This window comes from Shewanella chilikensis, from assembly GCF_002836945.1.
GTDB lineage: Bacteria > Pseudomonadota > Gammaproteobacteria > Enterobacterales > Shewanellaceae > Shewanella > Shewanella chilikensis.
The window spans coordinates 18,941-68,803 of the sequence record NZ_NIJM01000026.1 but is presented as its reverse complement, the minus strand read 5'-3'; the positions used below and the strand labels follow the sequence as shown (position 1 = coordinate 68,803).

42 protein-coding genes are annotated in these 49,863 nt (G+C 52.3%); 19 read left to right on the top strand and 23 right to left on the bottom strand.

Features of this window, described 5'->3' with window-relative positions:
- Positions 1–444: 444 nt before the first annotated feature.
- Positions 445–3,288: a TonB-dependent receptor gene (locus tag CX651_RS11665; RefSeq protein WP_101056180.1), complete on the bottom strand. Its 2,844-nt coding sequence runs from the start codon at positions 3,286–3,288 to the stop codon at positions 445–447.
- Positions 3,289–3,625: 337 nt separating this feature from the next.
- Between CX651_RS11665 and agaR the strand changes: the two genes are divergently transcribed.
- The 7 genes from agaR to CX651_RS11630 all read left to right on the top strand — a co-directional run bounded on the left by agaR (position 3,626) and on the right by CX651_RS11630 (position 11,924).
- Positions 3,626–4,408, top strand: a complete 783-nt coding sequence (gene agaR / locus CX651_RS11660; RefSeq protein WP_025009833.1) for a transcriptional repressor AgaR — start codon at positions 3,626–3,628, stop codon at positions 4,406–4,408.
- A gap of 14 nt (positions 4,409–4,422) precedes the next feature.
- The gene (locus CX651_RS11655; RefSeq protein ID WP_101056178.1) at positions 4,423–5,793 is read left to right on the top strand and encodes a Gfo/Idh/MocA family protein; all 1,371 of its coding nucleotides are present in this window, start codon (positions 4,423–4,425) and stop codon (positions 5,791–5,793) included.
- 7 nt (positions 5,794–5,800) lie between these two features.
- A complete protein-coding gene (locus CX651_RS11650; protein WP_101056176.1) occupies positions 5,801–7,075 on the top strand; it encodes a class II D-tagatose-bisphosphate aldolase, non-catalytic subunit in 1,275 nt (424 codons plus the stop codon).
- 4 nt (positions 7,076–7,079) lie between these two features.
- The gene (locus tag CX651_RS11645; RefSeq protein WP_101056175.1) at positions 7,080–8,285 is read left to right on the top strand and encodes an SIS domain-containing protein; all 1,206 of its coding nucleotides are present in this window, start codon (positions 7,080–7,082) and stop codon (positions 8,283–8,285) included.
- 3 nt (positions 8,286–8,288) lie between these two features.
- Positions 8,289–9,296, top strand: coding sequence for an ROK family protein (locus CX651_RS11640; protein ID WP_025886687.1), 1,008 nt, complete (start codon positions 8,289–8,291; stop codon positions 9,294–9,296).
- A 49-nt stretch (positions 9,297–9,345) separates the two neighbouring features.
- Entirely contained in the window at positions 9,346–10,467 is a 1,122-nt protein-coding gene (gene nagA / locus CX651_RS11635) for an N-acetylglucosamine-6-phosphate deacetylase (protein ID WP_167398134.1), read from the top strand.
- A gap of 89 nt (positions 10,468–10,556) precedes the next feature.
- Positions 10,557–11,924, top strand: coding sequence for an MFS transporter (locus CX651_RS11630; protein ID WP_101056171.1), 1,368 nt, complete (start codon positions 10,557–10,559; stop codon positions 11,922–11,924).
- 4 nt (positions 11,925–11,928) lie between these two features.
- On the opposite strand, the gene CX651_RS11625 is transcribed toward CX651_RS11630, so the two are convergent.
- From CX651_RS11625 to CX651_RS11585, 9 genes are all read right to left on the bottom strand, one after another.
- Positions 11,929–12,231, bottom strand: coding sequence for an AzlD domain-containing protein (locus tag CX651_RS11625; protein WP_025009838.1), 303 nt, complete (start codon positions 12,229–12,231; stop codon positions 11,929–11,931).
- Positions 12,228–12,998: an AzlC family ABC transporter permease gene (locus CX651_RS11620; protein ID WP_283103239.1), complete on the bottom strand. Its 771-nt coding sequence runs from the start codon at positions 12,996–12,998 to the stop codon at positions 12,228–12,230. The genes CX651_RS11625 and CX651_RS11620 overlap by 4 nt, the downstream gene beginning before the upstream one ends.
- Positions 12,995–13,879, bottom strand: coding sequence for an AraC family transcriptional regulator (locus CX651_RS11615; RefSeq protein WP_101056167.1), 885 nt, complete (start codon positions 13,877–13,879; stop codon positions 12,995–12,997). Before CX651_RS11615 ends, CX651_RS11620 begins: the two co-directional genes overlap by 4 nt.
- A 397-nt stretch (positions 13,880–14,276) precedes the next feature.
- Positions 14,277–14,741: a hypothetical protein gene (locus tag CX651_RS11610; RefSeq protein ID WP_101056165.1), complete on the bottom strand. Its 465-nt coding sequence runs from the start codon at positions 14,739–14,741 to the stop codon at positions 14,277–14,279.
- A gap of 412 nt (positions 14,742–15,153) precedes the next feature.
- Positions 15,154–15,555, bottom strand: coding sequence for a hypothetical protein (locus CX651_RS11605; RefSeq protein ID WP_101056163.1), 402 nt, complete (start codon positions 15,553–15,555; stop codon positions 15,154–15,156).
- A 752-nt stretch (positions 15,556–16,307) separates the two neighbouring features.
- Positions 16,308–18,029 (bottom strand): SulP family inorganic anion transporter, encoded by a 1,722-nt coding sequence (locus tag CX651_RS11600; RefSeq protein WP_101056161.1) that lies wholly within the window; start codon positions 18,027–18,029, stop codon positions 16,308–16,310.
- Positions 18,030–18,062: 33 nt separating this feature from the next.
- Positions 18,063–18,473 carry a TIGR01244 family sulfur transferase gene (locus tag CX651_RS11595; RefSeq protein WP_101056160.1) on the bottom strand — a complete coding sequence of 137 codons (411 nt, stop codon included), beginning with the start codon at positions 18,471–18,473 and terminating at the stop codon, positions 18,063–18,065.
- Between the two features lie 15 nt (positions 18,474–18,488).
- Positions 18,489–19,352 (bottom strand): MBL fold metallo-hydrolase, encoded by an 864-nt coding sequence (locus CX651_RS11590; protein ID WP_101056158.1) that lies wholly within the window; start codon positions 19,350–19,352, stop codon positions 18,489–18,491.
- A 117-nt stretch (positions 19,353–19,469) separates the two neighbouring features.
- A complete protein-coding gene (locus tag CX651_RS11585; RefSeq protein ID WP_101056155.1) occupies positions 19,470–20,084 on the bottom strand; it encodes a peroxiredoxin in 615 nt (204 codons plus the stop codon).
- Positions 20,085–20,404: 320 nt separating this feature from the next.
- Between CX651_RS11585 and CX651_RS11580 the strand changes: the two genes are divergently transcribed.
- On the top strand, positions 20,405–22,441 hold the full coding sequence (locus tag CX651_RS11580) for a DNA topoisomerase III (protein WP_101056154.1): 2,037 nt from the start codon (positions 20,405–20,407) through the stop codon (positions 22,439–22,441).
- A gap of 10 nt (positions 22,442–22,451) precedes the next feature.
- Here the strand turns inward: CX651_RS11580 and CX651_RS11575 are convergent, their stop codons facing one another.
- Positions 22,452–22,643 carry a DUF4250 domain-containing protein gene (locus CX651_RS11575; RefSeq protein ID WP_101056152.1) on the bottom strand — a complete coding sequence of 64 codons (192 nt, stop codon included), beginning with the start codon at positions 22,641–22,643 and terminating at the stop codon, positions 22,452–22,454.
- Between the two features lie 512 nt (positions 22,644–23,155).
- Here CX651_RS11575 and CX651_RS11570 point away from each other — a divergent pair.
- Positions 23,156–24,328 carry a porin gene (locus CX651_RS11570; protein WP_071475950.1) on the top strand — a complete coding sequence of 391 codons (1,173 nt, stop codon included), beginning with the start codon at positions 23,156–23,158 and terminating at the stop codon, positions 24,326–24,328.
- Between the two features lie 153 nt (positions 24,329–24,481).
- The gene (locus CX651_RS11565) at positions 24,482–25,234 is read left to right on the top strand and encodes an outer membrane protein OmpK (protein WP_146225991.1); all 753 of its coding nucleotides are present in this window, start codon (positions 24,482–24,484) and stop codon (positions 25,232–25,234) included.
- 171 nt (positions 25,235–25,405) lie between these two features.
- On the opposite strand, the gene CX651_RS11560 is transcribed toward CX651_RS11565, so the two are convergent.
- Positions 25,406–26,929, bottom strand: a complete 1,524-nt coding sequence (locus CX651_RS11560) for a sigma-54-dependent Fis family transcriptional regulator (RefSeq protein WP_101056148.1) — start codon at positions 26,927–26,929, stop codon at positions 25,406–25,408.
- 168 nt (positions 26,930–27,097) lie between these two features.
- Between CX651_RS11560 and CX651_RS11555 the strand changes: the two genes are divergently transcribed.
- The 3 genes from CX651_RS11555 to CX651_RS11545 are packed head-to-tail and all read left to right on the top strand — an operon-like array spanning position 27,098 to position 30,749.
- Complete coding sequence (locus CX651_RS11555; protein WP_039032793.1) at positions 27,098–28,657, top strand: flavocytochrome c; 1,560 nt, start codon at positions 27,098–27,100, stop codon at positions 28,655–28,657.
- 26 nt (positions 28,658–28,683) lie between these two features.
- Entirely contained in the window at positions 28,684–30,321 is a 1,638-nt protein-coding gene (locus CX651_RS11550; RefSeq protein WP_101056146.1) for an HAL/PAL/TAL family ammonia-lyase, read from the top strand.
- A 44-nt stretch (positions 30,322–30,365) separates the two neighbouring features.
- The gene (locus CX651_RS11545) at positions 30,366–30,749 is read left to right on the top strand and encodes a cytochrome c3 family protein (protein ID WP_101056144.1); all 384 of its coding nucleotides are present in this window, start codon (positions 30,366–30,368) and stop codon (positions 30,747–30,749) included.
- Positions 30,750–30,955: 206 nt separating this feature from the next.
- Here the strand turns inward: CX651_RS11545 and CX651_RS11540 are convergent, their stop codons facing one another.
- Positions 30,956–32,242: an alpha/beta fold hydrolase gene (locus tag CX651_RS11540; protein WP_101056142.1), complete on the bottom strand. Its 1,287-nt coding sequence runs from the start codon at positions 32,240–32,242 to the stop codon at positions 30,956–30,958.
- Between the two features lie 192 nt (positions 32,243–32,434).
- On the opposite strand from CX651_RS11540, the gene CX651_RS11535 reads away from it, so the two are divergent.
- The 3 genes from CX651_RS11535 (at position 32,435) to CX651_RS11525 (ending at position 35,260) form a co-directional block, all read left to right on the top strand.
- Positions 32,435–33,082, top strand: coding sequence for an MBL fold metallo-hydrolase (locus CX651_RS11535; protein ID WP_101056141.1), 648 nt, complete (start codon positions 32,435–32,437; stop codon positions 33,080–33,082).
- A gap of 202 nt (positions 33,083–33,284) precedes the next feature.
- A complete protein-coding gene (locus tag CX651_RS11530) occupies positions 33,285–33,788 on the top strand; it encodes a DUF1097 domain-containing protein (protein WP_101056139.1) in 504 nt (167 codons plus the stop codon).
- 56 nt (positions 33,789–33,844) lie between these two features.
- Positions 33,845–35,260 (top strand): methyl-accepting chemotaxis protein, encoded by a 1,416-nt coding sequence (locus CX651_RS11525; protein WP_101056137.1) that lies wholly within the window; start codon positions 33,845–33,847, stop codon positions 35,258–35,260.
- 136 nt (positions 35,261–35,396) lie between these two features.
- Here CX651_RS11525 and xthA read toward each other — a convergent pair whose 3' ends face one another.
- The 6 genes from xthA to ackA all read right to left on the bottom strand — a co-directional run bounded on the left by xthA (position 35,397) and on the right by ackA (position 41,532).
- Complete coding sequence (gene xthA / locus CX651_RS11520) at positions 35,397–36,203, bottom strand: exodeoxyribonuclease III (protein ID WP_101056135.1); 807 nt, start codon at positions 36,201–36,203, stop codon at positions 35,397–35,399.
- Positions 36,203–36,502 (bottom strand): YciI family protein, encoded by a 300-nt coding sequence (locus CX651_RS11515; RefSeq protein ID WP_025011774.1) that lies wholly within the window; start codon positions 36,500–36,502, stop codon positions 36,203–36,205. The genes xthA and CX651_RS11515 overlap by 1 nt, the downstream gene beginning before the upstream one ends.
- On the bottom strand, positions 36,502–37,047 hold the full coding sequence (locus CX651_RS11510; RefSeq protein WP_101056134.1) for a septation protein A: 546 nt from the start codon (positions 37,045–37,047) through the stop codon (positions 36,502–36,504). Before CX651_RS11510 ends, CX651_RS11515 begins: the two co-directional genes overlap by 1 nt.
- Positions 37,048–37,142: 95 nt before the next feature.
- Positions 37,143–37,583, bottom strand: coding sequence for a hypothetical protein (locus CX651_RS11505; protein ID WP_101056132.1), 441 nt, complete (start codon positions 37,581–37,583; stop codon positions 37,143–37,145).
- Positions 37,584–38,096: 513 nt separating this feature from the next.
- Positions 38,097–40,238 (bottom strand): phosphate acetyltransferase, encoded by a 2,142-nt coding sequence (pta, locus tag CX651_RS11500; RefSeq protein ID WP_101056130.1) that lies wholly within the window; start codon positions 40,236–40,238, stop codon positions 38,097–38,099.
- 94 nt (positions 40,239–40,332) lie between these two features.
- Positions 40,333–41,532, bottom strand: a complete 1,200-nt coding sequence (gene ackA / locus CX651_RS11495; RefSeq protein ID WP_025011777.1) for an acetate kinase — start codon at positions 41,530–41,532, stop codon at positions 40,333–40,335.
- A 158-nt stretch (positions 41,533–41,690) separates the two neighbouring features.
- Between ackA and yfbV the strand changes: the two genes are divergently transcribed.
- Positions 41,691–42,134, top strand: coding sequence for a terminus macrodomain insulation protein YfbV (gene yfbV, locus CX651_RS11490; protein ID WP_028779375.1), 444 nt, complete (start codon positions 41,691–41,693; stop codon positions 42,132–42,134).
- Between the two features lies 1 nt (position 42,135).
- On the opposite strand, the gene pflA is transcribed toward yfbV, so the two are convergent.
- Genes pflA through focA form a run of 3 tightly spaced genes read right to left on the bottom strand, consistent with a single transcriptional unit; the run spans position 42,136 to position 46,127 of the window.
- Entirely contained in the window at positions 42,136–42,876 is a 741-nt protein-coding gene (gene pflA / locus CX651_RS11485; protein WP_101056129.1) for a pyruvate formate lyase 1-activating protein, read from the bottom strand.
- 57 nt (positions 42,877–42,933) lie between these two features.
- Complete coding sequence (pflB, locus tag CX651_RS11480; RefSeq protein ID WP_039032803.1) at positions 42,934–45,216, bottom strand: formate C-acetyltransferase; 2,283 nt, start codon at positions 45,214–45,216, stop codon at positions 42,934–42,936.
- Positions 45,217–45,245: 29 nt separating this feature from the next.
- Positions 45,246–46,127, bottom strand: coding sequence for a formate transporter FocA (focA, locus tag CX651_RS11475; RefSeq protein ID WP_025889524.1), 882 nt, complete (start codon positions 46,125–46,127; stop codon positions 45,246–45,248).
- Between the two features lie 944 nt (positions 46,128–47,071).
- Between focA and CX651_RS11470 the strand changes: the two genes are divergently transcribed.
- Together CX651_RS11470 and panF are read left to right on the top strand one after the other, a co-directional pair.
- Entirely contained in the window at positions 47,072–47,284 is a 213-nt protein-coding gene (locus CX651_RS11470) for a DUF997 family protein (protein WP_101056127.1), read from the top strand.
- Entirely contained in the window at positions 47,281–48,729 is a 1,449-nt protein-coding gene (gene panF / locus CX651_RS11465; RefSeq protein ID WP_101056125.1) for a sodium/pantothenate symporter, read from the top strand. The genes CX651_RS11470 and panF overlap by 4 nt, the downstream gene beginning before the upstream one ends.
- An 83-nt stretch (positions 48,730–48,812) precedes the next feature.
- Here the strand turns inward: panF and CX651_RS20115 are convergent, their stop codons facing one another.
- Positions 48,813–49,862, bottom strand: coding sequence for a TonB-dependent receptor domain-containing protein (locus tag CX651_RS20115; protein ID WP_232788337.1), 1,050 nt, complete (start codon positions 49,860–49,862; stop codon positions 48,813–48,815).
- Position 49,863: the final 1 nt, after the last annotated feature.

Genomic DNA, 49,863 nt, shown 5'->3' with positions numbered 1-49,863 from the left:
CATCGCCAGACGCCTAACAAACAAAAAAGCCCTAGCTGAATGCTAGGGCTTTTTTGTTTGTCTCGCTTCCAGCGAGCACGACTTAACATGCAGCCCAAAGCTGCTGGCGCAGTGTGTGCCCCTCAGCTCGCAGCCAAGCTGCTTCGCGCTACAGCCATCTATCAAGCTGTGCTTGATGAGCAGATGTCTTTCGCCCCCATGTGAGATGCTGCTGTGGAGATATTGAGAATGGCTCGACCCGTTTGTCTGGTCAGATTTATCCAGTCTCTGAAGCACAGAGATTTCATCCGACCGCTATCTTCAATAAAGGTACTCGAGACTTAAGTAGAGAAGCCACCTGAATCAGGTGGCTTTCTGTATTTGGAATTACTTTATACTCACTTTGTGTTTAGTGCAGCTTGAGTCAGTCAGATGGTTACTCTTGGGGATCCGTCTTGGTTCCGTTTAGAAGCGGCCGCGAATACCTACGGCTATCTGGGTTCCGAAGCGTTCCAGATAATTCACCTGATCTTCGCGCTTGATGTAACCTGAGTAGCGGTTGTTGGTCAGGTTGGAGGCTTCACTGAAGACGGTCAAGTTGTCTGTGATGTCGTAGCTGATGCTGGCATCCAACTGGCCGTAGTCGTCTATCCAGGCCGGGCCGCCCCAGGCATCCGGATCCACCAGGAACTTGCTGCGCCAGTTATAGGCAAGGCGCGCCTGCAAACCATACTGCTCATAGTAGAGCACGGCATTGTAGGAGTTCTCGGACATCCCCTTGAAGGGCAGATCCTTGGCTTTCAGCTCAGGATCCTCATAACTGCTGTCCACATAGGTGTAGTTAAGCTGCCAGCCAAAGCCGTTGAACGGCTCAGGCAACCACTGTTCGAGGGATTGTTGCCAGGCAATTTCAAAGCCTTGCACTTTGGCACCGTACTGTCCGGAAACCGGCTGACTTACCAGGTAACGGTTGCCATTGACCTCCATGGGGGTCTTTTCATCAGAGATAAAGGAGTCGATATCCTTGATGAACAGGGCGCCGCTCAGTGAACTGCTGTCGCCGTAATACCACTCCAGTGCCAGATCCGCCTGTTTGGCCTGCTCGGGTTCAACCCCGGGATTACCGCGTACCAGAGTTGGTAAGCCCTGCTCCTGACTGGTGAAGTTGGGCGCGGCCCAGACTCTGAGCGAGTAGAGTGACGGGCGGCTCAATACTTCGGCGGCCGAGATGCGCAGCAGCAGATCGTCCTGCAGGTTCAGCTTGAAGTTGAGGCTTGGCAATATGTTGGTATAGCTGTCGCTGTAGTTTACCGGGCTGACAGTGCGCCAGTCATCGTTGAGCGGCTGACCGGCATCATCCAGCACTACCTTGCTCAAATCATAGCCAAAGCCTTCGGAATCGACTTGGGTGCGACTGGCCCTGACCCCCAGATTGAGCATATAGGGCAGATCGAACAGCAGCTCTTCAATCGTTATCTGCACATAGGCCGAGGTCACGGCCTCGCTTACCTCATAAGTACCGGCTTGATTGGCACTGGCTACTATGGCCTCATTGGCGGCATCGGCGTTGATGGAGCGGTAGTATTCCAGCAACTTGTCATAGTCAAAGCTGGGCCAGGGATCCGGTGAGATGCTGTTTTCGCCGTCGAGGAAGTTATCGAAGTTGGCGGGCACAAACACATTACCCGGAATTTGGAACAGCTCAAACTCGCCTTGAGTGAAGACTCCCGAGCCGTCAAAAGCATAACCGTCGCGGGTTAGATAGTAGCCGCCGCGACTGAATTGGCTGGGGTTTTTCGATCTGAAATCATTCTGGCTCTTGACCTGTTTGACATAGTTTATCCCGGCATCCAGCTTGCTGATAAAGCCGCTTTCCGGCAAATACTGGGTCATCAGCTTAAGATCCGTTACCTTGTCATCCACGCCTGTGCCACTGTTTAGGCTGTAGTGGGCACCATAGGTCTGCTCGCTGGTGAGTCCCGGGCCTATCACCACATCCGGCAGCATCTGACCATTGGTGTAGTCGATATCTATGCTGTCGACAAAGCCGCGGGCGACGATGAAGCGATTGTCGCCCTTGTTCTTGTTTTTGGCGGCCGAGTAGGCAAGATCGGCGGTGACCGACCAATTGGGGGTGATAAACAGCGCCGTATTCAGTGCCAGTTGGTAGGTGTCTGTCTTGCGCGGTGTGCTCAAGTTAAGCAGCTCCACCATAGTGTTGTCGCCCTGCTGGCGCATGGAAACCACTCGCCCCAGCTCATCGAACTGCGCATCGCTGAACAGCGGGGTACCCGGTGTCCACTCCTCGTCATAGTTGACAAACCCTATCTGGTATTTGTGTCCATCGGTATTGTAGCGAGAGTAGAGGGCGTCGAAATTGACATCCAGATTATCCAGAGGCCGCCATTGCAGCGCCAGGGTGCCACCGATGCGTTCGCGTACGTCCTGGGCGTTGGCATAGTACATGTAACTGGGTATTTTGGAGGCGTAGATTTCGCCTTCATCAATCACACCATTGCCGTTGGTGTCTACTGGCACCCCGGCGCTGTCGACACCCCAGCCTTCCTCTTCATCGAAAAAACCATCGGCGGAATAGGTGTCGGCCCTGAGGGTTTTCTTGGAGTAAACGGCGGAAAACAGAGCGCCGAAACTGTCGTTATCGGACTTGTCGCCTATGATGAGAGATGCGTGCGGGTGCAGGTCTTCGGTGCGCGACTCATAGATACCCTTGGCCGAGGCCTGCAGGGTAAAACCGTCCAAATCCAAAGGCTTGCGGGTCTGAATATCCACAATTGCCCCTATGCCTCCTTCGGTGAGCCGCGATTCGGGAGATTTGTAAACCGCCAGCACATTGACCAGCTCCGAGGCTATGGTGTCAAAGTTGAAGTCCCGCCCGGCGTTGTCCGAGGCCAGTTTGCGGCCATTGAGGGTAGTGATGTTGTAGCCGTCCCCCAGGCCGCGGATCAGTATGTTCTGTCCCTCGCCGCCGTTGCGGGTAATGGTCACCCCGGGAATACGTTGCAGTGCTTCGGCCAGGTTTTCATCCGGAAACTTGCCTATATCATCGGCCACCACAAGATCCACCACTGCGGTGGCATTCTGTTTCAGAAACAGCGACTCCTTGATGGCTGAGCGGATACCCGTTACCTGGATCCTTTCCAGCTCGGCATCCTGCTGTTGAGCTGAGTTTTGTTGTGTTTGAGCCTTGTTTTCCTTGTCGGACTCGTCATTGGCCGTAACCGGCTGTGTTGCCAGCGCACTGGCAACTGCCAGGGCAATTAGGGCAGGTTGGGTGGCTAAGAGCTTCATGGGTTCCCCGCTGTTTGTTTTTATCAGGCTTAATGCCTTTCGCTTTTGTTGTTTAACGAAAGCATTGGAAACAGCGGAATGCTTTCGATTGCTTATTTATAGCGTTAAAAACTCTGTTTGATCAATGAAAAAATGTAAAATGTCTTTTAATTGTTTTCGGTTTGGTGCATAGTTTAGCTAGTTGAAAGTGAAAGTTTGTTGTTGGTTTTGGCTTAAGTCGTTGTGGTATAAGAATTGTTGTTATGATTTGACGACGTTGCTAGTAGATTGAAAGCTTTCGAAAGTTAGTGCAGGTTCACCTGCTCCAGAGCGCAACAAACAAAACAGGAAGAGTGCAGTGAATAATCTCAACACTATTGAGAGGCAGCAGGAGATAGTCCGGCTGACCCAACAACAGGGAAAGGTGTCGGTCACCGAGCTGGCAAATCGCTTCGGGGTCTCGGAAGTCACCATACGCTCGGATCTGGCGGTATTGGATCAAAAGCAGTTGTTGGTGCGCTCCCGTGGCGGCGCCATGGTCAACTCCGACCTTATTCGTGAACTGTCACTGAAAGAGAAGGGCCACTGCTACTCGGCACTGAAGCAGGAGCTGGGCAAGGTGGCGGCCTCTTTGGTTAATGATGGCGACCGCCTGTTGCTGGACTCGGGCACCACTACCCAGCAAGTCGCGGCCAACCTCCTTGAACATCAAGATCTTATTGTGATGACCAACGGCCTTAACATAGCCACAGAGCTGGCGCGTTCCGACGACGTTGAGGTGATGCTTACCGGCGGCTTGCTGCGTAAGAAGTCGATGTCTTTCTATGGTTCCATCGCCGAGAAGAGCCTCAGGGATTACAACTTCAACAAGCTGATCCTCGGGGTGGATGGTTTTGATCTCAAGGCAGGTCTCACCACCCATTTTGAGAAGGAAGCCAGTCTCAACCGCATGATGTGTGAGATTGCCAGCGAGATCATAGTAGTTACCGATTCATCCAAATTCGACCAACAGGCGTTTCATGTAATTTGTGCCAGTCGGCAGATCCAGCAACTGGTGACCGACAGCGGCATTCCCGAGCGCTATGTGGAAGAACTCACCAAGCAAGGGGTGCAGCTGCACCTGATAGATAAAAACAAATAACAAGGGGAGAAGTTATGTCTGGTTTTGATCGTCGTTCCTTTCTGAAAGCTTCAGTGGCCACAGCTGCTGCCTCGGCGCTGGCTGGCTGCGCCGCCAATGCCGGTTCATCTGCACTGGCACCCAAGGCCAGTGGCCGCTCTGTCATGGGGCTGGTGGTTCCGAAAATGGCCGAAGTGCGGGTGGGGCTAATCGGCGTCGGTGAGCGAGGTGTGGGGTTCATTCACCATTTCAACAACATAGAGGGCGCCAGGGTAACAGCTATCTGCGATACCGATCCCCTGGTCATAGAACGTGCCAAGAAGGTAATGAGTGACGCAGGCTTGGCCCAGCCCGGTTATTATTCCCAGGGCAAACACGCCTATCGTGAATTGTTGGCACGCCAGGATGTGGACATAGTGGTCATTGCCACACCTTGGGAATGGCACCACCCCATGGCCAAAGAGGCTATGCTGGCCGGCAAACACGCCTTTGTTGAAGTGCCTATGGGGATCACCATGGAGCAGCTCTGGGATCTGGTGGACACAGCCGAGCAAACCCAGCGCAACTGCATGATGATGGAAAACGTCTGCTACGGTCGCGACGAGCTGATGGTGCTCAACATGGTACGCCAGGGGCTGTTCGGCGAACTGCTGCACGGTGAAGCCGCTTATATTCACGAGCTGCGCTGGCAGATGAAGGAGATAGATCGCAAGACGGGCTCCTGGCGCACCAAGTATCACGCCTTGATTGACGGTAACCTGTATCCTACCCATGGCTTGGGGCCTGTGTCCCAGTACATGAATATCAACCGCGGCGATAGGTTCGACTATCTCATTTCCATGAGCTCTCCGTCGCTTGGGCGCGCAGCCTATGCCAAGCGTGAATTCCCCGCCGACCATGCCCGCAACAAGCTCAACTATATCTGCGGCGATATCAATACCAGTCTTATCAAGACGGTTAAAGGCCGAACCATCATGGTGCAACACGACACCACAACGCCGCGTCCTTACAGCCGCCATAACCTGATTCAGGGTACCAATGGGGTGTTTGCCGGTTTCCCCAACCGCATAGCGCTGGAGCAGGGCGGCAGTGGCAGCTTCCACCATTGGGACCAGGATATGACCCAGTGGTATGCCAAGTATGACCATCCGCTGTGGTTGCAGATGGGCGAGGCGGCCGAAAAGAACGGCGGTCATGGCGGCATGGACTTTTTAATGTGCTGGCGGATGATCTACTGCCTGCGTAACGGCGAGCCGCTGGATCAGGATGTGTATGACGGTGCGGCCTGGTCGGCGGTGCAGCCTCTGTCGGCGGCTTCAGTGGCCGATCGCGGTAACTCCAAGGACTTCCCCGACTTTACCCGTGGCGTGTGGCAGAGCGCCAAACCGCTTGGCATTGTAGGTTGAGGTAAGCATGTCTGCACTCAAATCCATTATTGAGGCCAACAAGGCCGGGCAGCAGGCGGGGATTTATTCCGTCTGTTCGGCCCAGCCGCTGGTACTGCGCGCCGCTCTGCGTCATGCGGCGCGGCAACGGGCGCCCTTGCTGATTGAGGCTACGGCCAACCAGGTCAATCAGCACGGCGGCTATACAGGCATGACTCCCGCCGATTTTATCGCCTTTGTGAAGATCCTGGCCCAAAGTGAAGGTGTTGCCGAAGCGCAGTTGCTGTTCGGCGGCGATCACCTGGGGCCGGTGGCCTGGAAGCACCTGACTGCCGAGCAGGCGATGGCCGAGGCCGAAACCATGGTGCGGACCTATGTCGAGGCGGGGTTTTGTAAAATTCATCTGGATGCCAGCATGGCTTGTCATCAGGAACACACGCCCCTTGCCGATGAGGTGATTGCCGCGCGCGCCGCCAGACTGTGCCGCGCCGCAGAAGCGGCCAAGGCGCCGGGGCAACAGCTCTGTTATGTGATAGGCACTGAAGTACCCGCTCCCGGTGGTGTCAGTTCGCTGGAGGAGGGGCTGCAGATCACCCCGGTCGCGGCGATGAAACACACCATTAGCGCCCACAAACAGGCCTTTGCCGCCGAAGGGCTTGGGGAGGAGGTTTGGCAGCGGGTGATTGCGCTGGTGGTGCAGCCAGGGGTGGAGTTCGGCAATGCCGGGGTACATCAGTATGATGATACGCTCACCAAAGAGCAGAGCCGCTTTATTCGTGAGCAGCCCAACCTGGTGTTTGAAGCCCACTCCACAGATTATCAGCTGCCGGAGCATTACGCCCAGTTGGTGGCCGGCCATTTTGCCATTCTCAAAGTGGGGCCGCAGTTGACTTTTGCCCTGCGCGAGGGGCTGTTTGCCCTGGATCATATAGAGGCCTTGCTGGTGCCGGCGGCGAAACGCTCAGGGCTTAGAGCCCTGTGTGAGCAGAAGATGTTGTCTGAGCCCAAATACTGGCAGTCGTTCTATACAGATCCTGCGCTGCGGGATTGGCAACTGGGATTCAGTTACAGTGACAGGATCCGCTACTACTGGCCCGAATTGTCACTGACCATAGACAAGCTGCTGGCCAATCTGGCAAACCCCATTCCCGAACCTCTTATCAGCCAATATCTGCCGCTGGCCTATCCGGCCGTGGTCAGAGGCGAGCTGCCTGCCACGGCGATTGAGCTGGTACTCCATCATATCGGCCTGGTGCTTAACCGTTATGCCAGCGCCTGTCAGCCTGCTGCCATCGAAGGATAAATCAATGCAAGTCAGTGACCTATCAAAGACCCACTTGTATCCAAAATCTGCCGCCAACCCGCTTTGGCAAGCGCCGGAGAGCGGTAAATGGACGGCGACCGAGATAGCCCAGCAGCCGACACTCTGGCGCGAATTACAGGCCGATTTCAAACATAGGGAAGCGCAGCTCAGCGCTTTTCTCAATCCCTTGCTGGCCAAGGACAATCTGCGGATTATTCTCACCGGCGCGGGTACTTCGGCTTATATCGGCGAGGCGTTGGCAGCCTTTTTACAGCGGCAACTCAGATTGCCGGGCCAGAGGGTGGAAGCCTTGTCCAGCACGGATATTGTTTCTCACCCCAGGCTGCATCTCAACCCATTGCAGCCGACTCTGATCGTCTCCTATGGCCGCTCGGGAAACAGCCCTGAATCCCTGGCTGTGCTGGCGTTGGCCGATGAGTTGCTGACAGATGTCAGTCATCTGCTGCTGACCTGTAACCCTGAGGGAGCTTTGGCCAGCTATGCGGCCGAACACAGTCACAAGGCTTGTTTGTGGTTGATGCCCCAGGAAAGCCACGATCGCAGCTTTGCCATGACCAGCAGCTTCAGTTGTATGTATCTGGCGACCCTGCTGCTGTTTGCTGAGGAAGACAAACCGCTATCCAGGGTGCTGACACTGACGGAGCAACTGCTCGAAACCCGGCTCGACGGGGTGCAGCAAACCGCGGCCCATTGCTGCAAGCGGATAGTGTTCCTCGGCGCCGGGCCGCTCAAGGCGGCGGCTCAGGAGGCGGCGCTCAAGTACCTTGAACTGACGGCCGGTATAGTGATCAGCAGTTTTGAGAGTCCGCTGGGGTTTCGTCACGGCCCCAAGTCACTGGTGAATGAAGATACCCAGATAGTGATGCTCGGCAGCTCTGAGCCCTATGCCAGAGCCTACGATCTGGATCTTCTGTCAGAGCTGCGCGCCGATAAGCGGGCGCTGGATATCTGTTATCTGAGTGAAGAGGCTCTGGCCCAAGATGGTCAGGCCAGTTTGGAAGAGGCTTGGTTGATACTGCCCTTTATTGTTTACTGTCAGCTACTTGCATTTTACAAGGCGTTGGAGCTTGGGGTGTCACCGGATAATCCCTGTCCCAGCGGCCAGGTCAATAGAGTGGTGCAGGGGGTGAAGCTGCATTCGCTTGCGGTTTATACTCGGCCCGGCAGCCTGGATAACACAGAGGATTGAGCCATGTACTACGGTGTGGATATCGGTGGTACCAAGATAGAACTGGCGGTGTTCAGTCCACAATTGCGTTTGTTGGATAAATGGCGCATTGCGACTCAGGGTGACGATTATCAGAGCTTTCTGGCCTCACTCGCCTTGCAGATAAGCGAGGCCGACAGGCGCTGGCCGGCCGAGTCCGGCATCCCGGGCACTGTGGGGATAGCCCTGCCCGGGGTGATCCGCGCCGATGGCACTGTGGTCTCCAGCAATGTACCTTGCCTCAATCAGCGTAAAGTGGCCGAAGATCTGGGCGCCTTGTTGTCGCGTCCTGTGGCTCTTGGCAATGATTGCCGTTGTTTCGCCCTGTCCGAAGCCTTGCTGGGAGCCGGGAAAGATCATGCCAGAGTTCTTGGGCTCATACTCGGTACCGGGCTTGGCGGCGGGATCTGTATCGAAGGGCGACTGATCACCGGCGCCCACTGTCTGGCCGGTGAGTTCGGCCATCAGGGTATGGCGGCCAGCGTGCTGCTGCGCCATGGCTTGCCGCTTTACGATTGCGGCTGTGGCCTCAAAGGCTGCGCCGAAACCTATGTCTCGGGCACAGGCCTTGGTCGTATCTACCGGGCGTTTGGCGGCGAGGGTGATACATACGCTTGGCTGGCGGCGCTGCGCGCCGGTGATGCCATAGCCAAACGCAGTTTCGATGCTTATCTGGATGCCCTGGGCAGTGTGTTGGCCGGGCAGATCCTCAGTCTGGATCCGGACATCTTTGTCTTCGGCGGCGGCTTGAGCGAAGTGCCGGAAATTTTGGCGGCGCTGCCGCAGGCTACCGCCAGGCATATGTTCAATGGGGTGCAGTTGCCCGAGTTTTGCGCCGCTCAATTCGGCGCCGCCAGTGGCGTTCGCGGCGCCGCCATGCTGGGAAAGGCGCTGGCGACTAGAGTGGAACAGAGCAATAGCGTGAGCGCCAACGAGCAGGTAGCGGATATGGATACCCTGTTGACCGGAGGCTGGCATGAACAGCAACACTGACAAGGCCCCGTTCTGGATTGGTGCCGATGGTGCCCTGCTCGGGCCGCAAATGAGCCGCAGTAGTGAGGTTTGGCTGCGGATAGTCGATGGCCGTATTCATACCATTGCCAAGGCGCCCAAGGAAGGTGAGGCGGCAACTCACTATGCAGGCCTTCTGGTTCCCGGTTTTGTCGACACTCAGGTCAACGGTGGTGGTGGCCGCATGTTCAACCGGCAACCCAGCGTTGAGACGCTTAAGCTGATGTTGGACGCCCATGGCCGTTTCGGCACCACCAGCATGTTGCCGACGCTTATCAGCGACGATATCAGGGTAATGCAAGCGGCACTAGCGGCGGCCATCAGCGCCAGGGAAGCCGGTCTTGACGGCATAGCCGGGATCCATTTTGAGGGGCCGCATCTGTCACTGGAGCGTAAGGGGTGCCACAGTGAAGCACGCTTAAGAGAGCTTGGCGATATTGAGTTGGCGCTCTACGCCGAAGCTGTGTCCCAACTGGGTGTTTGTGTGGTGACTCTGGCTCCCGAGAGGGTAGGGCCTGAAGATGTTCGCCGCCTGGTGGCGCTCGGTGTCAGAGTGTCGTTGGGGCATTCCAATGCCAATGCCGAAACCGTGATGACGGCGCTGGATGCCGGAGCCAGCGGCTTTACCCATCTTTATAACGGCATGTCACAGCTGGAGTCGCGTGCTCCCGGCATGGTGGGAACGGCGCTCAGTGACCCAAGGGCATTTTGCGGCATTATTCTCGACGGTCATCATCTGCACCCGGTCAGCGCCACTCTCGCCTGGCGTGTCAAGGGGAGTCGACGTTTGATGCTGGTAACAGATGCCATGTCGCCTGTGGGCTCTGAAGAGCAGGAGTTTGAATTTTTCGGCGGTAAAGTTGTGCGCCGCGGTACTGAGCTCAGGGATCTCAACGGCTCTTTGGCCGGCTCAGTATTGGAGATGACAACGGCGGTTCGCTATGCCGTCAAGGTGCTGGGGATCCCGCTGGAGCAGGCCGTTGCCATGGCCAGCAGTACTCCGGCCGCTTTTGCCGGGCTGAATGACAGAGGCATGTTGGCCGAAGGCATGCGGGCTGACTTGCTGCTGCTTGACGATGCCCTGTATCAGTCAAAGCGCTGGCAAGGCGGCAGGCTCGCAGCGGGCGCCGAAGTTCGCAGCAAAAGCGTTTGAAAAATAAGCAGCTTCAAGGGACATCTGTCCTTGGCAGCAGCTGGATAATCATTGACAGAGAATAACAATAACAAGAGGAGATGCCGATAATGGACAATAACACCCTGAATAAAGGAGGCGGCACTTTACTGCCCATGGTGCTGATTGGAATACTCTTTTTTGTATTCGGCTTCGTAACCTGGCTCAATGGTGCACTGATCCCTTTTCTGAAAATCGCCTGTGAACTCAATGAGCTGCAAGCCTATCTGGTGGCCTTTGTATTCTATATCGCTTACTTCGTGATGGCCTTGCCCATGTCCGGGCTGTTGACCCGTTTCGGTTACCGTGCCGGGCTACAGATTGGCCTTGGGGTAATGGCGAGTGGCGCACTGCTGTTTATCCCTGCGGCGCTGAGCCACACCTTTGGCCTGTTTTTGCTGGCGTTGTTTGTTCTGGGAACCGGCCTTACCATACTGCAAACTGCGGCCAATCCATACATTGTTTGCATTGGTCCGCGAGAAAGCGCCGCCATGCGGATCAGCTGTATGGGCGTGGTCAACAAGGGCGCCGGTTTTATTGTTCCTTTGGTGTTCAGTGCCTGGGTGCTGACAGGTATGGATGCCTTTACGCCGGAAGCGTTGGCACAGCTCAGTGAGCTTGAGCGCACTGCGGCATTGGAGCAACTGTCTGCCCGTTTGGTGCAGCCTTACCTGGCGATGGCGGTTGTCTTGGCTCTGTTGCTGCTGTATGTGCGATTTTCGCCTCTGCCCGAACTGCAACTTGAACATGACAGCCAGGCCAAAAGCTGTGACAGCTTGGTACCGAGAACAGATTGGCGCGCCATTCTGGCCTATCCCCAGGCTATTCTCGGGGCACTGACTCTCTTTATGTATATAGGTGCCGAAGTGATTGCCGGTGACAGCATAGGCCTCTATGGTCAGCATCTTAAAGTGGCCGAATTTGGCATTCTGACCTCCTACACCATGGGATTTATGGTGCTTGGCTATTTGCTCGGCATACTCTTGATCCCAAGAGTAATGAGTCAGCGCAGTGCCTTGGTGGGCTCGGCGCTGGCTGGGTTGGTGTTTACTTTGGGGATCATGCTTGGGGATGAAACCAGCATGCAGCTGTCGAGTCTCTTGCTCGAACCTTTGGGGATAATGCCGCTGCCGGATCCCTTGCTTTACCTTGCGCTACTTGGCTTTGCCAACGCCTTGGTCTGGCCCGCTGTCTGGCCGCTGGCGCTGGAAGGGCTCGGCCGCCTGACTGCTGTGGCCTCGGCACTGCTCATCATGGGCATAGCCGGTGGCGCCTTGCTGCCATTGCTCTATGGCGCCTTGGTGCACCAGGGTGTGCCCCATCAAAGCGCCTACGGGATCCTCCTTCCCTGCTATGGGATGATCCTTTATTACGCCGTTGCCGGCCACAAGCTGCGGGCCTGGTCGGGGGCGGCCGCCACCAAAGCCGTGATTGACTGAGACCTCAGTAGATCCAGAAAAATACCGCCATGCTGACGATAGTGGTCAGCAGGGTGTTGCGGGTCAGCAGTGCAAGTAAGGCAGCCAGCAGGGCACAGCTGAGGTAGGGATTGCTCAGGCTCAGTTGCAACTCGCCGTCTCGCAGAAACACTATGGGGGCGAAGATGGCGCTTAATACCGCCGGCGCCGAAAAGCCAAGGAAAGCCTGGGTTTTCTTGCCAAGCCGTATCGGCAGCCCGGGCTCAAGCAGTAAATAACGGCTGAGTATCACCAACAGCGCCATGGTCAGTATGGTTAACCAAATCATGCCTGCTCCTCGCCTTTATCTTGTGTTGTCTCAACCGGTTTAACTGGACTGCTGCCCAAGAGGCTTTGATAGATATACCCCACAGCCATGGCGGTTACGGCGGCGATCAGCAGGCCTCCCGGGATAGCCAGTGCTTCACACAGGACGCTCAGCAACATGGCCGTGAGCACACATAAGGCGGTGGCAACATTGACTATCCTCGGCACCACCAAAGCGATAAAGGTGGCTGCGATGGCAAAATCCAGTCCCAAAGAGCCGAGATTATCCATAGAGCTGCCGGCAAGAATTCCGGCCAGGGTTGCCAGATTCCAGCCAAGATAAAAACTCAAACCAGCTCCCAGGGCGTACCAGGGCCTAAGGGGACTTTCCTTGCTTTGATTGGCCACCGCAAAGAGTTCATCCGTGAGCAGAAAACCCAGTGTCAGGCGCCAGCGCAGTGGCAAGGGGCTGATGGCTGGACGCATCGCCATGGCATACAGCAGATGACGCGAGGTGATCAATGCCGTGGTAACCAAAATGGCCAGTAGGCCTGAACCTGCCTTTATCATTCCGAGGGCGACCAATTGCGCCGAGCCTGCGAAAACAAACAGGCTCATGGCTTGACTCTCTACGGCGCTGAGGCCGGTTTCCAGTGCCAGCGAGCCGGCCAATATTCCCCAGGGGATAACAGCTAAAGTCAGCGGCATTACCGCCAGGGTACCCCGTAAAAATTCGCGGCCCCGGTTAAGTTCCTGAACGCATGATGATTGCTGATTGTGAATGGTCAATCTTGACTCCATCTTGATGATTTTTCTGTTTGAACAAATTGGCCCGGAGTGGTGCCGAATGCCCGTTTGAATTGACGGTTCAAATGGCTTTGGTCGCAAAATCCTGAGTCCTGTGCCACCTGGATCGGTGAAGCGCCCAGCCGCAACAACTTTCGCGCCAGAATTAATCTTACCTGAGTCTGATATTGGTGCGGGGTTAAACCAAATTGTGCCCTGAACTGCCTGAGTAACACAAAAGGCGGCAGCTGTACCAGACTGGCCAGTTCCTGGAGCGAGATGTTACTGCTGCAACTGTCTTCCAGAAACTGCCTGGCCCTATTCAGCAGGGGGCCTGCCTGGACAGCAGCAGCGGGCTTCAGCCGACCGTGACGCAGCATCAACAGGCTGAGGGTTTCGTACAAGAGGCTTTCCCGTTGCAGGCGATTACTCGAATAGTTGAGCGCTTCATGGGTGATGGCTATCAGGTGCGCCAATAGAGGGTCCTGTACCACGGGCTCGGCAAACCAGGGCACCTGTTGCTTGCTGCACAGTGCTAGTTCGGCAAACTGCTCAGGGGTAGGGTAAAGTGCCCGATACGACCAGCCATTTTCAGTTGCCGAGCGGCCATTATGCACCTCATCTGCATTCACCAGAATGATGCTGTGTTTGGGGGCAACATGATCTCCGCCACTTCGGAAAAACCGCTGGGCACCACTGTCTATGATTCCCAAGGTGAAGCCTTCATGACTGTGGCGGCCAAAGTTCTGCTGATGATAGCTGGCACTGAGAGTTTCCAGGCCGCCAAGTTCTTCGGCCAGACGATAAGTCGCCCGTTCCCGCCCTTGCCTGCAGGACTTGTGGCGCAGCGATTTGCTTTGCTGTGCATTGGCTGTTTCGGCCATCTTTATTCCCCTGTCAGTCTCCCTATCCTGCATATTAACCAGTTTACCTGGCGTTGTTTTGGATATTTTTGCACGCAGGCGAGTACCTGATTAGCTAATACTCCCCGGGGATTGTACGGCCAATCCTGGCCGCCATGAAGCAACAAGAATAAGTGTTAAGGTATGATTGAGTGAAAAGGGCGCCACACAGTTAGACCAAGTTTTAAACTGTAACCAAATCAATTGATTAAATTTTGGCGTAAAGGTTGACTCGGATAGAAAGGTTAATCCAAACCCCAGTAAATTTTAAGAAGAAATTTATCAAACCAACTCTAACTTGTACCTATATCGATGCTCAAACTCAGGGCGACCTCATTGCAGATGTCTTTACCCGGTAATAAGCGCATTAACCCATTCATTACATTATCAATTCTTTAACTGCTTCTTCTATTGTGAGTTTCTTTTCTGATTTAATCTCTATCGAATCGGTTAATGGTGGAAAGTCTGTTCTACAGAAAGAAGGTGATACTTTATATGAGTAATCTCTTTCTCCTTCTTTGTAGGTTATTTCGTCGCCATGTAGTGATATAGGACAATCAACATCGAATTGTAGGGCAAAAATGGATTTTATAATTACATTGCCATCATCTTCTATTATTTCATTATTGATAGAGTCGAATCGATCCGAAAAGAACCCTCCTAACATATCATCAGCATCAAACTCGTTTATATTAGGGTTGGTAGATGTGAATTTTATGCTTGGAGATAGCTCTAAACCGTCAATTTCTATGATTGGGTAATGTTTATCCTCCACTATTTTTGTTATATCCGACGTGCGTAACTTCTGTGTGGCAAAAAACGTAAAACATTTTACTTCTATCATTTTTCTTTAAAAACAATTGGATGGATTATTGGTATGAAATTATATTTCTCGCTGAATGTCAATGCGAATCGGCAGTTTAGCACGGCAGTTGCAGAAATCATGGTGATGGATTAGACAGTCAAAGACCGCGGGTTATCAAATTTTGGTCCATGAAAATGTCCTGTCTCCTACTTCAATCTAACTTGTCTCTTGGCTTCAGAGTAAATGATAATATTTGGGTTTGAACAATCGGAAAACCTTGCCAGTCTGGGCATCAACATAGGCTAGAGATATGGAACGCGATCCAAGTAATATAACGTTTTTTGGAAAGCGAATGATAGCTGAACCGTCATTCATAAGGGACTGAATGTTCTTGTTTAGAAAGGGAAAAACAAGTAAGAAACTGGGCTTATAACGGCCCAGAACTTGTTACTTAACGTTGGGCTTCATGTTTACCATTGCCACTACCAATTTCGCGTTGCGAAAACAAAATAGTCTGCCATCCACTGCTGGTATAGAGCTGTTCCCAGGTATATACCCACCCACCACGAGTTTGCACGATTGTCCTTTTATCTCCTTCAATAGGAGTGTTTGGAACTGGAACTGATAGGGTACTCACTTCCTTTTGCGATGATGTACAAACCTTCCCTGAATAAGTAACCTGGACCTCAATACTTGGGTCAAAGTTTGGGTCGTCTATGCCATCCTGCACGGAGTAACCACTGGCTACAAACTCTGTATCGTTGGTAAGGCAAAGTCTATTGTCGCTCGCTAACGTGGTTTGAGAGAACACAACAGCTGAAACCAATGCCATTGCCACACTTATATTTTTCATATCAACTCCTTATGATTAACTAAAGTGCAATATCATGCTATCTGTTGTGTGTTTTTTGTCCATGCCACTAAAGTCTTATCCCCGTAACACTTTATATTAGCCTGCTGATGTTTAAGCCCTTTAGTGGATAGCTTCAGTGCCGAATTAAGGTGATATTCTGATTGGAATAGGTACAAAAAAGGAGTACAATCTTAGAAAATAAAGGTGCGTAACACTATGATTCAAAAGAGTTTATTTTTGGATTGATGAATTGACGGTTCAAATTGCTTTGGTCGCAACATCCTGAGCCCCTGTGCCACCTTAAATCCCCAGGGGGCGCCGTTTCCGTGCCAGACTCAGTAAAGGGGTAACTGGTTTTAGCTTTATCCGAAGGTGGCCAGTTTGGCTGGCAGTTGCTTAAATAACAGAGTGCTTAATCAGGGCTATTTTCGCAGGTTAACATGTTGCGGTATTTAATAAATTACGCGAGGCAGCTTAATTTAGCGAATGGTGCACTTCGGAGTTGAATTCGCGATAAATTTCAGTTGAAAATATTTTATTCAACAAAGCCTATTCGACATCGAGAACCGTTGGGGTTGGTAATTGTTTAACGACTAAATAATAGCTCTCCAATCGTTTTACTTTCCTGTCCGCGCTAATCTGAGATTAACCTAAAAAACCGGATGACATGGGGTCATCCGGTTTTTAGTCTTTCGGTTAGCATGTTAAGTTATTTGTCTTAATTGATTGACATTAGAAGTCTATAGTTCTTTCTAAATTATCGAACTATCCAGATCAACTATTGCTTCATACTGACTAATATAAAATTTTCCTTTGAAGTGTTCAAAGAAGTCCGACTTTTGAATATCATCCATGACCGGGCCTTTAACTTCTGATAAGTGTAGTTGAATATTGGAGTCTTTCAGGCGGTCGTGAATTAACGTTAAGCTTTCCAGAGCACTAGTATCGACTGTGTTCACCCCGGATAACATCAATACCAGATGTTGGGTTTTAGGATACTGTTGCAAATGTTCCATTATCTGATCTTCTAGATAACGAGCATTGGCGAAATATAAGCTTTCGTCAATCCGCAGGCTGAGTACCGTTTTACTTTGGATGACATTAAAACGAAGAATGTTACGAAAATGCTGGCTTCCCTCAATTAAACCAACCACTGCAATATGTGGCCGACTGGTGCGCCATAGAAATAGCGCTAGAGATGTAGCCAGCCCCGTTAATACGCCAGTCTCAACATTAAATGCCAATACACCGATAATGGTAAGAAACATGGCGATAGCATCACTCTTTGCACTTTTCCAGGTATGGATAATGGCTCTCACATCAATCAGTGCCGATACAGCAACGATAATGGTTGCCGCTAACACCGCATGTGGCAAATAGGTAAACAGCGGGGTGAAATAAAGCACGGTAATGCCGATTCCAATTGCGGTAAATGTTCCCGCCATTGGCGTTTCAGCGCCAGCATCATAATTGACTACTGAGCGCGACAGACCACCTGTAACCGGGAATCCCCCATTAATAGCTGATGCGATGTTGGCACCACTTAAGGCAATCAGCTCCTGATTTGGCTCAATTCTCTGGCGACGTTTCGCCGCTAATGTTTGCCCAACTGAAGCTGACTCGACGAAACCGATAATACTCAGCAGAATCGAAGCCGGAAGCAGGTCTTCGATTAGTGCGAGATCGAGCGATGGCAGTGAAAAACTAGGCAAACCGCTTGGGATCTGGCCGACTACGCTGACGCCTTTTTTGTCCAGATCAAACAGGGCCACTAACACAATACTCAATATCATCACCATCACTGGAGCCAGTTTGATTGCATGACTTGCCAGTTCTGATGAAAGTCCTAGTTTGATCAAATTGGGTTTGAGGCTTTTGCGTGCATAGATAAGGGCAATCAAACTGAACGCCCCAATCATCAGGGTATAGAGATTAGTTTGGGGTAACGCAAGAATAAGATTGGTCAAGCGCTGCAGCACATTTTCCCCATGCAGTGACACGCCAAAAATATGTTTAAGCTGACCAATAGAGATAAGAATACCAGAAGCAGTCATAAAGCCAGAAAGCACCGGATGGCTTAAAAATGTGGTCAGAAATCCCAGTCTTAGTACCGACATTAGCAATAGCACTATACCGGAAAGAAATGCCAAGGTTGCAGCGGCGGTGATATAACCCTGGCTACCAGTTTCAAACAGCGGAGCAATGGCTTCTGCGGTCATTAGCGAGATCACCGCTACCGGGCCCACGGCCAGTGTTTTACTGGTGCCAAGCATTGTATAAATGATCAGCGGCAGGATACTGGCGTACAGACCAACAATGGGGGGCAGACCAGCAACCATCGCGTATGCAAGGCTTTGTGGGATAAGCATCAAAGTCACGATAATAGCAGCTAAGCTATCTTTTGTGGCGTCATGACGCGAATAATCAGGCAACCAAGATGATATCGGCAACCATTTCAACCAGGAATTTTTCATGCTTTGGCTATCCTAAGCAATGTGTGAATTCGGTTAATCGGGTTGCTTAACCCAACTAAGATCAAAACCCATTTCGGTAGCTTGGGCAATACGCCGATCAAATGAACCCAGTTCCGTGCAGCTCATCGACCAGAGTGCGCTGCAACGTGTTCCTGTGCGACAGAAAGCAAAAATAGGTTTAGGGGCGTGTACAAAGAACTGACTAAACTGCTTCCCCTGATCCTGAGTAATATTTCCGGAAATAACCGGTAAGTGAAAATAGGTCATACCATGTTCTTTAGCCAGTCGTTCAATTTCTCTATTCAAGGGCTGATTATTTTCTTCTCCGTCTGGACGGTTATTGATGATCGACTTAAACCCCATTGATGCCAGACGTGGTATGTCACTGGGAAAAATTTGTGGTGAAACGGTAATTGATTCCGTTAAATAGATTGGTGTCAGCATAACAGCAACTCCGTTTCAGACTTTATTCAATGGTATTTTCAGATAGTGCACACCATTATCTTCTTCCGGTGGTAACTCTCCGGCACGCATATTGACCTGAACCGAAGGTAAAATCAGGGTTGGCATATTCAGTGTGGAATCACGTGCTCTGCGCATCTCAACAAATTGCTGCTCAGAAATATTCTGTTTGACGTGAATATTGTATAGGCGCTCCTCACCAATCGTAGTTTCAAACAGATACTCTTCGCGATTTGGTGTTTTGTAGTCATGGCACATAAAGACACGCGTTTCATCAGGCAGAGCGAATAATTTCTGAATTGAGCGATAGAGGGTTGCTGCATCTCCTCCGGGGAAATCGCAACGGGCGGTGCCGTAATCGGGCATAAATAAGGTGTCGCCAACAAATACGCAGTTACCAATCACATAAGCCATACAGGCAGGAGTGTGGCCCGGAGTATGAATTGCGTGTGCTTCAATACTACCAAGAGTAAAAGTCTCTTGATCGGCAAACAAATGATCAAACTGACTGCCATCCATCGCGAAATCACTACCGGCATTAAATAGCTTGCCGAATGTATCTTGTACCACAGTGATTTTGTCACCAATACCCAGTTCGCCCCCAAGTTTCTGCTTGATATAGGGGGCTGCGCTGAGATGATCAGCATGAATATGAGTTTCAAGAATCCACTCAACCTTTAAGCCACTTTTCGTTACAAACTCAATCAGCTTATCTGCTGTTTCGTATGAAGTCCTGCCTGAAGCGGGGTCGTAGTCTAGTACCGAATCGATAACGGCACATTGCTGGCTGTTTGGATCTACGACTACATAGCTGTAGGTAAAGGTTTTCGGATCGAAAAATTCGTAAACGCCGGGAGTCATATTTCCTCCTTGATTCCATAAAAGATGATTAACGTCACGTGGGCCGGATAGCTCCTGTTTACATAGCAACAGGCATGGTTTGCGGATTACAGTTTTTTTACTGAAGTACCAGTCAACCTAGTTATAACCTTGAACTTTAAGTACTTCGGCTTCTTGAGCGGTTGCTGGTGGTGGAACAATCACTTCATTGCCTGGGATCCAGCTTTCTGGAGTTGCACATACGTTTGCATCGCTAGTTTGTAGCGCTTCAACTAGACGTAGAATTTCTGCTACTGAACGGCCATTACTCATTGGGTAGTAAAGCATTGCGCGTAGCACGCCTTCAGGGGCGATAACCAAAGTGGCATGAACCGCAGAAGTATTACTCGCACCTGGCTGAACCATGCCGTAAGCACCAGCAATTTTCATATTTAGGTCAGCAATAATCGGGAAGTTAATTTCAACACCGAAGTTATCTTTAACGCTACGAGCCCATGCGATGTGCGCATGAACACCATCGATAGACAGCCCCATCAGTTCACAATTAAGCGCTGTAAAATCTGCACTTGCCTGAGCAAACGCCATAAATTCAGTGGTATATACCGGGGTAAAGTCTGCCGGATGAGAGAAAAGAACCAACCATTTACCTTTGTAGTCTTCCAGGCTAAGCGTACCCTGGGTGGTTTTTGCGGTGAAAGGCGGAGCTGCTTCATTTAGACCTGGCATCGCAGCTACAGTTGTCTGTTCAGTCATATAGCGTTTTTCCCACTTGCATCAGAATTTTATCAATAAGATTTTTCTAATGGATATACTATAATAGCATTCGCTACTAAGTACAAATAGAAATTCTCAATTAGTCCGAGAGGGTATAGCGATTAGGGAAGTGGGGATTCAGATAATAAACATCGGAACAAAAGTGCGTTAAACAGCTCGGCTTCAAACCAAGAACTACGGCTCCGGAGTTACCATAGGGAAGCATAAGAAGGATTATTTGCAGCCTAAAGCTGACTTGGCTAAAATTACTGTAATTTTATCCAGTAATACTGTCCAGTGACAGTCAAAGGACGCAGTGGATGATCCTCTATATCGCCGAAAAGCCCAGCCTTGGGCGCGCCATCGCCGAGGTGCTCCCTAAACCCCATCGCAAACATGAGGGCTATATCGAGCTTGGCAACGGTGATTGTGTTTCCTGGTGTATCGGTCATCTGCTGGAGCAAGCTGAGCCGGATGCTTACGATCCCGCCTACAAGTCCTGGCAGTTGGAACATCTGCCTATTGTCCCGTCCGATTGGCAGGTTAAACCCAAAGCCAGCAGTCGCGGCCAACTCAGTGTCTTGCGTAAATTGGTCAAGCAGGCCAGTGAATTGGTCAATGCCGGCGATCCGGACCGGGAAGGGCAGTTGTTGGTAGATGAAGTGATTGCCCATCTTGGGGTCAAGAGCGATAAGCTGGCGGCGGTCAAACGCTTGTTGATAAGCGACCTCAACCCGCAAGCGGTAAAACGCGCCTTGGGGCAGATGCGCAGTAACCGCGAGTTTGTGCCGTTGTCGACTTCGGCACTGGCGCGCAGTCGAGCCGATTGGCTCTACGGCATGAATATGACCCGTGCCTATACCTTGCAGGGGCGCAAGGTGGGCTATCAGGGCGTGCTGTCGGTCGGTCGGGTGCAAACTCCTGTGCTTGGTTTGGTTGTCCGGCGCGATCTGGAAATCGCTGCCTTTGTGCCCAAACCCTTTTATGAAGTACTGGCCCATCTTAGCACCCAAGAGGGGAGCTGTTTCAGCGCTCGCTGGCAGCCCAGTGAGGCTTGTCAACCTTGGATGGACGAGGAGGGGCGAGTGCTTTCGCGCGGTTTGGCGATGAATGTGGTCGGCAGGATCACCGGTCAACCCGGCCGGGTTGATGAGCTGGAGCGCAGGCAAAGACACCAGGCACCGCCTTTGCTCTATAGTCTGTCAGCGCTACAGATTGATTGCGCCAAACGTTTTGGTATGAGCGCCAAAGAGGTGCTGGATACGGCGCAGTCTCTGTATGAACGGCATAAATTGATCACTTATCCGCGCTCCGATAGCCGCCACCTGCCCAAGGCGCAGTTACAGCTGGCCCCGGCAGTCTTGAATGCCATTACCCAAGGGGCAGCAGAGCTGTTGCAAGGCTGTGAAGCGCCTAATCCCGCCCTTAAGTCCAAGGCCTGGAACGATGCCAAGGTAGACGCCCATCACGCGATAGTGCCTACGGAAAAGACGGCTAACCTTGGTGTTTTATCACAGCGTGAGCGTCAGGTGTATTTGCAGATCGCCCGTCAGTATTTGGCGCAGTTTTACCCTAATTATGAGTACCTTGAAACCCGCGTTGTGATCGACATTGTTGGAGGTTGTTTCGTGGCCAAGGCCAAACAACCATTAAAACAGGGGTGGAAACAGTTGTTTGGCAAACAAAAAGCCGACGATGAAGCGGAAGATATTCAAACCAGCTTACCTGAGTTGACTCAGGGGCAGGTGCTGGATTGCCTCAAGGGTGAACTAGTGGAAAAGATGACCCAGGCGCCCAAGCATTTTACCGACGCCACACTGCTGGCGGCGATGACAGGAATAAGCCGCTATGTGAAAGACACTGAGATCCGCAAAATTCTCAAGGAAACCGATGGTCTGGGGACAGAAGCGACCCGCGCCGGGATCATTGAACTCTTGTTTAAACGTGGCTTTTTGAAACGTCAGGGCAAGAGTATTCTGGCAACTGAGGCCGGCAGCGGGCTTATTCAAAGCCTGCCTGAAGTGGCCACCACGCCGGATATGACGGCGCTGTGGGAAAGTAGCCTGGATGCGATTTGTCGCCGTGAACTTAAATATCAGGCCTTTATGCAGCCCTTGACGGCTAAATTGGGTGAGCTTATTGAGCAGGCCAAGGCACAACTGCCTACGGCCTTGAGTGGCGTGAAAAGTACAGGCTTTAAAGGACGTAAACGTCGCAGTGGCGCTTATGCTGCTAAGGCTGGTGCCTCCAAGGGCACAAGCACCAAAAAGAGCACTGGCAACAAGACGGGCAGCGGCAAGCGCAACTATCGCTCAGCGACCAAGAGCAAAACCAAAGCCCAGTTCGCAACTTCTTGAGGACGGGCGGTTATTTCAATCGTCGGTATTGGTTGGACAGGGCATGGTACTCGTATCCTTGCGCACTGAGCTTATGCTCGAGCAGGGTAGGCGACAGGTCAAGCTCGTAATAAAGTGCATCTCTATCCGGGCAGCGGAGTCTTAGTTTCTCATTGACTATGCCCAACAGTATTTCGGCGGGCAGATGTTGCAGGCTTTCCATATTCCCTCCAAGTGTCAGCTATTGACTGCCCCATAATGCAATAGTGTTGGCTTGGGTTGCAAATCTTGGCTGAATATATTTAAAGTTTTACAAAATCAATATCTTAATAAAGTAATTTTATTTTCTGTTCAAGGCGGTTTTATTGATCATTTTTATCGGTTCCTGTTACATCAAGCATTCGCGATCACTTTAACCAATCTTAACTTAAGTGTTTAAAAATCAATCTGTTAATCTTTGTTGTCAAGGTGATTGATTCAGCCCTTGTCGATACGCATGCATCCCTTTTGCTGCAGAAACAGTTCGCTTGTTACAACGATATTTAATTCTTCCCACGGCATTTAACGCTTTCCAATCACGATATTTCACGGTTTGTCGATCCAGCGCAGGAAACCAGGGGCTGGAATTGGCTTTTTTACAGCTGGCACGCAAACTGCAGCCCTCGAGTAACACATAGAAATATGTCTAATAAATCAGCGTATTAAACGCGTTTTACTTATAAAAGGGTAATGAATATGAACAAGAAGATCCTGGCACTTGTGATCCCGGCTATGCTGGCGAGTGGCGCTTCTCAAGCTGTAGAACTGTATAAAGATCAGACCAATAGTGTAAACATGATAGGTTGGCTGGGTTTTGCCGCCTTTAATGATGGTCATGAAACATCTGTTATCGATAATTTCTCTCGCGTAGGTTTCCGTTTTGATCGCCAGGAACGCAACGGCTGGCGCGCCTTTGCCCACACTGAGTGGGGCATTAACATGGTGACCAGTGATGACGGCCTGATCTACACCCAAGGCCAGGGCGGTGGTCAGATGCGTGCCGAGAAGAACAGTGACTTCTTGTTCAACCGCTTGGGTTATGTGGGTATGGCTCACGACAAGTGGGGTACTCTGACTTTCGGTAAGCAGTGGGGGGCATACTATGATGTGGCTTATACCACAGATATCCTGGATGCCTTCACTGGCTGGTCTGTAGGTGCATACACCTTTGGTGACGGCGGCCTGACAGGTGCTGGTCGTGCAGATGCTGCCTTCCAGTATCGCAACACCTTCTTCGGCAAGCTGCATATCGCCCTTCAGTATGCTTCCAAGCAAAATGACGACGTTGCCTTGTTTGACGAAAACGGCGCGGCGCTAAATGATGGCTCTGAGCTGAGCTTTGACTCCAGCTATGGTGCCAGCGTGACTTACTATGTAACCGATAAGTTCAAGGTATTGGCCGGTTTCAACCGTGGTGACTTTGAAGGCAACCTGGCCGGTGTCGCCGTTGATGATACTAACCAGATCGTCGGTATCGGTGCCCAGTACGGCAGCTTCTACCAGTATGCTCCAGGCCGCGAAGCAGATGGTCTGTACGTTGGCTTCAACGCTCACAAGAGTAAGCAAAACGAACTGGTTGGTGGCAACTTGTACGATTCTACCGGTGGTGAATTCATCGTCGCTTACCAGTATGACAACGGCTTTGTTCCTTCATTCCTGCTGAGCTATCAGGATCTGGATACTGATGCCAACACCGCCATCCAAGGTGACTGGACCCGCCAATTTGCAGTTCTGGGTCTGCACTACCGTTACAGCCGTGACACTGTGATGTATGCCGAAGCCAAGATTGACTTCAGCAGCATGGATGACAAGTCCTGGGAAGATCTGCAGGACAACAACTATGCGGTAGGTATCCGTTACTTCTTCTAAGGGGCTCCCTGTATTTCCCTGCATAGGCCACCTTAGGGTGGCCTTTTTTTACTTTATTCAATAGCTTATCCATTGCATTGGACAAGGGAAACTAGATGCCATCAAGGACATGAGTCCAGGGTGTGAAGGAAACACTGATTGAACAAGGAAAAGATGAAACTCAATAGTAAAATAATCGGGTTGGCCGTTACTTTGCTTGGCGGTTTTGGCATGGCTGATGCCGGCGCATCGACTCAAATAGAAGCCGGTTATTTGGGGTTTACGAGTGCCACCCGTGACGATAATCCCGGGGCTTTCAACCAAAGCTTTGTGGCGCTCAGTCATTTCAGTCGTGACGAGCGCAATACTTTTTATCAGATGCTCAAGGTGGAAAACCCCGGTAAATGGGTGGCGGATAAACGGGTCGCCTTCAAGTCATTGACGGTTTGGCATTATCGGCTCAACGAAGAGCGTACCGCACTGTGGTTGCAAAACTTTCTCGGCACCCATAAGCATCTGACCGAGGATAATTTTTATCTCGGCTTGAAGCAGCATTTTGACTGCGGTGCGCTGCGTTTCAACCTGGGGTTGGCGGGGCACTATACTGTGAGTCAGTCCAATCTGACCGATAAAGATTACTCAGGGTTATCCGGCGTAGTGTTCAATGGCAACAGTTATTACGATTTGCCCGTGTTCCCCAAAGGTTGGAAACTAAACTTGGATTACACCGCCGCTTTGGGGCGTGACCACGAGCATGCGGCTGTTTTTGGTTATGACGACGATTATGGTCATCAATTGTTTGCCGCTGTTTCAGGCCCATTGGCACAAGACTTGAGTCTCAAGCTGCAACTGACACACTACAAGAGTTGGGGCACTGCACCCAACGATGGCCTGGAGTACAGCTTCTCGCTGCGCTACGCTTTTTAACGCCACGGGTATATGCGGTTTTAAGCCTGTCGATGCAATAAGATGCAACAGCCAGACCCGGCAGCAAGGCGCAATAAAAAGGCCGAAAGTGATGACTGTCGGCCTTTTATGTTATTTTTCCCCGCCGGAATGAGCTTGCTCCTGTCCAGAGTCGTTTGCTATGTCCTGTTTCTAAACGATCCCCAGTTTTTTCATCTTGCTGCGTAGAGTATTGGGGTTGATATCCAACAGCTCGGCCGCACCGCCGGGGCCGTAGAGCTTGCCGCCGGTTACTTTAAGGGCGTGCTCTATGTATTTACGGGTCATGGTTTCCAGCGGTACCAGTTGATTGCCCGCATGGCTGGGGTCGACCACTATGGTCTGGCCGCTGGCAGTGGCCACGGCTTCGGTTTGCGGCGCCAGGAAACTGAAGTCCAGTGGTCCGGCCGGGTTTTGAATGATGGCCCGCTCCAGCACATTAATCAGCTCCCTGACATTGCCGGGCCAATTGTACTGACTGAGAATTGCCAACTGCTCAGGGCGGATACAGGGTAGTTTGAGTAACTGGAATCGGGCGCTCAGCTGTTCAATAAAATGTTGCACCAACAGAGGGATATCTGTACGCCGCTGGCGTAAAGAGGGGATGTCTATCGGGAATACCGCCAGCCGATACCAGAGATCCTCACGAAAATCCCCCTGATGCACCATGGCTTGCAGGTGCCTGTGGGTTGCCGCTATCACTCTGATGTTCAGGTGTACCTGTTCATGGCCACCGACCCGGGTAATGGTGCTGTTTTGCAGTACCCGCAGCAGTCTCACCTGAGCCGAGAGTGGCAGTTCACCAATCTCATCGAGGAAGATGGTGCCGCCGTTGGCCTGTTCAAAATAACCGGCCTTGCGCGATTCGGCGCCGGTAAAGGCGCCTTTCTCATAACCGAACAGCTCTGAGTCGATAAGGGTCTCGGGAATGGCGCCGCAGTTGACTTTGACAAAGGGTTTGCCGGCCCTGGCCGAGAGTTCATGAATGGCGTTGGCAATCACCTCTTTTCCGCAACCGGTTTCCCCCAGCATCAGTACCGTGGTGTTGAGATGAGCGATGGATTGCACTTGTTGCATCACCTGTTTCAGCCCCGAGTTGGCACCGACCACACCGTTTTGCACATCCAGCGTGCGTTTGAGGCTAACGTTTTGTTTGGCCAGCGCCTGATTTTCCAGCAGCAGATTACGACCTCTGAGGTTGAGGGCTGTGATCAGGGCAAAGGTACTCATCTGTGGCGCCAACATATCTGCGTGTCGGGGGCGGAAGGAGCCGGCACTCTTGGAATAAAAGCCTACTATGCCCAAATGGGTATCTTCCATCGACATACGTAAAATGATCAGTGAGCGGATGCCGGGGATCACCTTAGGGGCAACCTGGGATGTCACGGGATCATGATCAATGTCGTTAACAATCCTCACCCTGGGTCTATCGGGATCTTCCAGCGTTTTGGCCAGTCCCTCAGGGAGGGAAACCTGGACATCAAGCGTGCTTGCCTGCGTTTCGTTGGCCTGGGCGATAAACTGTATGTCGTTGAATTCTTTTCGATAAATGTTAATGAATAGGCCGTCGAGAGGCACTGAGTCACGTACATAGTCGAAGTAGTGTTTAAGCGAGGTTTCCAACTGCAGGCTACTGCAGAGCCGCCTGGTACACTCGTAATAAAAGTGTTTTTCCATTGATATTTCAAATAAACCGCGAAGTTTCGTGATTGTAGATCTTTATATTTCGTGATTCTGTGGCCGTAATCATAAATCTCCCCCTGAGCACCTCTTTTTGGTTAGTTGGCATGGCCAGTGCAACTGGTTGACTGAAGTTCTTTCCCTGCATGAAAGGAAAATAAGTACATGACAGAAAAACAGAAAATAGACAGTAGTCGTCGTCAGTTGCTCAAAGGCGGCGCCGCTTTGGCAGTGACCGGGGTGGGGATGGCTGTCAGCAATGGTGCCATGGCCCAGTGTCGCGAACAGGCGCCGGAATCCTTTGATGAACTGGTAGACGTATTGGTGGTCGGCAGTGGCTTTGCCGGTATGGCAGCGGCCCTGCAGGCCCGTGAAGCCGGCGTCAGCGTAATGGTTATCGATAAGATGCCGGTTTTTGGCGGCAACTCAACCATTAATGGTGGTGCCATGGCGGTTGCCGGTTCTCCGTTGCAAAAGCAGGCAGGTATTGAAGATTCAGTTGATGCCATGGTGGCCGACATGTTGCGAGCAGGTCGTGGCATGAATGATGTTGAGATGCTCAAGCTGGTATGTAACGGCACGGCGGAATCATGCCAGTGGCTGATTGACTACGGCGTCAAGTGGAAGCCTTTCGTACAGCATTTCGGTGGTCACAGTGTGCAGCGAGTACTGCAGACAGTTGAAAGCTCCGGTGCCGGTATCATACGTCCGCTGGTCAAGGCGGCCCGCGCCAAAGGCGTGATCATGAAAAATCAAACCAAGCTCGAATCTTTTATCCGAGATGACGAAGGCCGCGTGATCGGGGTCGAGGTTCGTGAAGGTTATTATTTCCCACGGGAGCGGACAGGTAAGATACGCACCATAGGTGCCCGCAAAGGGGTGATCATGGCGACCGGTGGCTTTGGCCGGGATATTGAATATCGCATGATGCAGCTGCCTGAGCTGAACAATGATCTGGACTCAACCAACCATCCGGGTGCGACATCTGAAGCACTGAAGCAGATGATGCTTCTGGGGGCCAACCCTATCCATCTGGATCAAATTCAACTGGGCCCATGGGCATCACCTGATGAGAAAGGTTTTGGAACTGCATCCCAGTTCAATACCATCGCCACTTATCCTCACGGCATAGTGGTGGATGTGCGCACCGGTGAGCGTTTCTTCAATGAGCTGGCCGATCGTAAGGCGCGTGCCGATGCCATCATGACCCGCAGAGATGAGCACAACAACCCTGTGTACCCCATTGGCTTTACCAATGCCGAAGGCGCCAAGAATGCCCAAACTCTGGATTGGGGCATCAAGTATAAGGTGATCACCAAGGCTGACACCCTGGATGAGCTGGCCAAGGCTTATGGTATGCCGGCCGACAAGCTCAAGGCGCAGGTGGCCCGTTGGAACGAAGCGGTCAAGAGCGGTGATGACAAAGAGTTTGGTCGTCCAATGCAGGAAGCCATAGTCCTGGACAAGGGCCCATGGTACGCAGTGCGTATGTGGCCAAAAGTTCACTACTGCATGGGTGGTGTCAAGGTTAATACCAATTCTGAAGTCCTGCATCTGGTCAGTAACCAGCCGATTGCAGGCCTGTATGCGGCCGGCGAATCCACCGGCGGTATTCACGGTGCCAGCCGCCTCGGTGCCTGTGCTGTGGCTGAAGGTATTGTCACCGGCCGTAATGCCGGCCGTAATTGTGCCGCTGCCAAGCCGGTAGCACTGAAGCAAGCGTAACAAATTCAATAACAAGGAGTAAGATGATGAACAAATCTCTAATGCTGGCGTCGCTGACGCTGGGCCTGATGTCAGGCAGTGCTCTGGCAATGGAACAAGTGGTTCTGGATGGCAAGCACATGACTCAGGAACAAGCCTGGGCCATTGCCGATGGCGCCAAAGTCAAAGTAGCCTCTCAGGCACGTACCAAACTGGTTAAGGCGCACGAGTTGTTGATGGAAGCTGCGCGTCTGGGTAAGCCGGTTTATGGTCTGACTGTAGGTGTGGGCCTGAACAAAGACCACAAGCTGTTTGATGCCAATGGTAAGCTGAGTGCTGCCGTTATGGATGCTTCCCGTAGCTTCAACTACAGCACGCTGCGCGCTCACAGCGCCGGTGTCGGTGAGCCTATGCCTGTGCGTCTGACCCGTGTTGCTCTGGCTGTGCGTCTCAATACCATTCTGGCCGGTCAAACCGGGGTTCAGCCTGTGGTTGCCGACCTTTACGAAGCTTACTTGAACAAGGGCATCACTCCAGTTATCCCTTCACAGGGTACTGTGGGTGAAGCCGACATTCTGTTGGCCTCTCACGTCGGTCTGGCGATGATTGGTGAGTGGGAAGTGTTCTACAAGGGCAAGCGTGTTAGTAGCCGTGAAGCCATGGCCGATGCCGGTGTTCCTCTGCTGGAGCCTATGGGTAAAGATGCTCTGTCCATCCTGTCCAACAACGCGGTGGCTGTAGCCTATGCGATGAAGGGCTATCAGGATGCCAAGCACTTGCTGGAAGTGTCCCCAACCGTATTCGGTCTGAGCCTTGAAGGTTTGAACGGTAACGTGGCACCTTTCCTGCCACAAACCAATGATATTCGTCCTTTCCCTTATATTCAGGCAACTACCAAGGATATTCTGGCGCAGCTGGATGGAAGCTATCTGTGGCAACTGAATGATGAGCGTCCGCTGCAGGATCCTCTTAGCTACCGTACCACAGCCTACACACTGGCCAGCGCCAAGAAAGCTCTGGTGGATCTGGGCGAAGTGATCGATATTCAGATCAACCACTCAGACGATAACCCTGCCGTGGTACTGGGTGCTTCCAAGGACTACAGCCAGTTCCCTCAAGTAGCCAAGTACATGGTTGAAGGCAAGGGCGGTGTGTTCCCAACCACCAACTTCGAGCCACTACCTGTTGCCCTGGCGGTACAGAACCTGAGCACGGCCCTGACTCACGTATCTCATAACAGCGTGATGCGTACTATCCACCTGTCTGATGCCCACTTTACCCGTCTGAGCCGCTTCCTGGCCGGTCCGGAAAACAATGGTCATGCTTTCGGTGCTATCCAGAAAGCCTTCGTTGACATGCAGGTGCGTAACAAGCAACTGGCTAGCCCGGTTTCATTCGATGGTGTTCAGATTGCCGGTAATATCGAAGACACTTTCACCAACCTGAAACTGGCTTCTGACAATCTGGTCCAGATTGTTGACAACACCAACACCATCTATGGTCTGGAGCTGCTGCACTCTACTCAAGCTATCGATCTGCGCAAGATGCACGATAAGAGCTTGAAACAGGGTAAAGCCACAGGCGCTATGTATGAAGCTTATCGTCAAAAAGTGCCTTTCGTAAGCAAGGATCGCCCTTTCACTCCTGATATTCAGGCGTCACACGACTTTATTGCCAACTACTGATAGAAGAGCGGGGCAGGCAACTGCCCCGCAACAGGAAGCCCAAGATGTTGAAGATGATATCCACTGTTCTTGTAGCCTGCGCCTTGTTGCTGCCTGGAGCGGCCAACGCCATGAAGATCAAGGACTACCACAAAGAAATCATGACGACTGAAAATGGTCGTATTGATTGCGCCGCCTGCCATGGTGATGCCAAGCGCAAGACCATTCCCGATGCGACAGCCTGTGAAGCCTGCCACGGTACTCCTGAAGATGTTGCCAAGCAGACAGCACGTCCGGCCAACGCCGGTCATGATGTTGAACCCAACCCCCATGACAGTTTGCACTATGGCACGGACTTGCCATGTACTTACTGCCATCAGGAGCACAAAGAGAGCAAGGTTTATTGCAATCAGTGCCATGAGTTCACCTATCCAGCAATGAAGCGCTAAGTCGGCGGTTCGAGTCTCCCTGTATTTTTTGGATTGGACCCAGTCCGTTTTTTCCACCGCAGCTTAGGCTGCGGTTTTTTTTGGGGGATAAAAAAGGCCTGCCAAAAGGGCAGGCCGGGACGATACTAAAACAAGTGTTTAAGCAAAGCGTCAATGGATGTGGAACCAAGTTCAGTGTGCGCTTTTTAAATTAACCCAAGCTGAATTCATCTGAGTGCCTGGCCGCGATTGAGCGCAATCAGCTTATCGAGGATCCGCTCACCATCCATGCGTATGCCATTGTGCTCATACTCAGAGGTCATCCAATACTTGAGGTTGCCCACTTTGGTGGCGGTTTCCAGGCTGTAGGCTTGCTCGACATACATATCTTCGCTGTAGATGGCTGCGGCGACAGGTACACGGTTATTGGCGAGAATGTTCGAGTCATAGAGTGAAGGCCAATCGGCTTTGGCGGCCAGCAATTCGGCGCAGGCTTTCAGCGGCTTGAGGTTGGCAAACTGTTCGAACATCCAGGGGTAAATCATTTCACCGCTGAAGAGTAGCTCTTTGGCGTCCGGGGCAAAAGCCGGATATTCGGCCCGCACCCTGTGGGCGGCCCAGTTTGCCGCTTGCTGTTGGCAGTAGATGGACTCGTGCATGATGGCAAACAGCGGGTTGGTATTGTAATCCAGCATTTGGCAGAACTGCCCCTCAAACAAGGGATTGAGCGCCTTGCCGCTTGGGGTATCTATTAAGGCTTGCTCCAGCAAATAGTAGACGGCCTCTGGCCCCTGCTCCATGCCTAAGTTAACCCCCAAAAGTTGCAGCATTTCCTGGGTCAGCCGCTCTCCTGTAGCCAGGCGCGCATCATGGTTATTGATAAAGTCTCTGAGCTCGGCCAGCAAGGCTTTGGCATCCTTGAAACGGGCAAAGAAATCCTGGTTTTTGGCCAGCAGGCGTTGATAAGTTGCCCGGTAAACTTCGGCTGCGGGGCGCTCAAGGGAAGGGATACCGCCGGTAATAAAGGCTTCCTTGAGCCCTTGCGGTGCGGCGCTCAGGTATCTGAGTACGCAAAAGCCACCGAAACTCTGACCGAGAATGCTCCAGGGAGTATCAGGGCTCAGTTGTGCCCGAATCGCCTCGGCATCGCGGATGATATTGTCGGCGCGAAAATGGCTCAGGTGCTCAGCCTGCTCGTCAGGCGTCATGCCGTCCAGTGTCTTGAAGCTGAGCGGGCTTGAAAGACCTGTACCGCGCTGATCCAGTAAGAGTACCCTATACTCCTTGAGTGCTCTTTTAATCCAGCCGCCATTGGCAAGGGGGCGGGCGGCACCAAAGCCTGGGCCACCTTGAAAAAACACCAAGAGTGGCAAGGTCGCGGCGTTATCCTGGGTGCCGATAAGCTCCCGGGCAAAAATTTGCAGTTGTTCCCTGGTGGGATGCTGATAATCCAGTGGCAGAGAGAAGAAGTGTTTGCGGCTCAGGATGCCAGCAAGACGGCTGTCTGTTATCATGTAGGGCCTTGGGCTTGACGGTGGATGGCTCAAAATTGTATACAAAAATCCCTGCGCTGCAAACCGGCGCCAGAAAAGTTGCCTATCTGGCGCTTTCCTGCCCGGGATCAATTTTTCTGTTGCCGGGTTGATGGATCATGCTCCGAGACGATCTATCGATCATGGAACGATAACAGCCTGCGAGTGTGTGTAATGAAATACCAGATCATCCCAGTGACCCCTTTCCAGCAGAACTGCAGCCTCATCTGGTGTGAGAAGAGTGGCAAAGCCGCTGTGATAGATCCAGGTGGTAACCATGAGCGCATCATGGATGCCCTGGCGCAGCACGGCCTGCAGTTGCAATATATTCTTTTGACTCACGGACACATAGATCATGTTGGTGCCGCCAAGGCTTTGGCCACCGAGTGTGACGTGCAGATTATTGGCCCGCATATCGACGATAAATTCTGGCTGGAGAACCTGCCACGCCAAAGCCAGAACTTTGGTTTCCCGGCCTGCACCGCCTTCGAGGCTGACCGCTATCTCGAAGATGGTGCAGAGGTTATCCTGGGAGAGCAGGCATTGCAGGTTTTTCACTGTCCGGGGCATACCCCAGGGCATGTGATTTTCTTTGACCGCGAAGAGAACCTGGCCTGGGTGGGAGATGTCCTTTTCCGTGGCTCTATAGGCCGTACTGACTTTCCCGGCTCCAACTATCAGCAGCTGATTGACTCCATTCGTTACAAACTCTGGCCTTTGGGCGAGCAGGTCAATTTCATTCCCGGCCACGGCCCTATGTCGAGCTTTGGTGAAGAAAGGCGTAATAACCCCTTTGTTGCCGATCAGCTATTGGCCGATTGAGGCTATCCCTGTTGTAACTGACCCGGGCATGCCCGGGTTTTTATTTGGCTAAAATTCACTCCGTTATTGTTTTTTTACTACCAAATGTTTGCAAAGTGAGCCAGATCTCGGCATTAATAAGCCCTTTTTTGGTGTAGATCCGGTTTTTGTTATCAAAAACGGGGTAATTTAACCAATGTTTACATTTTGGGGAGATACTCCTATGCAACAGCGTTGGCATGCAGCAATATCTGCCGGTCTCTTGGCCACTGTTTGGTGTGGGGTTGCCGACACCTTTGGGCTGATCACCTGGATAGGGTTTCTGGGGTGCAGTACTTTCTTTGCTCAAGGACGCAGTGGGTTCGCCGGTTTGCTTCAGGCCTGGTGCACCAATACATCGGGAGTATTCTGGGCCTGGCTTATCATCAGCGGCAGCAGCTTCTTTGTCTCGCCGGTATTTGGCTGGATCTTCACCGGTATAGCCACCAGTGCCATGTGCCTGCAGGCCTGCTTCGGTAAACTTAACTTTATTCCTGGTGCCTTTATTGGTTGTTGCATCACCTTTGCCATGTCGGCGGATATTGCGGCTATTATGCCGCCGCTGCTGATTGGCGCCGTATTCGGTTATGCCATGAGTCGTTTGACCGATCTCATGGGCTATTGCCAAACCAGCCGCAGTCGTGAAACTCAAACAAAACCTCTGCCGGTCGAAAGGGTGGTGGAGTAATAGATTATACTGCCAGGATCCTGTCCCGGCTTTTAGCTTCGCGCTGAGGAGCACTGATGAAGCAGATCCAGTTTAGAAAAGTTGATGCCATGCTGATTAAGTTCAGTCTCAACGGTAAATTCTGGCTTGTGTGTTCGCTGGTTACCGCAATAACTGCCGCTATCGCACTGGCCAACTGGTGGCAGTTGGATGCCAGTGTAACCCAGGGCGCTGAGGCGCGTTTACAAGCCAAAGCCGAGACCCTGCTCCAGCTGGCGCCCAAGCAGGGGCGCGATCTTTGGTTACAGCAGCAAGGTCTTAGCCGCAATGAACCGCGCGCCGAGGTAAAAGTTATGCTCAGTAGCCGAGATGGTAACTACTGGCTCGGTGACAGCTTAACACTGCAGGAGCAAGAGATGCTCAGTCGGGCAAACTGGTTGCTGCTGTGGGCTTTTGTCGGGCTGTTGCCACTGTTTCAACTCAGCTATTGGATCTCTACCTCTCTTGGCGGCGGACTATGGGATATGTATATGGCGATCAAACGCTTGGCTGACGGCGATTTGAGCTTCAGGCTCAATTTCTTTGGCACAGATGATTTTAGCCTGATAGCCCGCGAGATTGACCGCTGCGCCGATAACATGAGCGAAATGGTCACCGCCATCAGCAGCAATGCCGAAACCTTGTCGATGGCGGCTTCCGAATTTGCCGAGCAAGCCGCCGCCGGTGATGAGATGGGCAAAATTCAGTGGCAGTTTCTCGATACTGTGGCCACGGCGATGGAGCAGATGAGCAATGCCATTACCGAAGTGTCCCACAACGCCGCCGAAACCTCTTCCCAGACCCGGGACAACGCCTCTCAGATGGGCTTGGGCGCCAGACATATAGCAGAAACAGTTGCCAGTATAGGTGAGTTGTCGAGCCGGATTGCCGAGGCTTTCTCTTCGGTATCGCAACTGTCGCGGGATGCCACCGAGATTGGTGCCGTGGTGACCACTATTGATGGTATTTCCGAGCAGACCAATCTGCTGGCGCTCAATGCCGCCATCGAGGCCGCCAGAGCCGGTGAACAGGGGCGCGGCTTTGCCGTGGTTGCCGATGAGGTGCGGACCCTGGCGGGGCGAACCCAGGAAGCGACAGTGGAAATTCAACGTATGATAGAGGGGTTGCAGGCGGGCAGCCGTAATTTGTCTCAGTTGACCGAGGCGATAGTGTCGCAGGCCGACGAAAGCCGCCAGGCGATCATTCAGGTGGGGACGGATGTTGAGGGGATGCGTGGCTCAGTGGATGCGGTATTTGATCGCAGCAGCCAAATCGCTGCCTCGGCCGAAGAGCAAAGCGTGTCAGCCCGGGAGATCAGCTCGCAGCTTGGCGATATCCGCAGCCACTCGGAGCAGATGCGCCAGGCCAGCGAAAGGGCGATAGAGCTGAGCCAAAAACTGGCCCAGGCTTCTGCCTCTCTGACCCGGCTGTTGGCACAGTATAAAACCAGTTGAACGGCTAGCATAAAAAACGCCGGCATCATCAGATGTCGGCGTTTTGCGTTATAGCGGTTCCTGAGCTTTGTTTTTACTTCAGGCGTGCCGCTTGCTGTGGTAAGCGTCCTGAGCGTCATCAGCGCTCACAACAATGTCAGCGAAAACAGCTCCAGATAGGCGCGTGATCCGAGGGCTTGTCGATGCCGCGAAGTGCGTAATCCACATCGGCCTCACTCAAGCGGCTTGCCAGCGACTCGGTTGCCAGGATCACATCGATACGCAGGCCGCGGTTATCATCAAAGCCACGGCTACGATAATCAAACCAGGAGTAGCGTTCGCTGCGCTGCGGATGCAACTGGCGGAAGGTATCCACAAAGCCCCAATTCAGCAGGGTTTGCAACCATTCACGCTCTTCCGGCTGGAAGCTGCATTTACCCGTCTTCAGCCAACGTTTGGCATTGGCGTCGCCGATGCCGATATCCAGATCCAGCGGCGAGATATTGATATCCCCTATGATGGCAATATCCTGATCCGGGCTGAATGAGTTTTGCAGATACTGCATCAGGTCGGCGTAAAACTTACGCTTGGCCGGGTACTTGGTCTCGTGATTGATATTCTCCCCCTGGGGGAAGTAACCGTTGATCACTGTCAGCACCCGGCCGTTGTCCTGGATGAACTTTCCGGCGATAAGCCGGCGCTGGGCATCTTCATCGTCGGTGGGAAAGCCTTTTTGAACCTCAATGGGGGCTTGTTTGGATAACAGAGCCACACCATAGTGGGCCTTGCCACCGTGGAAATGTACCTGATAACCCATAGCTTCCACTTCGGCCAGCGGGAAGGCTTCGTCGTGCACCTTGGTTTCCTGCAGCCCTATGATGTCCGGTTGGTGGCTGTCTATCAACTGTTGCAGCTGATGCAGACGGGCTCTCAATCCGTTGATGTTGAAGGAAACGATTTTCATCAGGGCAGCACTCGTTTGAAGGGTTTAACGATAACACTCAGATAAACGCCGGCGGCAACATAAGGATCGGCATTGGCCCAGGCCTGGGCGGCTTCCAGCGATTCAAACTCGGCCACTACCAAAGAGCCGCTGAATCCGGCGTCCCCCGGGTTTTCACTGTCCACGGCGGGATGTGGACCGGCCAGCATCAATCGTCCTTCATCGGCCAGCAGTTGCAGGCGCTGTAGATGGGCCGGACGAGCGGCAAGACGTTTTTCCAGGCTGTTTTCAACATCTTGGGATGAGATCATATACCACATTATTTGAGTTCCTTGCGTTGCTCTTCGGGGATGTGTTTAAAGAGATAAACCACGGTTGCTATGGTGTTCAGCAGCGTCACTGCGGTCAAGCCAAAGACCTTGAAGTTTACCCAGGTTTCCTGACTCAGACTGAAGGCGACATAGATATTGATAAGGCCGCAGACAATAAAGAAACTGACCCAGTACCAAGTGACTTGGGCCCATATCTTGTCGGCAACCTTGAGTTCCTGCCCCAGCATGCCCTTGAGCACAGGCTTATTCAGCAATTGGCTGACACCCAGACCCAAGGCGAACAAGGCATAGACTATGGTGACTTTCCATTTGATAAAGGTATCGTCGTGAAACACCAAGGTTAGGGTACCGAATACGGCCACCATGGCAAAGGTGATGAGATGCATTTTCTCAAGCTTGCGGTACAGCAGGTAGGTCACCACGAGTTGCAGCGCCGTTGCGGCTATCAGGGCGCCACTGGCGACGTAGATATCGTAAAACTTATAAACGGCAAAGAAGATGACCAGCGGCAGGAAATCCAGCAGTTGTTTCATAGTAATCAGGCTGAGTGAAAATTGCCTGTGAGTGTAGCACGGCGGGCTTTGAGGGATAAACCTCTTCGGCCCTTGCGTGGGTCAGTGCACAATTATTACAGGGAACCTGAGTTGATCTTGCCAATTTCCGGGAGAATTTCCACTATCACCCAGCCCCGACCCCGTTTATGCAGGCGAATGGTTCTGTCATCGACCCAGGGCCGACCACCTCTATGGCCGGTAAATTTGACCACTATGGTCACGTCATCGGTAAACTTGCGAAAGAAGTCGATATCTATCTCTTCAATCTCCAGGGTGACATCTGTCATCTGTAGATTGAGCATATGGCGCTGTACAGAGGCGGCGATATAGTAACTTTGCAGCACCTCCTTCATAGGGTCGTCGACATACAGGCTCGCCTTCTCGACATCTTTATCTATATAGATGGCCTGAAAGAATCCCAGGGCGACTTGCTCTGGCGTATCTATGGTGGCTTTATTCGGGTCATCATTGCAGCCAAATAGGCCTAGCAGACAAAGAAAAAGTAAATATCTCATAGTGTTGACCCTGGCGATTGGTGCCAAACAGTATCGGTTTTTTTAGTATTGATCGCAAGCCGCTGCCTCGGGCTTGACGGGATCGGCGATCCTGTGGCATATAAAGAGGATAGCGCACGGATTCTTATCCACAGAATCTGTGGACAAGTGTGTTGAAGACTCGATAGATACTTTCTAAGCGATTGATATCGTCGTTAAATTGTCGCTGGTTAATTTTTGACGCTTGGCACTTTCCCCTATCTGTTTCTCTCCTGATGACTCATTCCCGACTGAATCATAACTGGCGTAAAGGATCCTTTGCGTTGATTTTGTACAGCTTTTGCTGATAAAAGCCGCAGTCAGTCCATAATACCGTTTAAATAACAAAATCAAATTGCTGAAGCGAATGGGCTTTGGCTACCTGGATACCGAATACTTCTTGTTGAAAGTCAGAGCTGCATTCCCCGGAGATCCGCGATGAACCCAAAAAAAAGCGCCTGCAGTAGCAGACGCTTTTGAGTTGGTTATAGTCCGTTAATCGTTCTGAGTAGCCTGAATGGCCGTCAGGGCGATGGTGTAAACAATATCATCCACCAGGGCGCCGCGGGACAGATCGTTCACCGGCTTACGCATACCTTGCAACATAGGGCCTATGCTGATCAGATCGGCGCTTCGTTGAACGGCCTTATAAGTGGTGTTACCCGTGTTGAGATCCGGGAACACAAACACGGTCGCCTTACCGGCAACCGGGCTATCCGGCGCCTTGGAGCGAGCCACGTTGGGCATGACAGCGGCGTCGTATTGCAGTGGGCCGTCAATCACCAGATCCGGACGCTTCTCTTTGGCAATCCGGGTGGCTTCACGAACCTTATCCACATCCGAGCCTGTACCTGAGTCACCGGTTGAGTAGCTGATCATCGCCACTCTGGGCTCAATGCCGAAGGCTTTGGCCGACTCGGCCGATTGGATGGCGATATCGGCCAACTGCTCGGCATTGGGATCCGGGTTGATGGCGCAGTCACCATATACCAGCACTTGATCCGGCATCAGCATAAAGAAGATGGAAGAGACCAGACTGGAGCCGGGTGCTGTTTTAATCAGCTGTAGTGGCGGACGAATGGTGTTGGCCGTGGTGTTGACAGCACCGGAAACGATACCGTCTACTTCATTCTGGGCCAGCATCATAGTGCCCAGCACCATGTTGTCTTCCAACTGCTCACGGGCAACTACTTCGGTCAGGCCCTTGTGACGGCGAAGATCCAGCATAGGTTCGACATAGCGCTCACGCACTTCATCGGGATCGATAATCTCGACATCCTCTCCCAGAATGACATCCTGCTGGGCTGCGATACGCAGGATTTCGTCGCGTTTGCCTAGCAGTACGCAGCGGGCAATACCGCGCTCGGCGCAGATGGCGGCGGCTTTGATGGTGCGCGGCTCATCGCCTTCAGGCAGTACCACAGTCTTACGGGCGGCGCGGGCCAGCTCGGTAAGCTTGTAGCGGAAAGCCGGTGGCGACAGGCGGTGCTCGCGAGGCGAGTTCTCTGTGACGCTTTCAATCCAGCTCTGATCTATATGACCGGCAACATATTCCTGTACCAGTTCAATACGTACTGCATCATCCACAGGTACTTCGTGGTCAAAGCGTTGAATATTGAGTGAGGTCTGCCAGGTATTGGTGTCGATAAGGAACACAGGCAGGCCGGTTTCAAAGGCCTGTTCACATAAAGCCATGATCTCGGGTTCAGGTTCATAACCGCCGCTCAGCAGCAAGGCACCAATCTTGACGCCGTTCATGGCTGCCAGACAGGCAGATACGATAACATCGGAGCGATCGCCAGAGGTGACCAGCAGCGAGTCGGTCTTGATGTGCTGCACCATGTTGGGAATAGAGCGGGCACAGAAGGTTACCTTGCGCAGACGGCGAGTGTTCATCTCACCGGCATTGATGATGCGGGCGCGCAGGTGCTTGGCCAAATCTGAGGCTCGAGGGGACACCAGATCCAGGTTATAAGGTACGCTGCCGAGGATCCTAAGTGGGCTCTTGCCCGGCAACTGGAACATACCGGCAGTATCGCTGCGCTGAACGCCTTGATGGTCGAATACCTCAGACAGATCCGGACGGGCACGGCCTTCGTCGTCCACCGGCGCGCCAATCTTGTTGATGATGGCACCGATAAGACGCTTGTTCTTGTTACCGCCCCAGGAGTTAAAGGCGATTTCGAGGCGGTTCATCAGCCCGGTCGGGCTGTCGTTGCCTGGGGTTGCGACAAAAATCACATCGGCGTCGAGCGCCTTGGCAATGGCATAATTGACATCATCGGCAAACGGGTGACTACGGGTGTGCACCAGGCCTTCGATGATCAGGGTTTCAGTGTTATCGGCAATTTCACTAGCGCGGGCGATAATTTGCTCCATCAGCACATCCGTCTGATCGGCACGGATCAGTGCTTCGGCGTGGATCATCTCAAACGGCTCAAGCGGGTTGACCGTTGGGGATTTGCTGAGGATGGTGGTTGAACGCTCAGGGCCGTGATCCTGCGGGCGCAACTGGGAAATGGGTTTAAAGAATTGCACTTTAACGCCGTGGCGTTCCAATGCGCGAACCATCCCCAGGCTGATAGACGTCAGGCCGACGCCTGTGCCTATGGGGATCAACATAATGTTACGGGACATAAAAACCTCTTCGGAGTCGATGGTTTTCCGGTGAATCTTGTAAAGTCAAAAAACATGAAAGCCGCCAGGCTAACCAGGCGGCTGATTGGTCATATTATTCTTCTATCAAACTAATAGCGTCTTCGGCGATGACCCACTCTTCATTGGTGGGAATGACCATGGCCAGAGTGCCTTCATCTTTAGTGATAATTCCGCCATTGCCGAAGCGGGCGGCCAGATTGCGTTCATCATCGACCTGGAAGTTGAAGATGGACAGTAGTTCCAGCACTTTCTTGCGGATAATGTCGGAGTTTTCACCTATGCCGCCGGTAAACACCACGGCATCCAGACGGCCTAATGGCACAGTGTAGGAGGCGATGTATTTTGCCAGACGATAGCAGAAGATTTCCAGTGCCAGTGTCGCACCTTTGTGACCTTCGGCATATCCTTCCTCGATACCACGGCAATCATTGGTCAGTTCGCTGATCCCCAAAAGGCCGCTCTGCTTGTTCAGCAGGTTGTTGACCTCTTCCAGGGTGTAACCCAGTTGGTGCACCAGATGATAGATGATGGAGGGGTCGATATCGCCGCAGCGAGTTCCCATCACCAAGCCTTCCAGTGGTGTCAGACCCATGGAAGTATCCATGCTCTTGCCGCCTTTAACCGCCGTGACCGAAGCGCCGTTGCCCAGATGAGCACAGATTACATTGGTGTCGGCCAACTCTTTACCCAGCACCTTGGCAGCTTCACGGCTGACAAACAGATGGCTGGTGCCGTGCATACCGTAACGACGAATGCCGTGCTCACGGTAGAGCTTATAGGGCAGGGCATAGACAAAGGCGTGCTCAGGCATACTCTGGTGGAAGGCAGTGTCAAACACGGCAACCTGAGGCAAGCTTGGGAACGAGGCCATGGCGGCGCGAATGCCTATCAGGTGCGCCGGGTTGTGCAGCGGTGCCAGTGAGGCACAGTCTTCGATACCTTTGATCACCTGATCGTCAATGATTACCGAGCGGGTGAATTTTTCGCCGCCATGCACGATACGGTGACCCACTGCCAGGATTTGTGACGCCAGTTCAGGCAGGGGAGCCAAAATCTGGTTTACAATAAACTCCACGGCTTCACGGTGCGCGGTAAATGCGCCCAGTGCGGCTTCATGCTTTTCGCCATTGTGTTTCCATTTGATGCGGGAGTTTTCCAGACCAAAGCACTCGGCCAGACCTGAGATCTGATCATCGCCCGTGAGTGCATCCATGACTGCAAATTTCAAAGAAGAGCTGCCGCAATTTAGAACCAATACCAGTTTTTTAGACATGTTAAAAACCTTTCGCCGTTTTTAATTAATGAGTTACGGGTGAACTGGACTCGCCTGTAACCTGTTTCACTGCGTTCCTGCCGTCAAGCCGTTGTTGGGGCCGAATAGGGAACTGTGCTAAGGTAAAAGCAATATTATGCTTGTTTCAGGTGCCTTGATTGAGCCTTAACTTTCTCAAAACCGTGAGGGAAGGTCATCGTTATATGAAGACTTGGCCCATGGTCAGACAACTGGGTTTCTTTTTTCCTGAGTTTCGCGTTATTCGTGCCACTCAGTTGGCGTTGCAGTTGATGCCTGTGTTGGCCATGCTATCGGCTGCCGCGCCACTCTATTTCTATGGTTGGGACTATCTGCCCCAGGCCATAGCTATCTTTCTGTTCTTTCTCAGCCTGCCTTTGCAGGGCTATCTGTGGCTGGGTTGGCGTGCTCGCCATCCCTTGCCGCTGTCCTTGCTCGATTGGGGAAATCAACTCAATGCCAAGCTTTCCGGGCTTGGCGTGAGCAGTCGCCCTTTAGGGGCCAAGGCCTGCTATATGGATATGGCGCAGATCCTCAAATTGGCTTTTGAACGTCTTGATGCCGGTTTTTGGGAAGAACTCTGAATCAGTAGCCGGCATTGATCCCTTTCTGGATAAATATAGCCTTTATTCGCTCCATGGTTTCGCGATCCGGCGGCGACACGCCGTCGAGTTCATAGTGCTCACCCATGGCTTCCCACTTGTGTTTGCCCAGTTCGTGATAGGGCAGTAATTCCACTTTTTCCACATTGGTCATTGGCTTGATAAATTCAGCCAGCTTTTCGGCCGAGGCTTCATCGTCTGTATAGCCGCCGACAACCACGTAGCGGATCCAGGTTTTCTGGCCTCGTTTTGCCAGATATTCGGCAAACTGCAATGTTCGCTGGTTGCTGACCTTGGTGAGATCTATGTGCTTGGCATCATCCATCTGTTTGATGTCCAGCAGTACCAGATCAGTGTTGTCCAGCAACTGGTCGATCACCTCTGTGTATTTACGGACAAAGCCGTTGGTGTCCAAACAGGTGTGAATGCCTTCGGCCTTGCAGGCCTTGAATAGCTCGGCAACGAATTCTGCCTGTAACACGGCTTCACCACCGCTGGCGGTCACGCCACCACCGCTGGCTTCCAAAAAAGGTCGGTAGCTGACTATCTGTTCCATCAGCTCCGCGACCGTCACTTCCTTGCCGCCATCCAGATCCCAGGTGTCGCGATTGTGACAGTATTTACAGCGCATCAGGCAACCCTGCATAAAGGCGATAAAGCGAATGCCGGGACCATCTACTGTGCCAAAGGATTCCACCGAGTGGATCCGTCCTTTTACTGTCATGTGCTCTCCTTGGAATGGCTGCAGCGGCGGCCGCTGCAGCCTGGTTTCAAACGCGGATTACAGTGCTTTGGTGAAAGTACGGGTAATCACGTCTTGCTGCTGCTCAGGGGTCAGTGAGTTGAAGCGCACTGCATAGCCTGAAACACGTATGGTCAGCTGTGGATACTTGTCAGGGTTGACGACAGCATCTTCCAGCATTTCACGGTTCATCACGTTGACGTTCAGGTGCTGACCACCTTCATGGCCTGGCTTGTGGGCGAAGTAACCGTCCATCAGCGCGGCCAGGTTGGTGCGGCGAGCATCTTCATCTTTACCCAGTGCGTTAGGCACAATGGAGAAGGTGTAAGAGATACCGTCCTGAGCGTGAGCGAAGGGCAGCTTGGCCACTGAGGTCAGTGAAGCGATAGCGCCTTTCTCGTCACGGCCGTGCATTGGGTTGGCACCCGGGGCAAATGGTGCACCGGCGCGGCGACCATCCGGAGTGTTACCTGTCTTCTTACCATACACCACGTTGGACGTAATGGTCAGGATTGACTGGGTTGGGATGGCGTTGCGGTACATCTTCTTGTCACGAATTTTGGCCATAAAGCCTTCAACCAGCATACAGGCGATGTCGTCAACACGGGCGTCGTTGTTACCGAACTTGGGATAATCACCCTCGATTTCGAAGTCTACGGCAATACCGTTTTCATCGCGAACCGGTTTCACCTTGGCATACTTAATGGCAGAAAGTGAGTCGGCAGCAATAGACAGACCGGCGATACCACAGGCCATGGTGCGACGTACGTCTCTGTCGTGCAGCGCCATCAGCGCGGCTTCGTAAGAGTACTTGTCGTGCATGTAGTGGATGGTGTTCAGCGCAGTGACATACTGAGTTGCCAACCAATCCATCAGGCCATCGAGACGGCTCATGACGTCATCATAGTTGAGCACTTCGTCTGTGATAGGATCTGCCTTGGGAGCAACCTGAATTTTCAGCTTTTCATCCACACCACCGTTGATGGCGTACAGCATGGTCTTGGCCAGGTTGGCACGGGCACCAAAGAACTGCATGTGCTTGCCCACAACCATGGGGCTCACGCAGCAGGCGATGGCGTAGTCATCAGACTCGAAGTCAGGGCGCATCAGGTCATCGTTTTCATACTGGATGGAGCTGGTGTCGATAGACACTTTAGCGCAGTATTTTTTGAATGGCTGAGGCAGCTGCTCGGACCAAAGCACAGTGATGTTTGGCTCTGGGCTTGGACCCATGTTGTATAGGGTGTGCAGGAAGCGGAAGCTGGTCTTGCTCACCAGTGGACGACCGTCCAGACCCATACCACCAATAGATTCGGTAGCCCAGATTGGGTCGCCGGAGAACAGCTCATCGTATTCAGGGGTACGCAGGAAGCGCACCATACGCAGTTTCATCACGAAATGGTCGATCATTTCCTGAGCCTGCTCTTCGGTGAGCACGCCATTTTTCAGATCGCGTTCGATATAAACGTCGATGAAGGTTGAAGTACGGCCCAGAGACATGGCAGCGCCGTTTTGGCTCTTCACCGCGGCCAGATAGCCGAAGTAGGTCCACTGGATGGCTTCTTTGGCATTCTTGGCAGGGCCGGAGATGTCATAACCGTATTTGGCTGCCATTTTCTTCATCTTGCCCAGGGCTCTGTGCTGCTCGGCAATCTCTTCACGCAACTGGATAACGTTGCTTAGATCTTCACCGGCTTCCATCTGAGCCTGCAGTGAAGTGAACTGGGCAACCTTGTCCTTCATCAGGTAGTCGATACCGTAGAGGGCTACGCGGCGGTAGTCACCAATGATACGGCCACGACCGTAGGCATCGGGCAAACCTGTCAGTACACCTGACTTACGGCAAGCGAGGATTTCCGGAGTGTAAACATCGAACACGCCCTGGTTATGGGTCTTACGCAGTTCGGAGTAGACATATTTGATCTCAGGATCCAGCTCGCGATCATAGGCGGCGCAGGAGCCTTCAACCATACGGATACCACCGTTGGGCAGCATGGCGCGTTTGAGTGGCGCATCAGTCTGCAAACCAACAATGGTTTCCAGTTCCTGATTGATGTAGCCGGCATCATGGGAATCTATGGTAGAGACTTTGTCTGTATCAAAGTCGACCGGAGCGTGGGTGCGGTTTTCCTGCTTGATGCCTTCCATGACTTTGTCCCACAGGGCTGTGGTCGCAGTGGTGGGGCCAGCCAGGAAAGACTCATCACCTTCATAGGGGGTGTAGTTCTTCTGGATAAAGTCACGTACATTGACTTCGGTCTTCCAATCGCCGGGAACAAAGCCTTCCCATGCGCTTGCAAACAGCTCAGTTTTCTCGGTCATAGTACTCATACCTTCTAGTTGAGATAAAGTTACTTGCTGGCCTCGCTGCCTTGCTTGGCCAGCAAGGGACGGCGATACACAAACCAGTAAGTCAACCCTACAAATAAAGCTCCCCCCACGATATTACCCAGAGTGACGGGAACCAGATTATGGAACACGAATTGGCTCCATGTGAGATCGGCAAACTGCTCGGGGCTGACCCCGGCGCTTGTCCAGAATTCAGTGCCGGCCATATTTTTGCTGATAATGGCCATAGGAATAAGGAACATGTTGGCGATGCAGTGCTCAAAGCCTGCGGCGACAAACATGGCAACCGGTAGCACCACGGCCAGCAATTTGTCTGTGACTGAGCGACCGGCATAGGCCATCCATACCGCCAGACACACCATGATGTTACACATGATCCCGAGAGCGATGGCCTGGAAAAAGTCATGGTGCAGTTTGGCCTGGGCGGTCTTCATGTAGCCAAGCCCTATCAAACCGTGGCCGGCATCATAGTGTTTGGCGGTGATCATCAGGCCTACCAGTAGCATGGCGCCGATAAAGTTGCCCAGATAGACCAGCCCCCAGTTGCGCAGTAAGGCCTTAGTGGTGACCCGTTTGCTGGCTCTGGCAGTAATGGTTAATACAGTTGAGGTGAAGAGTTCGCCGCCCAATACCACGACCAACATCAGGCCGAGGCTGAAGCACAGACCACCGATGAGTTTGTTGAGACCGTAGGGAAGGGCGCTGCCACCGGCAGTGGCGACAACATAGAAGATAAACGCGAGGCCAATAAACACCCCCGCAGTCATGGCCAGCAACAGGGTCGACTGGGTATCGCGGCCGATTTTGACGACGGCCGCATCCTCGACCTTCTGCGCAGTATTGGCAGGGGTTGATGCATCAAATGGGCTAGGACTGTTGTTCATAGCTGCCTTCTTTCGCTCATTTGGTGGCTGGCCACCGGTTTAGGTTATGAAGTTCATTTATCGCTTATTCTATAGTGATGGCTTACGAGCCATCGAGTTCGTCAACTATAAGCAAAATGTAATTAAATTACGTGATTTAGATCAATTTAACCGCTGATTAATCTAAATTATGAAATTAAACTACGCTTTGCCACTCCTTTTTTGTCTAAAATTTCCTTGAAATAATTCACCTAAATTTGAGTTATCTTCCAGTGTCATATACCAAGGTTTGTGCTTTTGATTGGTGTTTGACCCAAGTCTAAGCTTGTAACACGTTATAAAAGTCCAGTCTGTGCAGTTGCTCGCGATGAATGGCTGCAAACTGGAAATGTTTACATCTCCCATGTTGCCGTAATCTTCATCTTCTTTACTTACAGAGCCCAGGTTGAGGTTTTAGCTACCCCGAGAAAGTCTGTTCAAAGAATCGCTCGTTATGCATCCAACCCTAAAATTGGTCTTACCAATTTACCACAAAAATATTAACACAGAGCCGTGCTCTCAGCATCTGATATCGGCCTTTACCCATGGGGAAAAGCTAAATTTTGCGAGCAGGTTAACAATTGTATGTCATTGCGTCGACGCAGGGGCTTCTAACATAGGTTTATTTCAGTAAAGGCTTATTTCTGCGGTATCACAAACTCATACCAAAGTTTGATTCAGATCTTGATTTTGGGGCCGTTGTGACCCGCTTGGGAGCAAGCTCAGGGCTGTGAGTCCTGTCATGGTTAATTAAGCATGCAGTAAAAAGTTAACGGAATATCATCAGGTAACCGGGTGATAACTTTATCCCACAACCAAAGTGTAACTTGCGCTATGCCTTGGCACTCGAGGGAAGAGTTGATTAGAATCAAGGCTTTCTTTTCGCTGTCACGCTCCAATGCAAGGGGCTATCCAAGGAAGCCGTTATGCCATCCATGGCACGTCTGGCCATCATACTTACCCTGATTTATGCCCTGTTTTGGGCTCTGGGGCCCCTGTTGACCGATATGGGGATCTGGGGAGCACAAGCTGATTATTACGGCCTGCCTTTATGGTTTTGGCTGTCCTGTATCCTGACTCCCTTATGTTTCATTCTGGGGCTCTTCTACCTGTTTGGCCGAGGAGGGCATAAAGAGTGACCACCCTTATCCCGGTATTAGTTTATCTGTTGCTCAGCCTGGTGTTGACCCGCTTTATTGCCGCCAGACAAGACAAGGCCAGCCTCTATCAGGATAAGGCGGCGCGCTTTTTTATCGGTGGCCGTTTTCTCAATGGCCCCATGTTGGCCTTGACGCTAGTGGCAACCTATACCAGTGCCAGCTCTTTTATCGGTGGCCCGGGCGCCGCCTACAAGATAGGTTTGGGCTGGGTGTGGCTAGCCTTGATCCAGGTGCCGGTCGCCATGCTGACCCTGGGGGTGCTGGGGCCGAAGATCCTCGCGGCCAAGGCGCCTTACGCCACCTTGATTGAGTGGTTGGATGCTCGCTTCGAGCATAAAGGGGTCAGCATGTTGGCGCTGGGCTCCTTGGTGCTTGGATTTATCGCCATGATAACGGTGCAGTTTATCGGTGGCGCCAGGTTGTTTGCCGGGGTCAGCGGTATCGACTACAGCCTGGGGCTGGCTCTGTTTGTGGTGACTGTGTTGGCTTACACCTTGAGCGGTGGTTTTCGGGCGGTAACCATCACAGATGCCTTTCAGGGAATAGTAATGCTGCTGGGGCTTTTGCTGCTGTTTTTCACCCTGCTTGGCCATGGGGGGATGACAGAGTTGATGTCCAAGGTGGCCAGTGAAGATCCGGCCTTGTTGCAGCCCCATGGCAATGAAGGGCAACTGGGCTGGCCCATGATGCTGTCGTTTTGGGTGCTTATCTGTTTCGGCACCTTGGGGCTGCCACATACTGTGGTGCGTTTATTGGCGGTTAAAAATACCCAGGCGCTCAAGAAAGGGATTATTTGGGGCACTCTTATCAGTGTCTTGATGACCTTGTTGCCGCATCTCATCGGATTGATGGGCCGGGCGCTTTATCCTGATTTGCAGGTACCGGATGAAATCATGCCGACCTTGATCTCCGGACTGTTTTCGCCGCTTTTGGCCGGAGTGCTGCTGGCGGCGCCCATTGCTGCCGTGATGTCCTCGGTGGACTCCATGTTGCTGCAGGCAGCGGTCAGTCTGGTGCGGGATGCCTGGGTCAAGGTCAGGCCACAAACCTCGGCGCAAAGCCAGCTGCGTTTGAGCCGCATCGCCATGTTGATGATTGCTGCGCTCGCCTGCTACTGGGCGCTGGAGCCGCCGGCCATGATAGTCTGGCTCAATTTGGCGGCTTTCGGTGCACTGCAGGCGGTGTTTCTCTGGCCGATATTGGCGGCGGTATTCTGGCCTTCATTGACTGGCAACTCGGTGTTTGCCGCGATGATTTCCGGATTGTTGAGTTATGGAATGCTGCAATGGCTGGCCTTGCCTTTGCCGCTTCATATTCACCCTGTGGTCCCGGCCTTGCTGGTTTCACTCATGGCCATGTTGGGCTGTCAGGTATGGTTGACGGCGCGGGAAGTTTTGGCGGTAGCGCCGGATAAGGCTGAGTAAAGAAGCAGGCTTGATTGTTGAGGATGGAATTAAACAAAAAAAAGCGCAGTCATTGACTGCGCTTTTGGCTATTAAAGCGCTTATCAGAAGCGGATCTGATAACCCGCGTAGACTACGCGGCCGATAATGTTGTGGGTATCGGCGTCATAACCTGGGTAGGACAGCTCATAGTTAACCGTAGGCATGGCATCGAACAGGTTACGGGCACCGACTGTGACTTTACCGAACTGGTCAAAGTCATAGTTCATGGCCAGATCCCAAGTGGTGAAGGAACCGAAGTCCTGCTTGTCGATGTTGGCAGCTTGCTGCTGTGGCGTTTCACCGGCATAGGAGTCGATGTACTTGGCGATCAGCGAGGCGCTGAAGGCATCGTACTCATAGCTGAAGGTGGAGTTGAAACGCAGCTCGGGATATCCTTTGGTACCCAGCACGTCGTAACGTGGGTCGACCGGACTGGCTTGCTCTGTGTACTCCAGTGCATAGGTGCCGTCCAGGGCAAACTTCAGACTGCCGTAGTTACCCAGCTCGAAGCGCGAGCTGAAAGAGACGTCCAGACCCGAGGTTTGCACCCCGTCCATGTTGATGTAACCGGCGCCAATCTCTTCAATCTTGCCTTCGGTATCACGCTTCACATAGACATATTTAGGATCGTAGGCACCGAGACCTGTAGTGGCTTCCAGATCCAGGATAGTCTGGGCACCGACATAGCTGACCTGGTTGCTGATCTCAATGTTGTAGTAGTCCACAACCAGAGAGATATCATCTGTGATGTTCCACACAGCACCGAAGGCGTACTGATCAGACTCTTCAGGTTTCAGCTCAGGGTTACCAGAGCTCTTGCGCAGATACTGAGTGGACTCACACACATCGGCGCCTTCGCGTTGGTCAGGCGGCAGCATTTGACAGCCTTTGGTGTCGATCACTCGGTCATAACTGGTAGCAGCTTCGCCCAGCAGATCATCCAGTGACGGAGCGCGGAAGCCCTGGCCGTAAGAGGCGCGCAGGACCAGGTTATCCAACAACTGGTAACGCAGGTTGATAGAGCTGGACAGCTGGCCTTCATCCGGCAGGCTGTATTGGTCATAACGGCTGGCCAGTTTAACGTTCAGATCGTCGGTGACCGGCAGTTCCAAC

Bases quoted from the DNA above. Each gene is read 5' to 3' on its own strand.
- CX651_RS11640 (WP_025886687.1), top strand. From the start codon at position 8,289: ATGTACTACGGTGTGGATATCGGTGGTACCAAGATAGAACTGGCGGTG.
- CX651_RS11555 (WP_039032793.1), top strand. From the start codon at position 27,098: ATGACAGAAAAACAGAAAATAGACAGTAGTCGTCGTCAGTTGCTCAAA.
- CX651_RS11600 (WP_101056161.1), bottom strand. From the start codon at position 18,029: ATGAAAAATTCCTGGTTGAAATGGTTGCCGATATCATCTTGGTTGCCT.
- CX651_RS11625 (WP_025009838.1), bottom strand. From the start codon at position 12,231: ATGATTTGGTTAACCATACTGACCATGGCGCTGTTGGTGATACTCAGC.
- CX651_RS11565 (WP_146225991.1), top strand. From the start codon at position 24,482: ATGAAACTCAATAGTAAAATAATCGGGTTGGCCGTTACTTTGCTTGGC.
- pflB (WP_039032803.1), bottom strand. From the start codon at position 45,216: ATGACCGAGAAAACTGAGCTGTTTGCAAGCGCATGGGAAGGCTTTGTT.
- CX651_RS11585 (WP_101056155.1), bottom strand. From the start codon at position 20,084: ATGACTGAACAGACAACTGTAGCTGCGATGCCAGGTCTAAATGAAGCA.
- CX651_RS11545 (WP_101056144.1), top strand. From the start codon at position 30,366: ATGTTGAAGATGATATCCACTGTTCTTGTAGCCTGCGCCTTGTTGCTG.
- CX651_RS11655 (WP_101056178.1), top strand. From the start codon at position 4,423: ATGTCTGGTTTTGATCGTCGTTCCTTTCTGAAAGCTTCAGTGGCCACA.
- xthA (WP_101056135.1), bottom strand. From the start codon at position 36,203: ATGAAAATCGTTTCCTTCAACATCAACGGATTGAGAGCCCGTCTGCAT.
- CX651_RS11530 (WP_101056139.1), top strand. From the start codon at position 33,285: ATGCAACAGCGTTGGCATGCAGCAATATCTGCCGGTCTCTTGGCCACT.
- CX651_RS11540 (WP_101056142.1), bottom strand. From the start codon at position 32,242: ATGATAACAGACAGCCGTCTTGCTGGCATCCTGAGCCGCAAACACTTC.
- CX651_RS11590 (WP_101056158.1), bottom strand. From the start codon at position 19,352: ATGACTCCCGGCGTTTACGAATTTTTCGATCCGAAAACCTTTACCTAC.
- CX651_RS11610 (WP_101056165.1), bottom strand. From the start codon at position 14,741: ATGATAGAAGTAAAATGTTTTACGTTTTTTGCCACACAGAAGTTACGC.
- CX651_RS11665 (WP_101056180.1), bottom strand. From the start codon at position 3,288: ATGAAGCTCTTAGCCACCCAACCTGCCCTAATTGCCCTGGCAGTTGCC.
- CX651_RS11595 (WP_101056160.1), bottom strand. From the start codon at position 18,473: ATGCTGACACCAATCTATTTAACGGAATCAATTACCGTTTCACCACAA.
- CX651_RS11580 (WP_101056154.1), top strand. From the start codon at position 20,405: ATGATCCTCTATATCGCCGAAAAGCCCAGCCTTGGGCGCGCCATCGCC.
- focA (WP_025889524.1), bottom strand. From the start codon at position 46,127: ATGAACAACAGTCCTAGCCCATTTGATGCATCAACCCCTGCCAATACT.
- CX651_RS11560 (WP_101056148.1), bottom strand. From the start codon at position 26,929: ATGGAAAAACACTTTTATTACGAGTGTACCAGGCGGCTCTGCAGTAGC.
- CX651_RS11505 (WP_101056132.1), bottom strand. From the start codon at position 37,583: ATGAGATATTTACTTTTTCTTTGTCTGCTAGGCCTATTTGGCTGCAAT.
- ackA (WP_025011777.1), bottom strand. From the start codon at position 41,532: ATGTCTAAAAAACTGGTATTGGTTCTAAATTGCGGCAGCTCTTCTTTG.
- CX651_RS11605 (WP_101056163.1), bottom strand. From the start codon at position 15,555: ATGAAAAATATAAGTGTGGCAATGGCATTGGTTTCAGCTGTTGTGTTC.
- CX651_RS11615 (WP_101056167.1), bottom strand. From the start codon at position 13,879: ATGGCCGAAACAGCCAATGCACAGCAAAGCAAATCGCTGCGCCACAAG.
- nagA (WP_167398134.1), top strand. From the start codon at position 9,346: ATGAGCCGCAGTAGTGAGGTTTGGCTGCGGATAGTCGATGGCCGTATT.
- CX651_RS11510 (WP_101056134.1), bottom strand. From the start codon at position 37,047: ATGAAACAACTGCTGGATTTCCTGCCGCTGGTCATCTTCTTTGCCGTT.
- CX651_RS11575 (WP_101056152.1), bottom strand. From the start codon at position 22,643: ATGGAAAGCCTGCAACATCTGCCCGCCGAAATACTGTTGGGCATAGTC.
- CX651_RS11650 (WP_101056176.1), top strand. From the start codon at position 5,801: ATGTCTGCACTCAAATCCATTATTGAGGCCAACAAGGCCGGGCAGCAG.
- CX651_RS11535 (WP_101056141.1), top strand. From the start codon at position 32,435: ATGAAATACCAGATCATCCCAGTGACCCCTTTCCAGCAGAACTGCAGC.
- CX651_RS11525 (WP_101056137.1), top strand. From the start codon at position 33,845: ATGAAGCAGATCCAGTTTAGAAAAGTTGATGCCATGCTGATTAAGTTC.
- CX651_RS11570 (WP_071475950.1), top strand. From the start codon at position 23,156: ATGAACAAGAAGATCCTGGCACTTGTGATCCCGGCTATGCTGGCGAGT.
- CX651_RS11645 (WP_101056175.1), top strand. From the start codon at position 7,080: ATGCAAGTCAGTGACCTATCAAAGACCCACTTGTATCCAAAATCTGCC.
- CX651_RS11515 (WP_025011774.1), bottom strand. From the start codon at position 36,502: ATGTGGTATATGATCTCATCCCAAGATGTTGAAAACAGCCTGGAAAAA.
- CX651_RS11550 (WP_101056146.1), top strand. From the start codon at position 28,684: ATGAACAAATCTCTAATGCTGGCGTCGCTGACGCTGGGCCTGATGTCA.
- pflA (WP_101056129.1), bottom strand. From the start codon at position 42,876: ATGACAGTAAAAGGACGGATCCACTCGGTGGAATCCTTTGGCACAGTA.
- CX651_RS11630 (WP_101056171.1), top strand. From the start codon at position 10,557: ATGGACAATAACACCCTGAATAAAGGAGGCGGCACTTTACTGCCCATG.
- pta (WP_101056130.1), bottom strand. From the start codon at position 40,238: ATGTCCCGTAACATTATGTTGATCCCCATAGGCACAGGCGTCGGCCTG.
- CX651_RS11470 (WP_101056127.1), top strand. From the start codon at position 47,072: ATGCCATCCATGGCACGTCTGGCCATCATACTTACCCTGATTTATGCC.